The 57,671-nt window shown below is 53.2% G+C and carries 51 protein-coding genes and 1 other annotated feature (2 of these 52 running past the window's edge); of the genes, 12 read left to right on the top strand and 39 right to left on the bottom strand.

Going from position 1 to position 57,671, the window contains the following annotated elements; all coding sequences use genetic code 11:
* Positions 1-172, bottom strand: partial view of an SDR family oxidoreductase gene (locus AB6V08_RS09730; protein WP_368542458.1) — the 5' portion only. It extends 653 nt beyond the left edge of the window; 172 of the gene's 825 nt are visible here — the first part of the coding sequence; it begins with the start codon at positions 170-172; its stop codon lies off the left edge, out of view.
* A 175-nt stretch (positions 173-347) separates the two neighbouring features.
* On the opposite strand from AB6V08_RS09730, the gene hisL reads away from it, so the two are divergent.
* The 9 genes from hisL to hisIE all read left to right on the top strand — a co-directional run bounded on the left by hisL (position 348) and on the right by hisIE (position 7,562).
* On the top strand, positions 348-395 hold the full coding sequence (hisL, locus tag AB6V08_RS09735; RefSeq protein WP_234676162.1) for a his operon leader peptide: 48 nt from the start codon (positions 348-350) through the stop codon (positions 393-395).
* Positions 371-494 (top strand) — a sequence feature (His leader region). (Overlaps the previous gene by 25 nt.)
* Before the next feature lie 46 nt (positions 495-540).
* Complete coding sequence (hisG, locus tag AB6V08_RS09740) at positions 541-1,440, top strand: ATP phosphoribosyltransferase (RefSeq protein WP_368542459.1); 900 nt, start codon at positions 541-543, stop codon at positions 1,438-1,440.
* Positions 1,441-1,445: 5 nt separating this feature from the next.
* The gene (gene hisD, locus AB6V08_RS09745) at positions 1,446-2,750 is read left to right on the top strand and encodes a histidinol dehydrogenase (RefSeq protein WP_368542460.1); all 1,305 of its coding nucleotides are present in this window, start codon (positions 1,446-1,448) and stop codon (positions 2,748-2,750) included.
* Entirely contained in the window at positions 2,747-3,808 is a 1,062-nt protein-coding gene (gene hisC, locus AB6V08_RS09750; RefSeq protein WP_368542461.1) for a histidinol-phosphate transaminase, read from the top strand. The genes hisD and hisC overlap by 4 nt, the downstream gene beginning before the upstream one ends.
* Positions 3,805-4,872: a bifunctional histidinol-phosphatase/imidazoleglycerol-phosphate dehydratase HisB gene (gene hisB / locus AB6V08_RS09755; RefSeq protein ID WP_368542462.1), complete on the top strand. Its 1,068-nt coding sequence runs from the start codon at positions 3,805-3,807 to the stop codon at positions 4,870-4,872. Before hisC ends, hisB begins: the two co-directional genes overlap by 4 nt.
* Positions 4,872-5,462, top strand: a complete 591-nt coding sequence (hisH, locus tag AB6V08_RS09760) for an imidazole glycerol phosphate synthase subunit HisH (protein WP_368542463.1) — start codon at positions 4,872-4,874, stop codon at positions 5,460-5,462. Before hisB ends, hisH begins: the two co-directional genes overlap by 1 nt.
* Positions 5,462-6,199: a 1-(5-phosphoribosyl)-5-[(5-phosphoribosylamino)methylideneamino]imidazole-4-carboxamide isomerase gene (hisA, locus tag AB6V08_RS09765; RefSeq protein WP_368542464.1), complete on the top strand. Its 738-nt coding sequence runs from the start codon at positions 5,462-5,464 to the stop codon at positions 6,197-6,199. Before hisH ends, hisA begins: the two co-directional genes overlap by 1 nt.
* A complete protein-coding gene (gene hisF, locus AB6V08_RS09770) occupies positions 6,181-6,957 on the top strand; it encodes an imidazole glycerol phosphate synthase subunit HisF (protein WP_368542465.1) in 777 nt (258 codons plus the stop codon). The genes hisA and hisF overlap by 19 nt, the downstream gene beginning before the upstream one ends.
* Positions 6,951-7,562: a bifunctional phosphoribosyl-AMP cyclohydrolase/phosphoribosyl-ATP diphosphatase HisIE gene (gene hisIE / locus AB6V08_RS09775; protein ID WP_368542466.1), complete on the top strand. Its 612-nt coding sequence runs from the start codon at positions 6,951-6,953 to the stop codon at positions 7,560-7,562. The genes hisF and hisIE overlap by 7 nt, the downstream gene beginning before the upstream one ends.
* Positions 7,563-7,601: 39 nt before the next feature.
* Here hisIE and wzzB read toward each other — a convergent pair whose 3' ends face one another.
* Positions 7,602-8,582 (bottom strand): LPS O-antigen chain length determinant protein WzzB, encoded by a 981-nt coding sequence (gene wzzB, locus AB6V08_RS09780; protein ID WP_368542467.1) that lies wholly within the window; start codon positions 8,580-8,582, stop codon positions 7,602-7,604.
* A gap of 196 nt (positions 8,583-8,778) precedes the next feature.
* Here wzzB and AB6V08_RS09785 point away from each other — a divergent pair, with 196 nt between their 5' ends.
* Positions 8,779-9,783 (top strand): NAD-dependent epimerase, encoded by a 1,005-nt coding sequence (locus tag AB6V08_RS09785; protein ID WP_368542468.1) that lies wholly within the window; start codon positions 8,779-8,781, stop codon positions 9,781-9,783.
* A 50-nt stretch (positions 9,784-9,833) separates the two neighbouring features.
* Here AB6V08_RS09785 and ugd read toward each other — a convergent pair whose 3' ends face one another.
* The 34 genes from ugd to AB6V08_RS09955 all read right to left on the bottom strand — a co-directional run bounded on the left by ugd (position 9,834) and on the right by AB6V08_RS09955 (position 48,501).
* Positions 9,834-11,000: a UDP-glucose 6-dehydrogenase gene (gene ugd / locus AB6V08_RS09790; protein ID WP_368542469.1), complete on the bottom strand. Its 1,167-nt coding sequence runs from the start codon at positions 10,998-11,000 to the stop codon at positions 9,834-9,836.
* 252 nt (positions 11,001-11,252) lie between these two features.
* The gene (gndA, locus tag AB6V08_RS09795; protein ID WP_368542470.1) at positions 11,253-12,659 is read right to left on the bottom strand and encodes an NADP-dependent phosphogluconate dehydrogenase; all 1,407 of its coding nucleotides are present in this window, start codon (positions 12,657-12,659) and stop codon (positions 11,253-11,255) included.
* Between the two features lie 177 nt (positions 12,660-12,836).
* Complete coding sequence (gene rfbC, locus AB6V08_RS09800) at positions 12,837-13,373, bottom strand: dTDP-4-dehydrorhamnose 3,5-epimerase (protein ID WP_368542471.1); 537 nt, start codon at positions 13,371-13,373, stop codon at positions 12,837-12,839.
* 15 nt (positions 13,374-13,388) lie between these two features.
* A complete protein-coding gene (gene wbaP / locus AB6V08_RS09805; protein ID WP_368542472.1) occupies positions 13,389-14,807 on the bottom strand; it encodes an undecaprenyl-phosphate galactose phosphotransferase WbaP in 1,419 nt (472 codons plus the stop codon).
* 18 nt (positions 14,808-14,825) lie between these two features.
* Entirely contained in the window at positions 14,826-15,743 is a 918-nt protein-coding gene (locus tag AB6V08_RS09810) for a glycosyltransferase family 2 protein (RefSeq protein ID WP_368542473.1), read from the bottom strand.
* Positions 15,736-16,842 (bottom strand): glycoside hydrolase family 99-like domain-containing protein, encoded by a 1,107-nt coding sequence (locus AB6V08_RS09815; protein WP_368542474.1) that lies wholly within the window; start codon positions 16,840-16,842, stop codon positions 15,736-15,738. Before AB6V08_RS09815 ends, AB6V08_RS09810 begins: the two co-directional genes overlap by 8 nt.
* A gap of 51 nt (positions 16,843-16,893) precedes the next feature.
* The gene (locus AB6V08_RS09820) at positions 16,894-17,802 is read right to left on the bottom strand and encodes a glycosyltransferase (protein WP_368542475.1); all 909 of its coding nucleotides are present in this window, start codon (positions 17,800-17,802) and stop codon (positions 16,894-16,896) included.
* Positions 17,799-19,016: an O-antigen polymerase gene (locus AB6V08_RS09825; protein ID WP_368542476.1), complete on the bottom strand. Its 1,218-nt coding sequence runs from the start codon at positions 19,014-19,016 to the stop codon at positions 17,799-17,801. The genes AB6V08_RS09820 and AB6V08_RS09825 overlap by 4 nt, the downstream gene beginning before the upstream one ends.
* A gap of 4 nt (positions 19,017-19,020) precedes the next feature.
* Positions 19,021-20,148, bottom strand: a complete 1,128-nt coding sequence (locus AB6V08_RS09830) for a polysaccharide pyruvyl transferase family protein (RefSeq protein WP_368542477.1) — start codon at positions 20,146-20,148, stop codon at positions 19,021-19,023.
* The gene (locus AB6V08_RS09835; RefSeq protein WP_368542478.1) at positions 20,148-21,401 is read right to left on the bottom strand and encodes a lipopolysaccharide biosynthesis protein; all 1,254 of its coding nucleotides are present in this window, start codon (positions 21,399-21,401) and stop codon (positions 20,148-20,150) included. Before AB6V08_RS09835 ends, AB6V08_RS09830 begins: the two co-directional genes overlap by 1 nt.
* Before the next feature lie 62 nt (positions 21,402-21,463).
* Entirely contained in the window at positions 21,464-22,345 is an 882-nt protein-coding gene (gene rfbA / locus AB6V08_RS09840; protein ID WP_368542479.1) for a glucose-1-phosphate thymidylyltransferase RfbA, read from the bottom strand.
* Between the two features lie 50 nt (positions 22,346-22,395).
* Positions 22,396-23,295, bottom strand: coding sequence for a dTDP-4-dehydrorhamnose reductase (rfbD, locus tag AB6V08_RS09845; protein WP_368542480.1), 900 nt, complete (start codon positions 23,293-23,295; stop codon positions 22,396-22,398).
* On the bottom strand, positions 23,295-24,380 hold the full coding sequence (rfbB, locus tag AB6V08_RS09850) for a dTDP-glucose 4,6-dehydratase (RefSeq protein WP_368542481.1): 1,086 nt from the start codon (positions 24,378-24,380) through the stop codon (positions 23,295-23,297). Before rfbB ends, rfbD begins: the two co-directional genes overlap by 1 nt.
* A 377-nt stretch (positions 24,381-24,757) precedes the next feature.
* The gene (gene galF, locus AB6V08_RS09855) at positions 24,758-25,654 is read right to left on the bottom strand and encodes a GalU regulator GalF (protein WP_368542482.1); all 897 of its coding nucleotides are present in this window, start codon (positions 25,652-25,654) and stop codon (positions 24,758-24,760) included.
* 176 nt (positions 25,655-25,830) lie between these two features.
* Positions 25,831-27,222: a colanic acid biosynthesis protein WcaM gene (gene wcaM / locus AB6V08_RS09860; protein WP_368542483.1), complete on the bottom strand. Its 1,392-nt coding sequence runs from the start codon at positions 27,220-27,222 to the stop codon at positions 25,831-25,833.
* Positions 27,223-27,234: 12 nt separating this feature from the next.
* Positions 27,235-28,455, bottom strand: coding sequence for a colanic acid biosynthesis glycosyltransferase WcaL (gene wcaL / locus AB6V08_RS09865; RefSeq protein WP_368542484.1), 1,221 nt, complete (start codon positions 28,453-28,455; stop codon positions 27,235-27,237).
* Positions 28,452-29,732 (bottom strand): colanic acid biosynthesis pyruvyl transferase WcaK, encoded by a 1,281-nt coding sequence (gene wcaK / locus AB6V08_RS09870; protein WP_368542485.1) that lies wholly within the window; start codon positions 29,730-29,732, stop codon positions 28,452-28,454. The genes wcaL and wcaK overlap by 4 nt, the downstream gene beginning before the upstream one ends.
* Before the next feature lie 17 nt (positions 29,733-29,749).
* Positions 29,750-31,228: a colanic acid undecaprenyl disphosphate flippase WzxC gene (gene wzxC, locus AB6V08_RS09875; RefSeq protein WP_368542486.1), complete on the bottom strand. Its 1,479-nt coding sequence runs from the start codon at positions 31,226-31,228 to the stop codon at positions 29,750-29,752.
* 9 nt (positions 31,229-31,237) lie between these two features.
* Complete coding sequence (gene wcaJ, locus AB6V08_RS09880; protein ID WP_368542487.1) at positions 31,238-32,632, bottom strand: undecaprenyl-phosphate glucose phosphotransferase; 1,395 nt, start codon at positions 32,630-32,632, stop codon at positions 31,238-31,240.
* 114 nt (positions 32,633-32,746) lie between these two features.
* Positions 32,747-34,117, bottom strand: coding sequence for a colanic acid biosynthesis phosphomannomutase CpsG (gene cpsG, locus AB6V08_RS09885; protein WP_368542488.1), 1,371 nt, complete (start codon positions 34,115-34,117; stop codon positions 32,747-32,749).
* A gap of 109 nt (positions 34,118-34,226) precedes the next feature.
* Positions 34,227-35,663: a mannose-1-phosphate guanyltransferase gene (gene cpsB / locus AB6V08_RS09890; protein ID WP_368542489.1), complete on the bottom strand. Its 1,437-nt coding sequence runs from the start codon at positions 35,661-35,663 to the stop codon at positions 34,227-34,229.
* Positions 35,664-35,666: 3 nt separating this feature from the next.
* Positions 35,667-36,890, bottom strand: coding sequence for a colanic acid biosynthesis fucosyltransferase WcaI (wcaI, locus tag AB6V08_RS09895; protein ID WP_368542490.1), 1,224 nt, complete (start codon positions 36,888-36,890; stop codon positions 35,667-35,669).
* The gene (locus tag AB6V08_RS09900) at positions 36,887-37,366 is read right to left on the bottom strand and encodes a GDP-mannose mannosyl hydrolase (protein WP_368542491.1); all 480 of its coding nucleotides are present in this window, start codon (positions 37,364-37,366) and stop codon (positions 36,887-36,889) included. The genes wcaI and AB6V08_RS09900 overlap by 4 nt, the downstream gene beginning before the upstream one ends.
* 2 nt (positions 37,367-37,368) lie before the next feature.
* Positions 37,369-38,334 carry a GDP-L-fucose synthase gene (gene fcl / locus AB6V08_RS09905; RefSeq protein WP_368542492.1) on the bottom strand — a complete coding sequence of 322 codons (966 nt, stop codon included), beginning with the start codon at positions 38,332-38,334 and terminating at the stop codon, positions 37,369-37,371.
* A 2-nt stretch (positions 38,335-38,336) separates the two neighbouring features.
* The gene (gmd, locus tag AB6V08_RS09910) at positions 38,337-39,458 is read right to left on the bottom strand and encodes a GDP-mannose 4,6-dehydratase (RefSeq protein WP_028016374.1); all 1,122 of its coding nucleotides are present in this window, start codon (positions 39,456-39,458) and stop codon (positions 38,337-38,339) included.
* Between the two features lie 25 nt (positions 39,459-39,483).
* Positions 39,484-40,038, bottom strand: a complete 555-nt coding sequence (gene wcaF, locus AB6V08_RS09915; protein ID WP_368542493.1) for a colanic acid biosynthesis acetyltransferase WcaF — start codon at positions 40,036-40,038, stop codon at positions 39,484-39,486.
* A 15-nt stretch (positions 40,039-40,053) separates the two neighbouring features.
* Positions 40,054-40,800: a colanic acid biosynthesis glycosyltransferase WcaE gene (gene wcaE, locus AB6V08_RS09920; protein ID WP_368542494.1), complete on the bottom strand. Its 747-nt coding sequence runs from the start codon at positions 40,798-40,800 to the stop codon at positions 40,054-40,056.
* A 16-nt stretch (positions 40,801-40,816) separates the two neighbouring features.
* On the bottom strand, positions 40,817-42,037 hold the full coding sequence (gene wcaD / locus AB6V08_RS09925) for a colanic acid polymerase WcaD (RefSeq protein WP_368542495.1): 1,221 nt from the start codon (positions 42,035-42,037) through the stop codon (positions 40,817-40,819).
* Positions 42,012-43,229, bottom strand: coding sequence for a colanic acid biosynthesis glycosyltransferase WcaC (wcaC, locus tag AB6V08_RS09930; protein WP_368542496.1), 1,218 nt, complete (start codon positions 43,227-43,229; stop codon positions 42,012-42,014). The genes wcaD and wcaC overlap by 26 nt, the downstream gene beginning before the upstream one ends.
* Positions 43,226-43,717, bottom strand: a complete 492-nt coding sequence (wcaB, locus tag AB6V08_RS09935; RefSeq protein WP_368542497.1) for a colanic acid biosynthesis acetyltransferase WcaB — start codon at positions 43,715-43,717, stop codon at positions 43,226-43,228. Before wcaB ends, wcaC begins: the two co-directional genes overlap by 4 nt.
* Positions 43,717-44,559 (bottom strand): colanic acid biosynthesis glycosyltransferase WcaA, encoded by an 843-nt coding sequence (wcaA, locus tag AB6V08_RS09940; RefSeq protein WP_368542498.1) that lies wholly within the window; start codon positions 44,557-44,559, stop codon positions 43,717-43,719. Before wcaA ends, wcaB begins: the two co-directional genes overlap by 1 nt.
* A gap of 187 nt (positions 44,560-44,746) precedes the next feature.
* Positions 44,747-46,909 carry a tyrosine-protein kinase Wzc gene (wzc, locus tag AB6V08_RS09945; protein WP_368542499.1) on the bottom strand — a complete coding sequence of 721 codons (2,163 nt, stop codon included), beginning with the start codon at positions 46,907-46,909 and terminating at the stop codon, positions 44,747-44,749.
* A gap of 2 nt (positions 46,910-46,911) precedes the next feature.
* A complete protein-coding gene (gene wzb / locus AB6V08_RS09950) occupies positions 46,912-47,355 on the bottom strand; it encodes a low molecular weight protein-tyrosine-phosphatase Wzb (RefSeq protein WP_368542500.1) in 444 nt (147 codons plus the stop codon).
* 6 nt (positions 47,356-47,361) lie between these two features.
* Positions 47,362-48,501, bottom strand: a complete 1,140-nt coding sequence (locus AB6V08_RS09955) for a polysaccharide export protein (protein ID WP_368542501.1) — start codon at positions 48,499-48,501, stop codon at positions 47,362-47,364.
* A gap of 682 nt (positions 48,502-49,183) precedes the next feature.
* On the opposite strand from AB6V08_RS09955, the gene AB6V08_RS09960 reads away from it, so the two are divergent.
* Positions 49,184-50,767 carry a TerC family protein gene (locus AB6V08_RS09960; RefSeq protein ID WP_368542502.1) on the top strand — a complete coding sequence of 528 codons (1,584 nt, stop codon included), beginning with the start codon at positions 49,184-49,186 and terminating at the stop codon, positions 50,765-50,767.
* A gap of 206 nt (positions 50,768-50,973) precedes the next feature.
* Here AB6V08_RS09960 and asmA read toward each other — a convergent pair whose 3' ends face one another.
* The 3 genes from asmA to udk form a co-directional block, all read right to left on the bottom strand.
* On the bottom strand, positions 50,974-52,824 hold the full coding sequence (gene asmA / locus AB6V08_RS09965) for an outer membrane assembly protein AsmA (RefSeq protein WP_368542503.1): 1,851 nt from the start codon (positions 52,822-52,824) through the stop codon (positions 50,974-50,976).
* 21 nt (positions 52,825-52,845) lie between these two features.
* Positions 52,846-53,427 (bottom strand): dCTP deaminase, encoded by a 582-nt coding sequence (gene dcd, locus AB6V08_RS09970; protein ID WP_368542504.1) that lies wholly within the window; start codon positions 53,425-53,427, stop codon positions 52,846-52,848.
* A 91-nt stretch (positions 53,428-53,518) separates the two neighbouring features.
* On the bottom strand, positions 53,519-54,160 hold the full coding sequence (gene udk / locus AB6V08_RS09975; RefSeq protein WP_368542505.1) for a uridine kinase: 642 nt from the start codon (positions 54,158-54,160) through the stop codon (positions 53,519-53,521).
* Between the two features lie 343 nt (positions 54,161-54,503).
* Between udk and AB6V08_RS09980 the strand changes: the two genes are divergently transcribed.
* Positions 54,504-57,671, top strand: the 5' portion of a protein-coding gene (locus AB6V08_RS09980; protein ID WP_368542506.1) for a diguanylate cyclase. The gene runs 156 nt beyond the window's last position; only the first 3,168 of its 3,324 coding nucleotides appear in the window; its start codon is at positions 54,504-54,506; the stop codon falls past the right edge of the window.

A 57,671-nucleotide genomic window follows, 5' to 3' on the forward strand; every position in this document is an offset into this window, starting at 1 on the left:
ACACCAGCTCCGGCTCCAGACGCAGCTCGATGCCGTCAATGCCGCACATCCGCGCCGCCTCTACGCCGTCCGCCGTGGTTTTACTCCCGGTCACCTGCCAGCCTTTTGCTGCTAATGACATCGCCAGCGGCATTCCCAGCCACCCTAAACCGACAATTGCCACCTTTTTCATGCGAATTCTCCTGACTCTCATACGTCTGCATTAAGGCTACGCCAGCCCGACAGAACACACAATTCATAGCATCAATATGAAATGAATTAATGATCAAAAAAAGCCCTTGCATTACCGCGTATAAGTGGTTTAGGTTAAAAGACATCACATGAATAAGCATTCATCGAGAATATATATGAGCGTTCAATTTAAACTTCACCATCATCACCATCATCCTGACTAGTCTTTCAGGCGATGTGTGCTGGAAGACGTTTGGATCTTCCAGTGGTGCATGAACGCAAGAGAAAGCCCCCGGAAGATCATCTTCCGGGGGCTTTTTTTTTGGACCGAATTCAGACAGGTTAAAACAGGTTAACGAGGAATAAAGAATGTTAGATAACTCACGTTTACGCATAGCTATTCAGAAATCAGGCCGTCTTAGCGATGATTCACGCGAACTGCTCGCCCGCTGCGGGATCAAAATCAACCTGCACACGCAGCGCCTGATTGCTCTGGCTGAAAATATGCCGATCGATATTCTGCGCGTGCGTGATGACGATATTCCGGGCCTGGTGATGGACGGCGTGGTTGACCTGGGCATTATCGGGGAAAACGTGCTGGAAGAAGAGCTGCTGACCCGCCGCGCCCAGGGCGAAGACCCGCGCTACTTTACCCTGCGCCGTCTGGACTTCGGCGGCTGCCGCCTGTCTCTGGCGACCCCGGCGGACGAAGCCTGGGACGGCCCTGCCGGGCTGAACGGCAAGCGTATTGCCACCTCGTACCCGCACCTGCTGAAGCGTTACCTGGACCAAAAAGGCGTGCAGTTTAAATCCTGTCTGCTGAACGGCTCCGTTGAAGTGGCCCCCCGCGCCGGCCTGGCGGACGCCATCTGCGACCTGGTCTCCACGGGCGCCACGCTGGAGGCGAACGGCCTGCGCGAAGTGGAGGTGATTTACCGCTCCAAAGCGTGCCTGATCCAGCGCGACGGCGAAATGGAGAGCGCAAAGCAGCAGCTCATCGACAAACTGCTGACCCGTATTCAGGGCGTGATCCAGGCGCGTGAATCGAAGTACATCATGATGCACGCGCCAACCGAGCGTCTGGACGAAGTGATCGCCCTGCTGCCGGGCGCTGAACGCCCAACCATTCTGCCGCTGGCAGGGGATCAGCAGCGCGTGGCGATGCACATGGTCAGCAGCGAAACCCTGTTCTGGGAAACCATGGAAAAACTGAAAGCGCTGGGTGCAAGCTCCATTCTGGTGCTGCCAATTGAGAAGATGATGGAGTGATCGCCATGAGCTTTAACACAATCATCGACTGGAACGCCTGCACAGAAGCGCAGCAGCGTGAGCTGCTGATGCGCCCGGCGATCTCCGCCTCAGAGAGCATCACCCGCACCGTGGCGGAGATCCTCGATAACGTTAAAAACCGCGGCGACGACGCGCTGCGCGAATACAGCGCGAAGTTTGATAAAACCGAGGTTGGCGCGCTGAAAGTGACCGCAGAGGAAATCGAAGAAGCCAGCGGCCGTCTGGGGGATGAGCTCAAGCGGGCGATGGCCGTGGCGGTGAAAAATATCGATACCTTCCACGCCGCGCAAAAGCTGCAAGCGGTGGATGTCGAAACCCTGCCCGGCGTGCGCTGCCAGCAGGTGACGCGCCCGGTGGCCTCCGTCGGCCTCTATATTCCCGGCGGCTCAGCCCCGCTGTTCTCCACCGTCCTCATGCTCGCCACCCCGGCGCGTATCGCCGGATGCGAAAAAGTGGTGCTTTGCTCCCCGCCGCCGATTGCCGATGAAATTCTGTATGCCGCAAAACTGTGCGGCGTGCAGGACGTGTTTAAGGTGGGCGGCGCGCAGGCGATTTCCGCCCTGGCGTTTGGTACGGAATCTATTCCTAAGGTTGATAAAATCTTTGGCCCAGGCAACGCGTTTGTTACCGAAGCCAAGCGCCAGGTCAGCCAGCGTCTGGACGGCGCGGCAATTGATATGCCCGCCGGCCCGTCAGAAGTGCTGGTGATTGCCGACAGCGGCGCAACGCCCGACTTCGTGGCCTCTGACCTGCTCTCTCAGGCAGAGCACGGCCCGGATTCACAGGTGATTCTGCTGACGCCCGATGCCGACATGGCAAAACGCGTGGGCGAAGCCGTTGAGCGCCAGCTGGCTGATTTGCCGCGCGCTGATACCGCGCGTCAGGCGCTGTCTGCCAGCCGCCTCATCGTGGCGCGCGACATCGCGCAGTGTATCGCTATCTCGAACCTGTACGGCCCGGAGCACCTGATCGTTCAGACCCGCAACGCCCGTGAGCTGGTGGACAGCATCACCAGCGCGGGCTCCGTGTTTCTCGGCGACTGGTCCCCGGAATCCGCGGGGGATTACGCGTCCGGCACCAACCACGTTCTGCCGACCTACGGTTATACCTCCACCTGCTCCAGCCTGGGCCTGGCGGATTTCCAGAAGCGCATGACCGTGCAGGAGCTGTCCCGCGACGGTTTTGCCTCGCTGGCTTCGACTATCGAAACCCTGGCCGCGGCAGAACGTCTGACCGCCCACAAAAATGCCGTTACGCTGCGCGTTGCAGCCCTGAAGGAGCAAGCATGAACATTGAAGAACTCGCCCGCGAAAATGTCCGTCGCCTGACGCCCTATCAGTCTGCCCGCCGTCTGGGCGGCAACGGCGACGTCTGGCTGAATGCCAACGAATACCCAACCGCGGTGCAGTTTGAGCTGTCTCAGCAGACGCTGAACCGCTACCCCGAGTGCCAGCCGAAGGCGGTCATTGAAAACTACGCCCGTTACGCCGGGGTAAAGCCTGAGCAGGTGCTGGTCAGCCGCGGCGCCGACGAAGGCATCGAGCTGCTGATCCGCGCCTTCTGCGAGCCGGGCAAAGACGCGGTGATGTACTGCCAGCCAACCTACGGCATGTACAGCGTGAGTGCGGAAACCTTCGGCGTGGCCTGTCGTAACGTGCAGGCGCTGGACGACTGGCAGCTTGATTTACAGGGCATTGCCGACAATCTTGACGGCGTGAAGGTGGTGTTCGTGTGCAGCCCGAATAACCCCACCGGACAGATTATCAACCCGCAGGATATCCGCACCCTGCTGGAGCTGACCCGCGGCAAAGCGCTGGTGGTGGCCGATGAAGCCTATATCGAATTCTGCCCGCAGGCGACGCTGGCGGGCTGGCTCGCCGAGTATCCGCACCTGGTGGTATTGCGCACCCTGTCAAAAGCCTTTGCGCTGGCCGGGCTGCGCTGCGGCTTTACCCTGGCGAATAAAGAGGTGATCGACCTGCTGCTGAAAGTGATCGCCCCGTATCCGCTCTCTACTCCGGTTGCGGATATTGCCGCGCAGGCGCTGACGCCGCAGGGTATCAACGCGATGCGCGACCGCGTGGCGCAGATTCTGGAAGAGCGCCAGTACCTGGTTACCGCGCTGAAAGACATTCCGTGCGTTGAGCAGGTGTTCGACTCGGAAACCAACTACATCCTGGTGCGCTTTACCGCTTCAAGCGCCGTATTTAAATCTCTGTGGGATCAGGGCATTATCTTACGAGATCAAAACAAACAACCATCCTTAAGCGGCTGCCTGCGTATCACCGTGGGCACCCGCGCAGAGAGCCAGCGCGTTATTGACGCCCTGAAAGCGGAGAAAGTATGAGCCAGAAGTACCTTTTCATCGATCGTGACGGCACTATCATTTCAGAGCCACCAGCCGATTTTCAGGTCGATCGTTTCGACAAGCTGGCCTTTGAACCCGACGTCATTCCGGTTCTGCTTAAGCTGCAAAAAGCCGGCTTTAAGCTGGTGATGATCACCAACCAGGACGGTCTGGGGACGGACAGCTTCCCGCAGGCTGACTTCGACGGCCCGCACAATCTGATGATGCAAATCCTCACCTCTCAGGGCGTGGTGTTTGACGAAGTGCTGATTTGTCCGCACCTGCCGGCCGACGAGTGCGACTGCCGCAAGCCAAAAGTGAAGCTGGTTGAGCGCTACCTGGCGGAAGAGGCGCTGGATAAAGCCAACAGCTATGTGATTGGCGATCGCGCCACCGACATCACCCTCGCCGAAAACATGGGGATTGCGGGCCTGCGCTATAGCCAGGCGGCTCTCAACTGGGCGCAGATTGGCGAGCAGCTGACCAAACGCGATCGTTATTCTCACGTTGAGCGCATTACCAAAGAAACGCAGATCGACGTTAAGGTGTGGCTGGATCGCGAAGGCAGCAGCAAGATCCACACCGGCGTGGGCTTCTTTGATCACATGCTGGATCAGATTGCCACCCACGGCGGCTTCCGCATGGAGATTGCCGTAAAAGGCGATCTGTACATTGACGATCACCACACCGTAGAAGATACCGGGCTGGCGCTGGGCGAAGCGCTCAAGCTGGCGCTGGGAGATAAACGCGGTATTAACCGTTTTGGCTTTGTGCTGCCGATGGACGAGTGCCTGGCGCGCTGCGCAATGGACATCTCCGGGCGTCCGCACCTGGAATATAAAGCAGACTTCACCTACCAGCGCGTGGGCGATCTGAGCACCGAAATGGTTGAACACTTCTTCCGTTCCCTCTCCTACACCATGGGCCTGACGCTGCACCTGAAAACCAAAGGCAAGAACGATCACCACCGCGTGGAGAGCCTGTTCAAAGCCTTTGGCCGAACCCTGCGTCAGGCGATCCGTGTGGAAGGTGATGCCCTGCCCTCGTCTAAAGGAGTGCTGTAATGAACGTGGTGATTCTGGATACCGGATGCGCCAACCTGAACTCCGTCAAATCGGCGATTTTACGCCACGGCTACGAGCCCGCCGTGAGCCGCGATCCGGACGTGGTGCTGCGCGCAGACAAACTCTTTTTACCCGGCGTGGGAACCGCACAGGCGGCGATGGATCAGATCCACGAGCGCGAGCTGGTTAACCTGATCAAAGCCTGCACCCAGCCGGTGCTGGGCATTTGCCTGGGGATGCAGCTTCTCGGTCGCCGTAGCGAAGAGAGCAACGGCGTGGATCTGCTGGATATTATCGAGCAGGACGTGCCCAAAATGACCGACCACGGCCTGCCGCTGCCGCACATGGGCTGGAACCGCGTTTATCCAAAAGCGGGCGACAGGCTGTTTCGCGGTATCGACGACGGCGCGTATTTTTATTTCGTCCACAGCTACGCCATGCCGGTCAACCCGTACACCATTGCCCAGTGCAACTACGGCGAGCCGTTTACCGCCGCGGTGCAGAAAGATAATTTCTTCGGCGTGCAGTTCCACCCGGAACGCTCGGGTGCCGCAGGCGCGCAGCTGCTGAAAAACTTCCTGGAGATGTGATGATTATTCCTGCTTTAGATTTAATTGACGGCACGGTCGTGCGGCTCCACCAGGGGGATTACGCCCAGCAGCGCGACTACGGCAACGATCCCCTGCCGCGCCTGCAGGACTACGCCGCGCAGGGCGCGGAGGTGCTGCACCTGGTTGACCTCACCGGGGCGAAAGATCCGGCTAAGCGCCAGATCCCGCTGCTGAAAAAACTGGTTGCTGGCGTTGATGTGCCCGTACAGGTCGGCGGCGGCGTGCGCACCGAAGAGGACGTCGCCGCCCTGCTTGATGCAGGCGTGGCGCGGGTTGTCGTCGGCTCGACCGCGGTGAAGGATCCCGAGAAGGTGAAAGGCTGGTTCCGCCGCTTTGGCGCGGACGCACTGGTGCTGGCGCTGGACGTGCGCATCGACGATAAGGGCACTAAGCAGGTCGCAGTGAGCGGCTGGCAGGAAAACTCCGGCGTGACGCTGGAGGAGCTGGTCGATATCTATCTGCCGGTCGGCCTGAAGCACGTGCTTTGCACGGACATCTCCCGCGACGGGACGCTGGCGGGCTCGAATGTCTCGCTGTATGACGAAGTGTGCGCGCGTTATCCGCAGGTGGCATTCCAGTCATCGGGCGGCATTGGCGATCTGGCCGACATTGCCGCGCTGCGCGGGACAGGCGTGCGCGGCGTGATTGTCGGACGCGCCCTTCTCGAAGGAAAATTTACTGTGTCGGAGGCGATTCAATGCTGGCAAAACGGATAATCCCTTGTCTTGACGTGCGCGATGGCCAGGTGGTTAAAGGCGTGCAGTTCCGTAATCACGAAATTATTGGCGATATCGTCCCGCTGGCAAAACGCTATGCCGATGAAGGCGCGGACGAGCTGGTGTTTTACGATATCACCGCGTCAAGCGACGGCCGCGTGGTGGATAAAAGCTGGGTCGCGCGCGTGGCGGAAGTGATTGATATCCCCTTCTGCGTGGCGGGCGGCATCAAGTCTGCGGAAGACGCGGCAAAAATTCTCTCTTTCGGCGCGGATAAAATTTCCATTAACTCTCCGGCGCTGGCCGACCCAGAGCTGATTACCCGCCTGGCGGATCGTTTTGGCGTGCAGTGCATCGTGGTGGGTATCGACACCTGGTTTGACGCGGCCACCGGCAAGTATCACGTCAATCAATATACCGGAGACGAAAGCCGCACGCGTGTCACCCAGTGGGAGACGCTCGACTGGGTGCAGGAAGTGCAAAAGCGCGGCGCGGGTGAAATCGTACTGAACATGATGAACCAGGACGGCGTGCGTAACGGCTACGACCTGGAGCAGCTGCGAAAAGTGCGCGCGGTGTGCCACGTGCCGCTGATTGCCTCCGGCGGTGCGGGAACAATGGAGCACTTCCTGGAAGCCTTCCGCGACGCCAACGTCGACGGCGCGCTGGCGGCGTCCGTGTTCCACAAGCAAATTATTAATATTGGCGAGTTAAAAACGTACCTGGCAGACCAGGGCGTGGAGATAAGGGTATGTTAACAGAGCAACAACAGGCGCAGCTGGACTGGGAAAAAACTGACGGATTACTGCCAGTGGTTGTACAACATGCCGTTTCAGGCGAAGTCCTGATGCTGGGCTATGTGAACCCGGAAGCCTTAGCCAAAACCGTCGAGACCGGTAAAGTCACCTTCTTCTCGCGCACCAAACAGCGCCTGTGGACCAAAGGTGAAACCTCCGGCCATTTCCTGAACGTGGTCAGCATTACCCCTGACTGCGATAACGATACCCTGCTCATTCTGGCTAACCCGATTGGCCCAACCTGCCACAAAGGCACCAGCAGCTGCTTTGGCGAGGCAAGCCACCAGTGGCTGTTCCTGTATCAGCTTGAACAGCTGTTAGCGGAGCGTAAAACGGCTGACCCGGCAAGTTCGTACACCGCGAAGCTGTACGCCAGCGGCACCAAGCGTATTGCGCAGAAAGTGGGTGAAGAAGGCGTTGAAACGGCGCTGGCGGCGACGGTGCATGACCGGGAAGAGTTGACTAACGAGGCGTCGGACCTGATGTATCACCTGCTGGTGCTGCTGCAGGATCAGGAGCTTGATTTGACTGCGGTTATTGAGAACCTTCGAAAGCGTCACCAATAAAAAAAGACCGGGGAAACCCGGTCTTTTTTTGTCTGCTGATTAGGATTTTGGCTGGTAGTTGCGCAGGGCGTTGCGTCCGAGGACGACACCAGAGCCGATAATGCCGCCGAGGATGATTGCCAGAATCATGGTCAACACACGTTTCGGGCTGTCACGTTTGATTGGCAGATCGGGCTTCATGACATAGCGATATGCATGAATAGTTGTTGGCGCGACATTCAAATTCTCAATGTCGAAAAGGTTCTGTTTTGTCTGATAGTAGGTTGCAGGAAATACCAGCGGTCGAGTGGACTCATTCTGTACCATCGAATTTAACGCATCGGTCCCTAGCAGGAACATGGTTTCCTGAGTAACATCTTGAGTCTGCTGCAGCTGCGGCTCGGTAATCTTTGCCGCTTGAGCCACTTTTAGCGACTCAACAATTTGCTTAATACGCAAATCCTTTTGTTCCTGGGACACTTTTTCCTGATTCTGAAGGGAGTCGTTGAGCATCTTAATTTGCTCTTTGATATTATCCTTGAGATCTACGCTCAATTCTTGCGCAATTTGCTCATCAATTTGCTGAATATACTGTGCGAGCTGTTTCTGTGCACTTTCAGCGCTTTCTCCAACATAGCTGACATTCAACGGCAAGAACTGTCCTTTTACAGCAGATTCGATAGTCAATTTTTCAGGTTCTTGCTGATTATCGAGCGTTTGCGAAAGTGCAGCGAATGAGGAGTTGAAACGACTAATAACGCGAGCCTGTACGTCCCCCACCGAGGGTGCGGCAGAGCCATAAACGATATTCAGCGCGTTATTATAGGTTGCTATTTGAGCGGCATCAGGCTGAGTAATAATAGCAGTGGAAGTCCATTTTTCCTTTGCTATCAATAAATAAGCACCTGCAAGCACAACTGCGATAAGTATACACGCTGCAATAGTCCGTTTACCGCGCCAAAGTTGGAGAACTAAATCAATCAAATCGATTTGCTCGTGATCATCGCTTCTGCTGACCACGTTATTGTTGTTCTGCGTCATACAATCCTTAACAGGCAAAAAGCAAAAAAATAAAATATTGTTTGTATAGTTTATCGCGTACTGCCGATTTTTCTATAAGAATCCTATGAGTTATCCCAGAACAGGCGAAGTTTTGCTTAGCAGGCACTTAGCGGTATGATGCACACCATCTTTTGCGCACCGCGCATCGCGATATTTGTTACTGAAGAGGATTGGTATGAAATTTTTGGTCACCGGAGCCGCGGGTTTTATTGGCTTTCACGTCAGCGAAAGACTTCTCAAGGCAGGCCATCAGGTTGTGGGTATCGATAATCTGAACGACTACTACGACGTCAGTCTTAAGCAAGCCCGACTGGACCTCCTGGCATCTGAGAATTTTACGTTCCGCAAACTCGATCTGTCAGATAACGCAGGTATGGCCTCGCTCTTTGCAAACGAGAAGTTTGACCGGGTGATCCACCTTGCTGCTCAAGCGGGCGTTCGTTATTCCATTGAAAATCCTCATGTGTATGCTGAATCCAACCTGGTGGGTCACCTGAATATTCTTGAGGGCTGCCGCCATAATAAGGTGCAGCATCTGGTGTATGCCTCCTCGAGTTCGGTGTATGGTCTGAACCGCAAAATGCCCTTCTCTACCGATGATTCGGTAGATCACCCGGTCTCGCTGTATGCCGCCACCAAAAAAGCGAACGAACTGATGGCGCATACCTACTCCCATCTCTACGGTTTGCCAACCACTGGCCTGCGATTCTTTACCGTGTACGGCCCATGGGGACGTCCAGATATGGCGCTGTTTAAATTCACCAAAGCGATGATCGAAGGCAAAAGCATCGACGTGTACAACTACGGCAAGATGAAGCGCGACTTCACCTATATTGATGACATCGTCGAGGGAATTATTCGTCTTCAGGACGTTATTCCGCAGCCGAATCCCGAGTGGACCGTTGAAACCGGTTCTCCTGCCACCAGCTCTGCGCCATACCACATTTACAATATCGGCAATAGCGAGCCGGTGGAGCTGATGGACTACATCACCGCTCTGGAAGACGCTTTAGGCAGCGAAGCGGAAAAAAACATGATGCCCGTGCAGCCCGGTGACGTACTGGAGACCAGCGCAGACACCAGGCCTTTGTATGAGGCGGTCGGCTTCAAGCCAAAAACCTCGGTTAAAGAAGGGGTTAAAAACTTCGTGGACTGGTATCGAAATTACTACAACGTCTAAAACAAAAAAGCCCGGCTATGCCGGGCTTTTTTACACCAAAACGACGGTTATCAGTCGCTGCCAAACAGATCGCGGGTGTAGACCTTATCCGCCACGTCCGCCAGCTCGTCCGCCATTCGGTTGGAGATGATCACGTCAGCTTCTTTCTTGAACGCATCCAGATCGCGAACCACGCGCGAGTGGAAGAACTCATCTTCCTTCATTGCTGGCTCGTAAATCACAACCTGCACACCTTTCGCCTTGATACGCTTCATGATCCCCTGAATGGATGAGGCGCGGAAGTTATCCGAGCCGCTCTTCATAATCAGACGATACACGCCCACGACTTTCGGCTGGCGCGCCAGAATAGAATCAGAAATAAAGTCTTTGCGGGTACGGTTAGCGTCAACAATCGCTGAAATCAGGTTGTTTGGCACCGCCTGATAGTTTGCCAGCAGCTGCTTGGTATCTTTAGGCAGACAGTAGCCACCGTAGCCAAATGATGGGTTGTTGTAATGGTTGCCAATGCGCGGATCGAGGCAAACGCCTTCGATGATCTGACGTGTGTTCAGACCCAGGCTTTCTGCATAGCTGTCCAGCTCATTGAAATAAGCCACGCGCATCGCCAGATAGGTGTTGGCGAAAAGTTTGATGGCTTCGGCTTCGGTAGAGTCGGTAAACAGCACCGCGATATCTTTCTTAACAGCACCTTCCTGCAACAGCGCAGCAAAACGCTCAGCGCGTTCAGAACGCTCACCGATCACAATGCGGGACGGGTGCAGGTTATCATATAACGCCCTTCCCTCACGCAGGAATTCCGGCGAGAAGAAGACATTATCAATACCCAGCTTTTCCTTAATGGATTTGGTGAAGCCCACGGGAATGGTGGATTTAATAATCATCACCGCGTTTGGGTTGATCGCCGTAACGTCATTGATCACCGCTTCGACGCTGGAAGTGTTGAAGTAGTTGGTTTTCGGATCGTAATCGGTCGGCGTGGCGATGATGACATAATCCGCGTTGCGGTAAGCATCTTCTTTGTCCGTCGTTGCACGGAAATTCAGCTCTTTATTGGAAAGATATTCCTGAATCTCCTTATCAACAATCGGGGAGATCTTCTGATTAAGCATGTCCACTTTCGCCTGAACGATATCGAGCGCGACCACTTCATGGTTCTGCGCGATGAGGATACCGTTTGAAAGACCGACATAGCCTGTTCCGGAGATTGCTATTTTCATTCGTTCAACTTCTTCAAGTATGAGTGTCAGGTGGCGCGAATGCACCGCCGCGATAAACAACTGTTGAGGTTTTTACCTCTTAAGTTTATCGGCTGTCAAGGCGAATGCCTTGCTACAGGAATGCGATAATTTAGTGGTTTATTCTGCATTTAACGCGCTCGTCTGGGCGAAGCAAGTCATCATGGGGACGGAGCAATAAAAAAAGCCCGGTGAATTTCACCGGGCCCTGCTATCGGACTGGTTTAAATCAGATTAATCCAGCCACTCGGTGTGGAACACGCCGTCTTTATCAGTGCGTTTATAGGTGTGCGCACCGAAGTAGTCACGCTGTGCCTGAATCAGGTTTGCAGGCAGAACGGCAGCACGGTAGCTGTCGTAGTACGCCACAGCAGCGGAGAAGGTCGGAACCGGAATACCGTTCTGAACCGCATAAGCAACCACATCACGCAGCGCCTGCTGGTATTCATCAGCAATTTTCTTGAAGTACGGTGCCAGCAGCAGGTTTGCGATACCCGCATTTTCAGCGTAAGCATCGGTAATTTTCTGCAGGAACTGCGCACGAATGATGCAGCCCGCGCGGAAGATCTTCGCGATTTCGCCGTAGTTCAGCTCCCAGTTATTCTCGTCGGACGCTGCGCGCAGCTGAGAGAAGCCCTGTGCATAGGACACGATCTTACCGAGATACAGCGCACGGCGCACTTTCTCCACGAACTCCGCTTTATCACCAGCTGGTTTAGCCTGCGGACCAGACAGTACTTTGGATGCTGCTACACGCTGCTCTTTCAGAGAAGAGATGTAGCGTGCAAATACGGATTCAGTGATCAGAGACAGCGGCTCGCCCAGATCCAGAGAGCTCTGGCTGGTCCATTTACCGGTACCTTTGTTCGCCGCTTCATCCAGGATCACATCAACCAGGTATTTACCCTCTTCATCTTTCTTAGTGAAGATATCTTTGGTGATGTCGATCAGGTAGCTGTTCAGCTCGCCCTTGTTCCATTCAGTGAAGGTTTCCGCCAGCTCTTCGTTGGTCAGGTTCAGGCCACCTTTCAGCAGGGAATAGGCTTCTGCGATCAGCTGCATGTCACCATACTCGATGCCGTTGTGAACCATCTTCACGTAATGACCCGCACCGTCAGCACCGATGTAGGTCACGCACGGCTCGCCATCTTCAGCGACCGCGGCAATTTTGGTCAGGATTGGTGCTACCAGCTCATACGCTTCTTTCTGGCCGCCAGGCATGATGGATGGGCCTTTCAGCGCACCCTCTTCACCACCGGACACACCGGTACCGATGAAGTTGAAGCCTTCAGCAGACAGTTCACGGTTACGACGAATGGTGTCCTGGAAGAAGGTGTTACCGCCATCAATGATGATGTCGCCCTTATCCAGATAAGGTTTCAGGGAATCGATGGCAGCATCAGTACCTGCGCCCGCTTTCACCATTAACAGGATACGACGAGGCGTTTCCAGGGACTCAACGAACTCTTTAACCGTGTAGAAAGGAACCAGCTTCTTGCCCGGGTTTTCGGCAATCACTTCTTCAGTTTTTTCACGGGAGCGGTTGAAAACGGAGACGGTATAACCACGGCTTTCGATGTTGAGCGCCAGGTTGCGCCCCATCACTGCCATACCGACAACGCCGATCTGTTGCTTGGACATTACATACTCCTGTCAGGTGTGGTCACCGCGAACGATTGCGCGGCTTGAATGTTTTAGGAATGTTAACTCAGAAATTACCAAATCGGTAGCACGATACCATTAAAGATCAAACGTGAGGTTTTACGGGTAACATCCCAAAGCGATTTGCTCTTAGCAAATCGCTTATCTTTAACGCTGTTAAAGGAATAACTCCTTAAAAGTTTTCCCATTTTTATCCTTCTCAGATAATTGAGGGTTTTCAATATTCCACTCAATATTCAGGAAAGGATCATTCCAAAGCAGACAACCTTCAGAAGTTGGATCATAGTAATCAGTGCATTTATATTCAAAATCAGCAACATCAGACAAGACGACAAAACCGTGCGCAAGTCCGGGTGGAACCCAGAATTGTTTTTTGTTTTCTTCACTCAATAAAACACCTTGCCATGCACCAAATGTTGGCGAATCTTTTCGAATATCAACAGCAACATCCAGAACTTCACCTCTGACAACGCGAACTAATTTTCCTTGGGGATTATTTCGCTGGAAGTGCAATCCGCGCAGAACACCTTGAGATGAGCGAGAATGATTATCCTGAACAAAATCGAGATCGATATTTAACATTTCTTTGTAACGATCTTTCTGGAAAGTTTCGAGGAAGAAACCACGATGATCGCCGAAAACTTTAGGCTCAATAATTTTTGCATCGATAATTTTTGTATCAATAATATTCATAAAAACTCACTATTATTAGTAGGCGCCATCTCGTTTGAGTACAACGTTTACGGTTTTAAACAAAATGGCTATATCATTCCAAAGTGACCAATTTTTAACGTACCATGCATCAAAATAGACGCGGGTTTCATAATCGATATCATTTCGACCGCTAACCTGCCACAGTCCAGTCATTCCCGGTTTGGCCATTAAATAATAGTCAACGTCCTCGCTATAGCGGATCAGCTCATCATGAACGATAGGTCTAGGCCCCACCAGACTCATTTCACCTTTTAAGACATTAAACAGCTGTGGAAGCTCATCAAGGCTTGATTTCCGAATAAAATGACCGATTTTGGTAATGCGAGGATCGTCTTTTAATTTAAAATCTTTCTCCCACTCTTTTCGGGCATTCTCATCTTTTGCAAGTAGTTCATTAAGCACTTCTTGAGAATTAAGGATCATCGACCTAAATTTCAAGCATTTAAAGCGCTTACCGTTTCGTCCAATGCGCTCATGCCCGTAGATGGCTGGGCCGCCATCTTTTTTCACCTGAAGATAGAGATAAGCAAGAAGTGGGGAAGCAACAAGAATAATGGCTAGCGAACCAAAAATATCAAAAGCTCTTTTAGCAAATCGTGAGGTCCGCTTAGCCAAATTGTTGTTTACCCTCAAGATCATCACCTCATGGCTGAATATAAAGGCCATATCAGTGCCATAAAGCGGTAATCCACGAATTGTTGGGATAACTGAGACATAACGGAATTTATGTTTTGAAAGCTTTTTGATCCAAGTATTTCTTATTTCAATTTGCTCTGACTCAACGGCGATAATAAACTGGGTAAATTTGTTAACCGTATCTTTTATTTTATTGATATCCATATCAATAATTGGGCATCCCAACATTTCTTTTTCTGTACTATCTCCTATAAAGCAAGTAACTTTATACCCAAGGTTTTTTTCACTATTTATTGCCAAATAAGCATCACGAGCATTTTTCCCACACCCGATTATGATTGTGTCACGTTTCCACAATCCAAGTTTATCCAGTATATTACGTGTAACGGAACGTCCTAATGGAATCAGGATGAATGCAAACATCCAGGTGAACACCCAGAGATAGCGGGAGAAATGCCATTTCGAAAAGGCATTTATTGCGAGTTCAATGATTGCAAATATCAGCAGCGTTCTTAGTATCTCCTTTAACTCAAACCAAAATGGCTTGCGATAGGAGTAATGTCGCAGTCTGATCCAAAACCAACCAACACAGATCACACTTAAAATAGAGTGCGTTGCAACTTTATCGTTGAATTCGTCTTGCGGTATAAATGCCGGAAGATTATTAAAGAGATATTCAATAAGATATATTGATATACCGAAAGAAAAAAGCAACAAAAATAAGTCAACTGAGGCATTGGCTATTTTGCCAACAGTGAGCTTCACATTGATTTTCATATTAATCCCGCAAGATATTCATTTCCAATATTTTTTATGCATACTGAATTTCTTCGATAAAGATAAAGGTAATCGCTTATATCTTTTTCCTAACTGATATCCCAGGAATTTAGCACCGTTATTGATAAATGCCTGAATCAAATAGAGCGGTTGTCTTTTTAAAACAAATCTCATTTCAGATAAAATGAACTTCTTACCCTCACCACCCGCTCCGCCGAAATCACGTCTGATCCAGCTTTGTTCCTGATGGAAGACACCAATGTCAAAATATCGCGAAAATTCATCAATAGCAGTGTAGTTATGTGAATGTTTTGCCACGGCATTCGCAGCATATCCAACCTTATAACCTGCTGAGAGTGCATTAGCTGCAAAAAGCATATCTTCACACAGGATAGTATTCTCTGCAAAACCGCCTAACTTTTCAAAAAGAGCGACACGATAAGCAGAAAACGAATTGGACATAAACACAGCCTTAATGCCTAACGGTTTACTGCTTTCCTTTGAAACAACATAACTTCGATCGGAATAGTTAAAATGTCTGGCATGGCGGGCAATGACATTCGCGTCATCGTGCGGGATTTGTTTACCGTAAATCGCAGCCAGTTGAGCATCAGCATCAAACATTGCAATCATGTTTTCAATGGATTCGGCATCGTTAAGGATCGCATCCTGTGTCATGAAAAATACGATATCGCTAGACGAAGCTAGTTGCCGCAGACCAAGATTACGGGTACCGCCGTGATTAAAATCACATGAATTAATACCCAACACGCTAAACCCCATTTCATTAGCGATGCCAACGGTATCGTCTTTTGAGCCAGAATCGATAACAAGAACGTCGCCAGAAAAATAATTACGTATGCTCGCTGCAGATTTCTTCCAGATATCACCACCGTTGTAGGTAGGGACAACCATAGCGACTCTGAGGTTACTCATGTTTATTTTTCACCTTTTTGGTCTGCTCCAAGAACGCATTACCATTTTGTAGGTCGGGTTCCAGATGGCAGCCTTCAGCCCATTCATTCCATGCATTAATGAATACGAATGACTCACTAAGTCCATTTGAGGCGGAGAACTTGCTTGCTTCATCCAGCCAATAGCCATAGCTCTCCGGCTCATCATTTTGAATTACTGTTGGGGTTGCCCGTCTGGCGGAGTTATCCCAGCTAGGGAATACGGCGGGGATCACTTTTTGCGGTTTTTTTGCATAGCTTTCAACAATATTATCCACCATATGTTTATAAGAAATCTTATTAACGGCAGAGGCATTGCGTTTGAGGTATTGGAAAAGAGCGTTAGGTAAAATGCTACGAGCAGTATCAACCAGGAATTGCTCTTTGGTTTTTACGGACGGGAAATCAATTCTGTTTGGCTGAAAATCAACAACTGCATCAAAATTATGTTTGAAGATTTCCTCATAGCTACTCGTCACAAAACCATTTTTAACACAGATGAAATAAATGGATTCAAGACCATTTTCCTTCGCTTTTTCATTCCAGGTATGAATGAAATTATCAATATCGGGAATGTGATCATATCTATAGAGCAGGAACACCGGCTTACCATCAACTTTGATATAACGGTCGTCTTTTAAGAAAGGTAACAAGTATTCAAAGTGCTCTAATGCATCTTGTTCTGTATAATCTTGCTTGATCAAGACTTCGCGCTCCATTCCATCCCACGCGCGAGTCCAGTTCTCATTAGCCCAGCAGATGCAGAACGGTAAATCGGGCTCTTTATCTTTCAAGACAGCTTCTAATGGCTTTTCAAGTAACAGATGCCCGTTGAACCAATAGTGATAGTAACAAAAGCCGTCAATACCATATTCTTTTGCTAGTGCCGCCTGACGAATACGAGTTTCGGGAACACGTAAGTCATAGAAACCCATAGTCGTTGGAATGTGTGGCTGATTATGCCCTTTAAAACGAGGTTTAGATTTTGAAACGTTAAACCATTCAGTAAACCCCTCTCCCCACCATTCATTATTTTCTTTTACGGGATGATATTGAGGCAGATAAAATGCAATATATTTCATACACACGTCCATTTAACTTAAAAGCGTAATAATTAAGCTCAGTAAAATAATTTATATTCTATTTGTCAAAAACGAATAGACTAGTGAAAGGTTATTTGCTAGAGACTGGCGGTAAATTTTTTTGTTCATAATCAAACTTAAAAAGCGGAACATCTTGCGCTTTTCCAAGGTTTCTATAAACATGTATAATTTATTACTATCAACCTTAGTCAACATTCCACCGCACACTCGCTGATATTCATGTAACTGACAAAGTAAGGGAGGGTACTTACTTTTTTTCGGTTTTTTGAATTTCTGCACGATGTCGGAAAAAGTTTTCTTCATTCCTGCGACATTGTCTCCGTGCTGTCTGTACTTAATACGCGACTCACGATCAAAATAGATTGAACCCGTACTTACCATGACCAGATAAAACCACCAGTCATGCATTACGATTCGATTGGTTGCAGGCAAGTTTGATTTTATCTGGCGAAAAGCCTCAGCATTAAGCACACAAGTACATCCCGTCACAACATTCTCGACTAAAGCATTCGAGAGCGTAAGATTTTTTTCAGGATAAGGAGACCGAAACTGAAATTGCAGTGAAGCATCTACAACATTGAGTGTAGAGCAGTACATTACTGCACCTTTATAGTCTTTGATACACTTTATTGCATGGCTTATTTTATCTGTTTCCCAGAAATCATCCTGATCGCAAAAAGCATAATAGTTATATTTCCCTGTGTCTACCTGCTGCATCAAATCAAAAAAACTGGCTACAACGCCAAGATTGCTGCCCTCAATCAGTTTAATATTTCTATGCTTTAACTGATAATTCTTAATAATTTCTAGAGTATTATCACTAGAGCCATCGTCGCGAATAAGAATATCAGGATGCCCTTCCAATACTAATAGGCTATCAAGTTGCTCACAAAGATACTTATCGCCATTGTAAGTCGACATTAATATTACACTATTCATTTCATTCCTGAATTAATTAACCGCGTATTCTTGCGTCTCTTCTTTGAGAGCAGTGGATAAAATAACATTAAGGATAATGACGCATAAACAAGCATATTAGAGAATGTGCATAGGACTAATAATATTGTACAAATTGAAAATTGGACATAAAAAAATGAATTCTTGGGACACATTTGCAAAAAAAATAATGGAGTTGCTATCATCAGCATCAACATTATTATCGGCCCATACCAGCCGATAAAAACAAACGAATCCGCAAAAATAGTCCCTACAGTTAAGAAATCGATCACTCGTGCTAAAGGAGAATTCTCTTCATCATAGCCGAATAGAGTGGCAACCCTTTTTCCAACGACGTCCGGCAGAACCTCATAAACGACGAACTTCAGACCGCCGGACTCTTCTCGGTGATTTTCATATTCATTTATCGTGTTCTGGAAATTAGCCATTGGTGAGCTAATATACAAATATGCCCAATACAATGGAGAAAGTGACTGTTGTTGCGTAAATACTGAGTCAGCCTCTGTAGCGCGCATTATATTTTCAACAGTGAAGTTTTCATCACCTGTTTGAGCTTTGGTACGTAAGTCACCCGCGAGACCAAAAACATACATTAGTAAAAGTGCGCTAACGGTGATCTTGGCTATCTTTTTAAAACTTATTTTCCTGTACAACACAAACAAGAAAAGAAAATTCAAAATGCAAAAAACAATATAACTTCGATACATCAAAAGCATGAAGAGACACAGACAAACACCAGATGCGATAAAACTTCTCTTTTTTCGATATATCAGATAATCAAAATATGATTTAATGCAGTAAAACGTTGTAAGTGATGTAAATATGACATGCACACCAGGGAAAGTAAAATCACGGTAATCGTATAGATTACCGCGAATCATCTCGATAAGTGGTATTTTTCCGTTATAAAGAACCTCAACAACAAAAAACGACACAATCAATATTATTGGTTTATAACTAAACCGAAAATTATTTTGTTCGTTTGCAATCGCATTTTTTGAGTTTCTAAACCAAGTTCTGATTACAGGATTCATAACGCACCCCATAAAAAGAAATATTCCACAACTTCCTAATATAAACAGAAGCAGAAAACCGGAGACATCAGGATAGATACCCGAGAATTGAAAGCAATATAATAGAAAGCTAAAAAACAACGCTATACAAACTATAAAATAGCAATTGGACAGTATTCTCATATACTCACCGATTGTATAGATCAATGAAGTCCATTGGCTTCGATGCCATTCTTTTTAAGAACTCATGATCTTCTTTGTACAGATTACTTACGACACTGTCATTTAAAAGAGTTTTGAATTTATTATTATCATAATTTAACAAATCGATGTTTTGAGAAAGAATGCCAGCGTATCGGCAACACTCTTTCATTTTGTTTTCGTAGGCGAGACTAATGACTTTAGTTTGATTCTTAACAGCCAAAACGACACCATGATAGCGCATGCTTACAACTAGCTCAGAATTATTTACCCTTTCGTCGTATTTGAAGAAGCTGTCAACACCACCATCGATATAGGCTTTAGCTGCATGATTCTCCAGATGATCTTTAACCATATTCAGGAAGGTAGATTCTGCTTCGGATGAATAAAGATGCGGGAGAATTCGGATAGTATAACCTTCTCTGTTTGCAAACTCCGCAATAGCAGGCAAGATTTGTTCTTTTAACATATCGCCATCATTGCTGCTTCTGAAGTCAACATGCCAGTTACTTAACTGCGTTGGGATAAAAGTGAGAATTTTATTTTCTGTAAGCTCTTTTTGCTGTCTTGGAAGCAAAAACGCCGTATCAACACCCAAAGTTGAATTGATATTTTTGGTTCTCAGAAAATCAAACGATCTTTTCTCACGAACAAACATGATACATTTCTTCAGTACTCTTCTCGAAAGCCAGTTGAAGATTTTACTGTTGCTCTCACCAACGGTATTAAGATGGAAAAGGACATTAGGATTAGCCATTCTCGCTACAATAACGTTAGCCAGATAAGTCCAATCTTTATAAATACCAATATTGGCGCCGCCTGGTGAAACAAAAATAAAATCATATAGCTTTGAAAGTTCTTTTAATTTCTTGAAATATCCCTCACGACCAAGCATAAACAGTTTGAATTCTTTTACGAGAGTATCTCGGGATACATTCAGACTATCATAATGTGTAACTTTCTCATGCTCAAATGGGATTTTTGTACCGTTCTTGTTCCAGATGTAAGTAATGGCTACTTCATGACCTCTATTGACCAACTCAGATACCAGTGCATACCCAGCAGCATCATCACCAAAATTATTAGTATGTTGGTTAATAATTAAAACTTTCATTACACAGTCTCACTTAATTTTTTATCGTTTAGATTTAATATAGAAATTAGCATTGTTGGTATGCGCAAAAACCATACAAAGAAACTTAATTCAGGTAACTGGCATTTAATCAAAATAAATGATGCTATTGCGAATACAGGAAGCGTTAATGTTTGAATAAACAATATCCTTTTATGATTACCTAACGCCTGCCCAATAGTCATCACCAGCATTGTGAAACAATTTAGAGCGGTAAAAAATGATATGATATAAAAAATAACTTTCAGCTTTTCATCGATTCCCACACTAAATAAAGCTGAGAAAATGGTCTCATTAAATATCATTAACACCAGTACAAATAGCAGTGATATAGAAATACTAACTGAGAGATAAATTTTTAAGTTAAGAAATTTTACAAGTTTCCCGCGAATATGATGATATGCACCAGAACTAAAATATTGAAATATGACCCCTGCTAATATACCAGGGATAGCATAGCTTTTTATCACCATCTCGGAAAAAGCGACATAGTTAACAAGCTCTATGCCAGAATAATACTTAAGAGCAAGGAAACGATCCCAGTACAAGAATGCGATTCCCAATAAACTAGCTATACCTACTGAAAAACTAAAACTGTAAAACTCTCGTGCTGAGCAATGAGCGTATTCATTGGTGACAGAATTATTTTTTGTGCTGTTCTTTAGCGCATAGGCCAGCAGTAAAAGCAAAAGAGTGAGCCTTGATAACAAGACGGAAGACGCTAATACGTAGTCGATGCTGACATTATACTGAGCTAAAACAACCGGCATGCCATAGGTTATCATGTTACCGATATTTTTCGCTATTGAGCTCTCTTTAAATCCACCTACGCCTTCGATGTAACCTGATAGTGGAAATGTGACAAATGATGCCAATATTATGAGAAGCCCCAACATTTGTACATAGCGAGGCATGACATCTAAATTATAGCCATTACCAAACTGTTTCCATACTGAATAAATTAAAAACAGTAATACCAAAACCACCAGCAAATAAGTATAAGCAATCTTAAATATTTTCTTTGCGTCTTTTTTACTGCTAATAAATTTACTTACCCCTCTGCTCACGCCACAATCAGAAAGGTTTACTACCCCTAAAATTGTCCATAGGAATAAAAAATATGACACGTGAGTGATGGAGTAGCTTTTTAATATCAGAGGAACCGAAACAATAGAAATAATAATACTTGATATTGTGCCAGCGCCTACCCACGAAACGTTTTTTATAAAGCTCATGTGCCATTACTCAAAAAAACAAAATCAACATCCAACGACATGGATGTTGATTTAATTAGGACTTATAACTTACCGTCTACGAGTCTTAATAAATATTCACCATATTTATTTTTAGACAATACCTTAGCCAGACTACGAACCTGCTCGGCATCAATAAACCCTTTGCGATAGGCAATCTCTTCCGGACAGGATACTTTCAGACCCTGTCGCTCTTCAATGGTCGCGATAAAGTTACTCGCTTCAATCAGACTCTGGTGAGTACCGGTATCCAGCCATGCATATCCGCGGCCCATCATGGCAACAGAGAGTCGTCCCTGCTCCAGATAGATACGGTTAATGTCTGTAATTTCCAGTTCGCCACGTGCGGAGGGTTTCAGATTTTTCGCCATTTCCACTACATCGTTGTCGTAGAAATACAGACCGGTTACGGCGTAATTGCTTTTTGGCTCAGTGGGCTTTTCTTCAAGGCTAATAGCCGTGCCGTCTTTGTCAAACTCCACGACACCGTAACGCTCAGGATCATTTACATGATATGCGAAGACGGTTGCGCCCTCACCTTTAGTGATTGCAGTTTCGAGTTGTTTAGGCAGATCGTGGCCATAGAAGATGTTGTCACCCAGCACCAGCGCACAGCTATCTTCACCGATAAATTCTTCACCAATAATAAATGCCTGTGCCAGCCCATCAGGACTTGGCTGCACTTTATATTGAAGATTCAAGCCCCACTGGCTACCATCGCCGAGCAGCTGCTCAAAGCGAGGGGTATCCTGCGGTGTACTGATGATCAAGATATCTTTAATACCCGCCAGCATCAGCGTGGAGAGCGGGTAATAAATCATCGGTTTGTCGTAGATTGGCAGCAGTTGCTTACTGACCGCCATTGTTACCGGATACAAACGAGTGCCGGAGCCACCGGCAAGAATAATACCTTTACGCGTAGTCATTTTTTTCTCTATAAATACAAAATGCCCATAAATGGGCATTTATTTTGATTTTAAACTGATTGAGCAGTAAATAACTCAGCGAGCATACGTTTAACGCCCACTTCCCATGACGGTAAGACCAGCCCGAAATTGCGCTGGAATTTTTCTGTATTCAGACGTGAGTTATGCGGACGACGAGCCGGAGTTGGATAAGCCGAGGTCGGAACCGGATTGAGCTTCTCAATGGCCAGCTCAATACCTGCATGACGGGCTTCTTCAAACACCAATGCGGCATAGTCGTACCAGGTCGTCGTGTTAGAAGCCACCAGATGATATAGCCCAGCTACTTCGGGTTTATTCACAGCAACACGAATAGCGTGAGCGGTACAGTCAGCCAGTAATTCTGCACCTGTCGGGGCCCCAACCTGATCGTTAATAACAGAGAGCTCTTGACGTTCTTTCGCAAGACGCAGCATGGTTTTGGCGAAATTATTACCTTTGCCAGCGTACACCCAGCTGGTACGGAAAATCAGATGGTTAGGGCAATGCGCCTGCAATGCTTTTTCACCATCAAGCTTTGTTTGTCCATAGACATTCAATGGATCGGTGGCATCAGTTTCTTCCCACGGTTTTTCACCATTGCCAGGGAAGACATAGTCCGTTGAATAGTGAACAACCCAGGCTCCAATTCTGGCCGCTTCCTTCGCAATTGCTTCCACGCTTGTGGCATTTAACAACTGTGCAAATTCTGGCTCAGATTCGGCTTTATCAACTGCGGTATGCGCTGCCGCGTTCACAATAACATCGGGCTTGATGCTACGCACCGTTTGCGCAATGCCTTCCGGATTACTGAAATCACCACAATAATCTTTAGAATGCACATCGAGAGCGATAACGTTACCGAGCGGAGCCAGGGCGCGCTGAAGTTCCCAGCCCACCTGTCCTGTCTTACCGAAAAGCAGAATATTCATTACTTACGCTCTCCGTAATTCTGCTCAATCCAGCTTTTGTACGCGCCGCTTTTCACATTATTAACCCAGTCCTGATTGGTTAGGTACCATTCAACGGTTTTCCGGATACCACTTTCAAAGGTTTCTTCCGGTTTCCACCCCAGCTCTTCACTAATTTTGTGCGCATCAATTGCATAACGACGGTCGTGACCTGGACGGTCAGCAACATAGGTAAGCTGGTCGCGATAGGAACCTTCTTTCGGCACGATTTCATCAAGAAGATCGCAGATGGTATGCACTACTTCCAGGTTCTGTTTTTCATTATGACCACCGATGTTATAAGTCTCTCCAGGTTTACCCTGTGTCACAACGGTGTAGAGTGCACGCGCATGATCTTCAACATACAGCCAGTCGCGGATCTGATCGCCTTTGCCATAGATTGGCAGTGCTTTTCCATCCAGCGCATTAAGAATAACCAGCGGGATAAGTTTTTCAGGGAAGTGATATGGACCGTAGTTGTTGGAGCAGTTAGTCACAATCGTCGGGAAACCATAGGTGCGTAGCCATGCGCGAACCAGATGGTCACTGGACGCTTTAGACGCGGAGTATGGGCTGCTCGGTGCATAAGCCGTTGTTTCAGTGAACAATGGCAATTCGGCGGAAGCAGGATGTTCATCCGGATGCGGCAAGTCGCCGTAAACTTCATCCGTAGAAATATGGTGGAAACGGAACGCGGATTTCGCGCTATCAGACAATGCTGACCAGTAAGCGCGGGCCGCTTCCAGCAGAACGTAGGTTCCTACAATATTTGTTTCAATAAAGGCAGCAGGGCCCGTGATTGAGCGGTCAACGTGGCTTTCAGCAGCGAGATGCATAACAGCATCAGGTTTATGCGCTGCAAAAATACGTTCCATCGCGGTTTTATCACAGATATTGGCCTGTTCAAAGGCGTAACGTTCGTTGCTGCTGACTTCAGCAAGCGACTCCAGGTTACCGGCGTAAGTCAGCTTATCAACGTTAACCACCTCGTCCTGAGTATTATTAATAATATGTCGTACGACCGCCGAGCCGATAAAACCGGCACCACCTGTAACTAGAATTTTCACGTTGTCTATTCCGCTTTATTGAATAAATCGAGAGATTGATGTTCCTGATTCTTCCCGAAAATGCGAGCTGAATGCAGAAATATGCACGCTACCGCCCCTGGCTTAAAGCTACCAGTGCACTTGCATACATTCAAAATGTGAGGAAGTTTTACGGCCAAAAAATGGACAGATTACGCTTAGGGGTAAGCCGTAAAACGGGTACTAATTGTTATCGTTATTGAGCCCGGAAACAAGTAGAAACACCTGTTATTTAACATATTGTTATCGTTGCAGATCTTTAAAACAAATAGAGCAACTGGCATCAACAGGTTTTATGTAACCTGCAACACCAGTTGCCTTATGAACAGAAACTATCCACTGCATACAAAAATCGATGCTTAGCTATCAGCCAGCAGCTTCTTAATGCTCTCGCGGAACTTCTGCCCTTCTTTGTGATTACGCATTCCGTAGTTCACGAACGCCTGCATGTAGCCCATTTTCTTACCGCAGTCGTAGCTCTCGCCGGTCATCAGCATGGCGTCTACGGACTGTTTTTTCGCCAGCGCGGCAATGGCGTCAGTCAACTGAACGCGACCCCATGCGCCTGGCTCGGTGCGTTCCAGCTCGGCCCAGATGTCGGCGTTCAGAACGTAGCGGCCTACGGCCATCAGATCTGAATCCAGCGTCTGCGGCTGATCCGGTTTTTCGATAAACTCAACGATACGGCTTACCTGCCCTTCGGAATCCAGCGGCTCTTTGGTCTGGATAACGGAGTATTCGGACAGATCGCCCTTCATACGTTTAGCCAGAACCTGGCTGCGGCCGGTTTCGTTGAAGCGAGCCACCATCGCGGCGAGGTTATAGCGCAGCGGATCGGCGGTGGCGTTGTCCAGAATAATGTCTGGCAGCACAACGATAAACGGATTATCGCCCACGACAGGACGCGAGCAAAGAATGGAGTGACCCAGACCCAGCGGCTGTGCCTGACGCACGTTCATGATGGTTACGCCAGGAGGGCAGATAGACTGCACTTCTGCCAGAAGCTGACGCTTAACGCGCTGCTCAAGCAACGCTTCGAGTTCGTAAGAGGTGTCGAAGTGGTTTTCAACCGCATTCTTGGAAGAGTGCGTCACCAGAACGATTTCTTTGATCCCTGCAGCAACAATCTCGTCGACAATGTACTGAATCATCGGCTTATCGACGATCGGCAGCATCTCTTTAGGAATAGCCTTTGTGGCCGGCAGCATATGCATGCCCAACCCCGCCACCGGAATGACTGCTTTCAAATTAATCATTATTTCTTCCACCTTAAAATGGTTGACGAATTATAGCTCTTAAACCTGTTTTCGCCAGCATGATTTACCGGAGACTTCATGTGATATTACGCTTTAGCATCACAAAATACAGTAGTTGCACTTTGAATAAATCGTGAATTGATACCAGGATTAATCGCAAAATAGCGCAGCCGGGGCTAACCCCGTGGCAGGCTAAAATTTAACCTTTCGGTATTCACAGTATGTTGATCGACCCGATCAATATCGACGGAACTTTGCCCTTTCTCATTTACCGCCTTGATGTTCGCCAGCGAGAGTAATGTCTCCTCTTTCGCCATGAACTTACCGCGAATATCCTTGCGCAGGTCGAAGTTCATCTTCAGCGCGGGGCCAATGGCGGCTTCCTGCATCACGTTGATGTTACGCAGGAAAAGGTGCTGGGGCTTATTGTGAAGCTCAAGGGTCGCGCGCGTCATGTTGACGTTGGTGATGGCGACAAAGGAGGTGGCGTTGCCGGAGGAGATTTGTATCCCGCGCAATTTATAATCAAGCTGCCGGTTATCCAGGCGAATATCATTGAGCTTGAAGTTCTGAGGTATCGACAGATAATCCCCTTTAATCACCCCGTAGCCAATTAACATGCCGGCGCTGTTGACCATATCTATATTATCAATAACGAAATTATCACAGCCATAAATTGCCACGGTGGCATTATCAATTCCGGCCTTTTTACTGAAATCCGGGGTGATATTTTTGGCTTTTACATTACGAATAATAAAGTGTTTGCCGTTTTCGACGTGGACTAATTGGCGACAATTGCTGCCGGTGATATTGGCAACCACAAAGTTTTTGACCACCTGCTTCTCAGGATAATCATTGTCATAGGTGCTGCCCGCCAGGCCAATGCCGATGCCCCAGTTGATCTTGCCGTTGGTACAGTTGATGTTATCGATGACGTGGTCGGAGATCAGAATATCGCGATCGTTAATGGCGACGTTCCATTCAATCGCATCCCCTTGCAGATGGCTGAAGCGGCTGTTGGTAATACGCGCCCCCGCCACCTGATTATGAAATCCCTGGCGCAGAATGGCGTAATTCGCCTGGGTGACGGTGATATTGTCGATCACCAGGTTGCGCATCACTTTAGGCTTTTTCCCGCCGATGTAGATCTGGGTGACGGGGCCAAACCCGCTCATTGCCAGCCCCTGAATGGCGCAGTCTGAACCGCGCACGTCCAGCGTGATGTTCTCGGTGCGCCCGCCGTTTTCTCCGATCACTTTGCAGCCGTCCTGCAATACGAAGCGCCCGCGCCCGTTGCCCGTCAGCGCCCCGCGGATCAGCAGCGTTTTCCCGGCGGGGATAAAAATGCCGGTATTGATGTTTTCACAGGTTAATCCGGCGGGCACCACCACGGTGTCGCCTTCGTTGAACGCCTGCTTAAACGCGGCGATCCAGTCGTTATTGTTGTACTGCTTAATGTTGACCGTACTGCCGCTCGCGGCAAAGGCGAAGCGGCTGGACAACAGCGGCGCGGCGGCAAGCGCCGAGCACGATGAGATAAACGAGCGTCGGGTAATTTTTTTCAGCATAAAACCTCGGCGTTAAAGCGTGTGTAGCAGGCTGGCCAGCTCGCGGTTAATCACGTGCTGGTTGAAGTCAGCCTCGACCTTCCGCCGCGCATTTTGCAGCACCGGGATCAGCGCCTGCTGGTCGATATGGCTGAAGGCCGCCAGGCGCTCGGCCAGCGCTGCCGCGTCGTTTTCCGGCACCAGCCAGCCGGAGCGGTCGGGCTCGATAAGTTCAGGAATGCCGCTGTGCAGCGTTGAAACCACGGGAATACCGACCGCCATCGCCTCCATCAGCGCGACGGGGATACCCTCCATATCCCCGTCGGCGCCCGTCACCGAGGGCAGCAGGAACACGTCCGCCTCATCCAGCATCGCTTTGACTTCGTGGCTCGGCTTAAAGCCCGGCATCTCAACCACGCCCTCAAGCTGATACTGCTCGATAAGGGTGCGCAGGCGGCGCTCCCACGGGCCGATCCCCAGGATGCGGTAGCGGAAGTCCACCCCGCTCTCTTTCAGCTGGCGGCAGGCTTCAATCGCCACGTGCAGCCCTTTTTTCTCGGTCAGGCGCGCCACGGAGATAATCTGCAGCGGTTTACCCGGCACCTTCACCGGGCGCTGGGTAAAGCGTTCCATATCCACGCCCATGCGCGACACGGTGATTTTCTCCTCCGGGCAGCCCATGATTTTCAGCCGTCCGGCCCACAGCTCGCTGATGGGCAGCATCATGTCGCCGCGGCGAAAAAGCTGCTGATACTCCGGCGTATAGTGATTCAACACCTCGCGGCTGGAGATATCGATCCCGTGGAAAATGGTCGCGATTTTACCGTCAATCACCCCCAGCTCGCGCAGCTTGGCCGCCGTGACCCCGGCCGGGCCGAAGTGGGCGATAAACACGTCCGCGCGATAGGGGCGAGGGTTTTGCCCGCAAATCGACGAGAGGATCAGGTTGCAGGACTCCGCGCCGTAGCGCGACACGTTCAGCGCCCGCCACGTCGACGGACGATGGATGCCGCGCAGCGTCTGGCCGGCCCGGTGGCGCAGCTTGTTCAGCCGCCCGCCCGGCTCGTCCTGCAGCCAGCGGGTTTTGGCCTCCAGCCCGTACTGGGCGTAGGCCGCATGGGTGTTTTGCGTATCGCCCTTTTGCAGGGCGATAATTTCCACGTCATATCCCATATCGATAAACGCGGTAATCTGGTTCAGCACAAAGGTTTCTGACGACAGCGGAAATTTCAGCAGGAAGAAACCAACCTTCATTTGCCCTCCCCCACGCGGTCGAGAACCGATTTCACCATCCCGATGCCCTTTTCACGTTCGGCAGCGACCGCAATCGCCAGGCGTTCGTTGATGAGCGGAAGCTGGCCGAGAGTGTCGCCCACCATCGCGCCGAGCGAGCCGTCCAGCAGATGGCGAATATCCACCGCCATCTCCGGCATCCCGAGCTGCTGCATAATGCCCGCGGATTTGTGTTCATAGTTGATGGCAATCGCCGGGGTGCCGAAGTTCATGGAGATGATCGCCGAGTGCAGGCGCGTGCCGACGGTCAGGTCGCAGGCTGACAGCAGCTTGCCCATCTCCAGATCGTTGAGCTCGTCCATCACCACGTGATAGCGCGACGGATCGCTGACGTACTGGCGCAGGTTCAGCGCCACCATGCGGTCATCCTTGTTGTAGCTGTCGATGCCGGTGCAGGTGGAGAGCGCCAGCACCTGATAGCCGCTGTCCAGAATGCGGTTTACCACGTCGGCAAAGGCCTTTTCGTAGGCTTCCTGCGTGGTGCCCAGACGTTTATCAAACGGCGCCAGCTCGCGCAGGGTGATGGCGACGGTTTTCTGCTTCGCCGCCACGTCCAGCCAGTGCTGCACCGCGTAGCTGGCCTGGAAGCTGGCGTCCTGATGGTCCACCAGCCAGGCGGTGTCCACGCCGTGCTCCACTTTCGAGGTGTCGATCTCGCTGCGCTTCATCAGATCGAGGCTGACGGACTCGCGCAGGATCAGCGCGTCGCAGTGGCCAAAGACGTAGTTCGCCAGCTGGTTGAACTGCGGATCCTGGAACGGGCCGACGCTGTGGCCGATCATAAACAGCGGTTTTTTCGCCATAAAGGTGCAGAGCGCGTGCTCAAACTGCGGCACGCCGTAGAGATCGACGAAGAACGAGCCGCCCACCTGGATAATGGCGTCGTAGCCGGACAGCAGGCGCACAAAGTCGGTGAAGCCCTGCGCAATCGCGATGTTGCGCAGCTTGCCGGTATCGGTCACCCGGGACAGCAGCACCTGGTGCTGATAGCGACGGCGCAGAACCTTCTTCACTCGCCCCATCACCCCGGCGGCGGTGTTGTGCTGCTTCATCTGGCTGTAGAGCGGGTCGCCCATCACCGGGCGGTTGAGCAGCCAGGAGGAGCTGACCGGATAACGGCTCATCACGTCCACTTCGGTGTCAGGCTTAAGGGTGTTAATCGCATCCAGTAAACCGCGCAGAATGGCGCTGTCGCCACGGTTGCCGCAGGTATGGTTGCCAAGAATTAATAATTTCATAATGGCCTCTTAAATAACTAGCCTGCGCGAAGCAGCGTTTTCATTTTTTCGTTACGGCAAAACTGGCGTTTCATCTCCACCACCAGCGCGTTGCGCGACAGCACGATCATCACTGCGAAGGCCAGCGCGCCCGCGCCGACCTGCACCGCGAGAAGCGCCGCCAGCGGCAGGTGCCCGTTGAGCACCACGCCCAGGCCGTAGCTCACCGCAAGCGTGGGCAGGGAAAGGTAAAACGGCAGCCACAGGCTGAGGATGTACTGACGATAGCTGGAGCCAAGCACCGGCTTAATCATCACGAAGTAGCTCAGAACGGTGTTGATGATTTGCACCAGCAGGAAGCCGAGCGTGACGCCAATCGCGCCCGCCAGGTGGCCGCCGACGATAATCGCGGGCACAAACAGGAAGGTTTTGAAGACGTTGAACTTAAAGCTGATGTCCACGCGGGCTTTCGCCATCAGCAGCGAGCCGATAGGGTTACCGACGGAGCGCAGCAGCCCGACGATGCACAGCAGCTGCAGCACCGGAATGATGCTGTTCCATTTTTCGCCAAACACCAGCGGCACCACGTTGCTGGAGACCACCATCAGCCCCAGCAGCACCGGGAAGTTGATAATCCCCACCACGGAAAGCAGCTTGTAGAAGTTCACGCTCAGCTTTTCGGTGTCGTCCTGAATTTTGGCGAACGCCGGGAACAGCACGCGGGTGATGATCGGGTTGAGCTTCATCGGCGGCACCACCGCGACGTTGTAGGCCAGGTTGTAGCCCCCCGCCACGCTCGCCCCGAGAATACGCGCCAGCACCAGCGTTGACAGGTTGGTGTTGACGTAGTTGATGATGCTGTCGGCGGTCAGCCAGGCGCCGAAGCGCAGGTTAGACGACACCGACGCCAGCGAGAAGTGCAGGCCCGGACGGTAGATCTTGCGGCCAAAATAGCCGAACAGCAGCGTGCGCACGGCGGAGTTCACCAGATACCCGAGGATCGCGGTGATCGCCAGCGGCCAGAAGTGGGCGCTGACCACGGTAAAGGTAAAGCCCGCCAGCACCGCGCTGGTTTCGATCATGCCGATCTTGTTGAATTCCAGCTCTTTTTGCATCAGCGCGCGGAACTGCTGCCCGTGGGGGATGACCACAAAGGCAAACGACAGGGTGCGCATCAGCGGAGCCAGATCCGGGTTATGCAGGACGCGGGCAATCACGTCGCTGAGCGCAAACACCAGCGCAAAGACGGCGATCCCCAGCCCGACGTTCAGCCAGTAGAGCGTGGTGAGCTCCAGGTGGCTGATCTCTTTTCGCTGAATAATCGAGTTGGCGATGCCAAAGTCAGACAGCGTGTCGGCCAGCGCGATAATCACCAGCGACACGGTCAGCAGACCAAACTGGTGGTTATCGATGATGCGCGCCAGCACCGTCATCTGCACCAGCCCGAGGCCAATGATGACAATGGTCGCCATTGCCGACCATTTCGCACCGCTGATGGTTTTTTCACGTAAGCTCATGACCGTTCCTTAATACGCCGCTTTGTTTACAAAGCCTTTAAAGATGGTCAGAAAGACGATTTTGATATCGAACCAGAGGCTCCACTCGCGGATGTACTCCAGGTCAAACTCAATACGCTTTTCCATTTTTTCCAGGGTGTCGGTTTCACCGCGCCAGCCGTTGATCTGCGCCCAGCCGGTAATGCCCGGCTTCACCTTGTGGCGCAGCATGTAGCCTTCAATCAGCGAACGATACTGCTCGTTATGCGCCACGGCGTGCGGACGCGGCCCGACAATCGACATTCCGCCGGTGAAGACGTTGATAAACTGCGGCAGTTCATCAAGGGAGGTGCGGCGCAGGAAATTCCCCACCCGCGTGACGCGCGGATCGTTTTGCGTCGCCTGGGTGACCACCTTGTCGTTTTCCATCACCTTCATGGAGCGGAACTTCCACACCATGATCGGCTTGCCGTCGATGCCGTAGCGGGTCTGGCGGAAGATAATCGGCCCCGGCGAGGTGAGCTTCACCGCCAGCGCGATGCCGCACAGCACCGGCGAGATCAGCAGCAGGATCAGCGACGAGAGCACGATATCCTCTGCGCGCTTGAGCACGCGGTTGATGCCGGACAGCGGCGTGTCGTACAGCGGCACGACCGGGACACCGTTCACTTCGTCGATGCGGGAGTGCAGGATGTTAAAGGTGAAAACATCCGGAATGAGGATCACCGAACAGGTGGTGTCGGCAAGTTCGCGCACCAGATGCTTAATGCAGGATTCATCGCTCATCTGCATGGCGATGTAGACGTTGTGGATTTTGCCTGCTTTAGCGTCTTCAATCAGCTGGTCAAAGTTACCCGCCCAGTCGGACGACACGCCGCCGGGTTTAGCGTCGTGATAGATACCAACCACTTCCAGGCCGAGCCACGGCTCTTTGCGAAAGCTGTCGAGCAGCACCTGTCCTACCGGAAGATCCCCGGCAACCGCTACGTAGCGGGTGTTGTAGCCCCGGTTGCGCAGCCAGCCCGCTAAATAGCGGATAAGCGAACGGCAGACCACCATCCCCACGCTGGTTAAAACGTACCAGCAGAGATAGGTCATCAGACGGTTGTCAAAATCCTTGCTGAAGGCCACCAGCCCGGCGCTGAAAATCAGGCTCAGGGTCCAGTTTTGCAGCAGCAGCATCAGCTCGGTGGTAATTTTGACGCCGCGCCACGAGCGGTAGAAGTCGGTCATCCCGCCGATCATCTGAAACACAACCAGCGCAATCAGCGCCATCAGCAAATGCATATAGAAGAATGGCTGCCCGCTAAGACGGCACACCACCCACAGGCCACCGACCATGATGGTGATGTCAGAAAATCGCTGCACCATGGAGATTAACGATGCATTCGTTCTGGCTCGCTCGCGCTTTCTTAGATTTGTCATCGTTGTTCCTTTCGTTCTAAACCTTCCCCCTCACCCTAACCCTCTCCCCAAAGGGGAAAGGGTGTTCAAATTCCCTCTCCCCTTTGGGGAGAGGGCTGGGGTGAGGGGCAATGATTACTGATTCAACAGCGCCAGAATGTCCTGCGTTCGCGCTTCCATCAGCGGCACGTCGGCGCGCGATTCCACGTTCAGGCGCACCACCGGCTCGGTGTTGGAGGAACGCAGGTTAAAGCGCCACTGCGGGAACGACATGCTGATCCCGTCGGTACGGTCGATCTCCAGGGCGTGCAGCGCAAAGTGGTGCTCCACGCGGGCAATGGCCTCGGCGGGCAGCGCCAGGGTGCTGTTGATCTCCCCGCTTGCCGGGAACGCCGCCATGCGGTCGCGCACCAGCTCGCCCAGGGTTTTGCCCTTCAGGCACAGCAGCTCGGTCACCAGCAGCCACGGGATCATCCCGCTGTCGCAGTAGGCAAAATCGCGGAAGTAGTGGTGGGCGCTCATCTCGCCGCCGTAGATGGCGTCCTCTTCGCGCATTCTCTCTTTAATGAACGCGTGGCCGGTTTTGGACATCACCGGCGTGCCCCCCGCCGCGCTCACCACGTCGACGGTGTTCCACGACAGGCGCGGATCGTGAATGATTTTCGCGCCCGGGTTTTTCTCGAGGAAGGCTTCCGCCAGCAGGCCGACGATGTAATAGCCTTCGATGAACTGGCCTTTTTCGTCGAACAGGAAGCAGCGGTCGAAGTCGCCGTCGAAGGCGATCCCCATATCCGCGCCGTGCTCAATCACCGCGTTGCGGGTATCGGCGCGGCACTCCGGCAGCAGCGGGTTAGGAATACCGTTCGGGAAGTTGCCGTCCGGGGTGTTGTGAACTTTGATAAAGGTGAGCGGCACGTTCAGCGCCTTAAAGCGGGCTTCCAGGGCGTCAACAACCGGGCCCGCCGCGCCGTTACCGGAGTTAATCACCAGCTTCAGCGGCTTGAGGTTTGCCACGTTGATGTAGCCCAGCAGGTGGTCGATGTACTCTTTTTGCAGGGAGATCTGCTTATAGCTGCCGCGCTTTGCGTCGTCCACCGGCGGGAAGTCGTTGGCCTCCGCCAGACGCTGCACGTCGCGCAGGCCGGTATCGCCGCTGATAGGACGTGCGCCCTTGCGCACCAGCTTCATGCCGTTGTAGTCCATGGGGTTATGGCTGGCGGTCACTTCGATGCCGCCGTCCACGCCCAGATGGAAGGTGGCGAAATAGATCTCTTCGGTGCCGGAAAGGCCGATATCCAGCACGTCAACGCCCGCGTCCTGCAAGCCTTTCGCCAGCGCCAGCTTCAGGGATTCGCTGGTCAGGCGCACGTCGCCGCCCAGAACAATGGTTTTGGGCTTTAAATATTCGCCGTAGGCGCGGCCGATACGCCACGCGATGTCTTCATTGAGCTCTTCGCCGAGCTTGCCGCGAATGTCGTAGGCTTTAAAACAGGTTAATTTTTCCATGATGACCCCTTTTTCAGGCAACAGTTGGCCCGCCCGATTAACAGGCTAAATATTTTTTTTCATTCGTAGGCCCGGCGGGCGACGCGCCGCCGGGCAGGATTAACCGGCGCTACACCCGCCCGTAGCGATCCTGGAAGCGCACGATATCGTCCTCTTCCAGATACGAGCCGGAGCGCACCTCAATGAGATCGAGAGGAATTTTCCCCGGGTTTTCCAGACAGTGCGTGGCCCCCAGCGGGATGTACACTGACTCGTTTTCACCGAGCAGTTTGATTTCGCCGTCGATGGTCACTTTGGCGGTGCCCGCCACCACGACCCAGTGTTCGGCGCGGTGATGGTGCATCTGCACCGACAGCCCTTCTCCCGGCTTCACGGTGATGCGTTTAACCTGGTAGCGATCCCCGGAATCGATGGAGTCGTATTTGCCCCACGGACGGTAGACTTCCCGGTGGATGTGGTGTTCATGGCGGCCATCGGCCTTGATTTGTTCAACCACTTTTTTCACGTCCTGCACGGCGTTACGGTCGGCAATCAGCACCGCGTCTTTGGTCTGAACCACCACCAGGTCTTTTACCCCGACCGTGGTAACCAGGCCGGACTCGGCGTAAACGTAGCTGTTTTCCGTCTTGTGGCTGATGACATCGCCGTGATGGACGTTACCCTCCGGGGTGTGGGCGCTGATCTCCCACAGCGAGGACCAGGAGCCCACGTCGCTCCAGCCCGCATCCATCGGCACCACCACCGCATCCGCCGTGCGCTCCATGACCGCATAGTCAATGGACTCTTCCGGGCAGGCGAGGAACGCGGCTTCGTCAACGCGGATAAAGTCGAGATCCGGATCGACCACGTCCATCGCTTTTTGACAGGCGCTGAGGATATCCGGGCGGAATTTCTCCAGCTCTTCCAGATAGCGCCCGGCGCGGAACAGGAACATGCCGCTGTTCCAGTAATATTCACCGCTGCCCACGTAGGCCTGGGCGGTTTCCAGATTCGGTTTTTCAACAAACTGCGCCACGTTAAACGCCACGCTGTCGCCTTCGCCCGGGGTCACCTCGCCGCGGCGAATGTAGCCGTAGCCGGTTTCCGGCAGATCCGGGACGATGCCGAAGGTCACCAGCTTGCCGCTCTCGGCATACGGGATAGCGGCGCGCACGGCCTCGCGGAAGGCGTCTTCCTGCTGGATCACATGGTCAGCGGCGAGCACCAGCATCAGCGGGTCGCAGTCGGTGCTGCTGCGCTTTGCCGCCAGCGCCGCCAGCGCGATGGCCGGGGCAGTGTTACGGCCCGCAGGCTCCAGAATGATGTTTTCCGTCAGCTTGTTGAGCTGACGCAGCTGCTCGGCGACGATGAAGCGGTGCTGTTCGTTACAAATCACCACCGGGCTTTCGCACTCCACGCCGTTCAGACGGCAGACCGTCGTTTGCAGCATGGTGAGATCCCCTTTCAGGCAGAGGAACTGTTTTGGATAGAGCACGCGGGACAGCGGCCACAACCGGCTACCAGAGCCTCCAGCCATCACGACCGGAAAGAGTTTGGTTTGACTCATGATTTATCCCCGTATATCTGCAATAAATTGGCTAAGCACGTTCTCTTTTTCGAGCGTGCGTTCGGCATACTCACGTGCCACCGTGTTCACTTTTGGCATGGCGAGTGCCCGTTCGATCCCGGTCACCAGCGCGTCAACCGACTCCGGTTCCACGCAGACGGCGATCCCCGGATAGCTGTCGCACAGCTGCCCAAGCTCCGTGCTCGCTTCGGCGGTGATCACCGCGTTGCCGCCCACCGCCAGAATGTTGGTCAGCTTGGAGGGCAGAACCGCATCCGCCGCGCCGCGCTTCTGGACCACCAGATGGCAGTCCCCCATCTTCAGCAGCGCGGGCAGCGCCTCGTAAGGCTGAAGCGGATAAAATTTCACGTTGCTCAGGCCGCGGGCGCTGGCCATCTTTTCCAGCCGCGCTTTACCGCCGCCCTGGCCGACAATCACAAACGTCCACGGCTGGTGACGAAGCTGGTGTGCGGCGTCAATCACGCTCTCCAGCCCCTGCTTTTCGCCGATGTTGCCCGAGTAGAGAATGATTTTTTGGTTATCGGGCAAACCGAGCTGCTGGCGTAACGCCGCGGCATCCTGCTCTGACACGTCGCGAAAACGCGCCACTTCCGACCAGTTCGGGAAAAAGATCACCTTTTCCGCCGCCACGCCCTTCTCCTGCGCTTTGTTCATCATCGAGCGCGAGATGGTCGATACGTAATCGACGTTGTGCAGGCCGTTACGCTCGAAGGCGCTGGCAAGTTTTGCCACCTTGCCGCCTTTACCTTTGCCCGCCATCCCCAGACCGAGCATGGCGTCCACTTCATAATCCTGAATGTGCAGCAGCGTGCGCGCCCCGGAGAGCTTGCCCAGAAGGCGCATCCCTGGCGTGCAGAACAGCGTTGGCACCACGCCGATGATGCGGTCCGGCTTCCAGCGGCGCTGGGCCATCAGCGGGAAGAAGCTGCTCAGGGCAAAGCTGCCCAGATGAATTAAACGTTTCAGCGTCGAGGGCTGCTTTGGCACGTACAGCGGGCAACGCCAGACGGTCGCCACCCCCTGCTCGCGGCGGTAGCGCCAACTTGAGTAGCGCTCCCCCACTTTCCACTCCGGGTAGTACGGCGGTGCGGTAATGACCCGCACCTCGTGCCCCTGGCTTGCCATCCACTCGACCATTTCACCGGTGTATTTCCCGATGCCGGTTAATTCCGGCGAGTAGTTGATTCCATAGACCAAAATTTTCATAAGCCCGGCACTCCGGACTGACGATCGGCCAGAAAATAGGCCCGGCTGTTGTCGTGCACGTTGTCACTGGCCAGCAGCGCTTCTGGCGTCAGCCAGCGGTAGTCGTCATGCTGCGCATCGGGCAGACGCAGGTCTGCCTGATTGACCTTCAGGCGAAAACCGAGCACCACGTAGTGGGTGGTGAACGCCGTCCCGGAAAAGTTATCGTCATAGAAGTGCTGCCAGACCCCGAAAAACTGCGCTGAAGACTGCGCCAGGCGCAGCCCCAGTTCCGCCTCGGTAAGACGCTCAAACGCGCGGTCGAGCGTCTCATCCTTCTGAACCCGTCCACCGGGTACGAACCAGTACCCCTGCGCGGGGCGGTTGGTTCGTTTCCCCAGCAAGAACTCGCCGCGTTCGTTCTCCACCAGCAAATCGATTGAGATAAGCGGCGTGGAACGTACTACCGTGGCAAAATCTTCCTGACTTAAAAACATGATTACCCCCGGAAGCGGTGCTGGTTTTCGAGGAACCACTGATAGGTGCTTGCCAGCCCCTGCTCCAGCGACACCTCGTGATACCAGCCCAGCTGATGCAGGCGGGTCACGTCCAGCAGCTTGCGCGGCGTGCCGTCCGGTTTAGAGGCGTCGAACACCACGCGGCCCTTGTAGCCCACCACTTTGGCGATGGTCTGCGCCAGCTCGCGAATGGTGCAGTCGATCCCGGTGCCGACGTTGATGTGCGACAGCATCGGCTGGGTGTTCTCCTGCCATACCTCGCGGTCCAGCTCCATCACGTGAATGCTGGCGGCAGCCATATCGTCCACGTGGAGGAACTCGCGCATCGGCGTGCCGCTGCCCCACACCACCACGTCCGGGGCGTTTTCCGCCGTCGCCTCGTGGAAGCGGCGCAGCAGCGCCGGGATCACGTGCGAGTTGCTCGGGTGGAAGTTATCGTTCGGCCCGTACAGGTTGGTGGGCATCACCGAACGATAGTCGCGGTCGTACTGGCGGTTATAGGACTCGCACAGCTTGATCCCGGCAATCTTGGCAATGGCGTAAGGCTCGTTGGTGGCTTCGAGCGTGCCCTGCAGCAGCTCGCTTTCCGCCATCGGCTGTTTCGCCAGCTTCGGATAGATGCAGGATGAGCCGAGGAACAACAGCTTGTTCACGTTGTGCAGATGCGCCGCGTGAATGATGTTGCTCTCAATCATCATGTTTTCGTAAATAAAATCCGCCGGGTAGGTGTTGTTGGCGACAATGCCGCCCACCTTCGCCGCCGCCAGATACACCTGATCGATACGCGCGTCGGCAAAGAAATCCTGTACGGCTTTGCCGTCCAGCAGGTTCAGCTCGTCACGGGTACGGACAATCACCTCAACGTCACCGCGTTGTTCCAGCTGGCGAACAATGGCGGAACCCACCATGCCGCGATGACCGGCGACAAAAATACGTTGTTTGGTCATTCTCAGGACTCCAGCGCGATGGCAACCTCGTAGCCGTGGGACTTCAGCAGAGAGTGTTTCTTCGCCGCTTCAAGATCTTTCGCCACCATCTCAGAGACCATCTCCTGCAGCGTGGTTTCTGGTTTCCAGCCCAGGGTTTCGTGCGCTTTGGTTGGGTCGCCGAGCAGGGTTTCTACCTCAGCAGGACGGAAGTAGCGCGGGTCAACCTGCACAATCACATCGCCTGGCTTCACGCCCGGCGCGTCGTGGCCGGTGACAGAGACAACGATGCCCTTCTCATCCACGCCGGTGCCTTCAAAGCGCAGCTTGATGCCCAGCTGTGCCGCCGCCATTTCCACGAACTGACGCACGGAGTACTGCACGCCGGTGGCAATCACGAAGTCTTCCGGTTTGTCCTGCTGCAGCATCATCCACTGCATCTTCACGTAGTCTTTGGCATGGCCCCAGTCGCGCAGGGAATCCATGTTGCCGAGGTGCAGGCAGGATTCCAGACCCTGAGCGATGTTGGCGATAGCGCGGGTGATCTTACGGGTTACGAAGGTTTCGCCACGGCGCGGGGATTCGTGGTTGAACAGAATGCCGTTACAGGCGTACATGCCGTAGGATTCACGGTAGTTCACGGTGATCCAGTAGGCGTACAGCTTGGCAACCGCATACGGCGAGCGCGGGTAGAAAGGCGTGGTCTCTTTCTGTGGGATTTCCTGTACCAGACCGTACAGCTCGGAGGTGGACGCCTGGTAGAAACGGGTTTTCTTCTCAAGGCCGAGGAAGCGGATGGCTTCCAGCAGGCGCAGCGTGCCCATGGCATCAACGTCAGCGGTGTATTCCGGGGATTCGAAGGAGACCGCAACGTGGCTCATCGCGCCCAGGTTGTAGACTTCATCCGGCTGCACTTCCTGTAAGATGCGCGTCAGGTTGGAGGTATCGGTCAGGTCACCGTAGTGCAGGTGGAATTTCGGGTTTGCCGCATGAGGATCCTGATAAATGTGATCCACGCGCTCGGTGTTGAAGGAAGAAGCACGGCGCTTAATACCGTGAACTTCGTAACCTTTTTCCAGCAGGAGTTCTGCCAGGTAAGAACCATCCTGCCCGGTAACGCCGGTGATGAGAGCGACTTTAGACATGTTTATTTTCCTCTGTACGTACTTATCAAAGTTTTTCAGTTTCTACGCGTTCGCGTATCACCACTGCGGGGTTGCCACGGCAAACTTTATTTGCCGGTAGCGATTTAAAAACGCTGCTGCGGGCACCAATTACCGTGCCGTCGCCAACAGAAACGCCGGGTGCAACAAATACATCCGTTGCCAGCCAGCATTTTTCACCGATCACAATAGGCGAAGCGGTAATATCAAAATGCTGACTCATAAAATCGTGACTGCCGGTACACAAATAACACTTCTGCGATACCACTGAATTTGCACCGATGGTGATGTCACCCAGGGTATATAACACCGCGTCATCCCCAACCCAGGCGTAATCACCGAGGGTTAATTTCCAGGGGTAAGTAATTTTTACCGACGGGCGAATGACTACGTTTTTTCCGATTTTTGCACCGAATAACCGTAATAAAAATGCGCGCCAGCGGTAGAGTATTTGCGGGGACCAGGCAAATAATGTCGCCTGAACCGCCCACCACAGCTGAACTTTAATACCGTTCCCGCCCCGAAAACCTTTCGGCACGGAGAATCCTTTAAGTTCTTGCATTACCTTTCCTTATATTCAGGCTTTGTTATATAAGGCTTTCGCTTTACCCGTCGTTTTAAGACGTAATAAATAAGACAATTCCGCTAATACGCCCGGCATGCGTAAAATATTGCGCTGCACGGATTTGGCGTCCTGACATAATTCCAGATTATTCGAGGTTGACACGCCGCCCATCGAAAATTCAGACACCAGGCCTTTAATTCGGCGAAAAGCATAGCCGGACTTATACAGTTTGGCCGCCAGCGCATAATCTGATGACACTTTATACTGCAAATCGTAAGGCTGTTTTTTCAGGCCCGCGGTCGGGAAGAAAATAGCCTGATGGCTGGCGGGCAAGCTGTGGTAGATATACCAGCCGGGCTTGGCGCTGCGCAGCACCTTATTGCCTTCACCAAAGTCCAGAAGCGCGTTGCCAATATACATGGCCTCTTCTTTCTGACGCGCCAGCTGGCGGGCGAATAGCGCCACGTCCTCGTGGAACACATCGCCGGAGTTAAGGAAGATCGCGTAGCGCCCCTGGGCCATCGCGATGCCCTTGTTCATGGCGTCGTAAATGCCCTTATCCTTCTCGCTGACGTAGCGTAAGTTGAACTCCCCGTTGAGTTTTTCGAGAAATTCTGCCGTGCCGTCATTCGACCCGCCGTCGACCACAATCCACTCAAACGTGAGGCTGGGATCGCGCGCCAGGTTGCGCAGCGAGCGCCAGGTTTTTACTACCCCTTCGTAGTTGCGAAAGGCGACAGTAATGACGCTAAGAAACATAAATCACCTCATTTCGTCATACGTTCGTAATATTGAGCGCCTTACGCAGAATAAACGGACAGACAATTAAGAAAGCATATTCCGGGCTAAATATTGACCCCGTAAAGAACAGCGACACTGGCGTAAAAAGATAAAGCTGCACGCGAAAGTTCTGGTTATCACCAAACGCATTAATCATCATTTTAAAAACTTTAAACAGATACCAAAGTGTCAACAGTACGGCGAACCACGAAAAATAAATAATTAACAGATACAGGCCATTGTCTATGGTTTTACCGACATCCGCACCGTTAAAGATTCCGAATGATGCTACATATTCGTAAAGTGAGCCGAATCTTACTACGCCGTCGATATGGGTTAATGAATAACCCACCATAACCAGAGGGCCAATGATGCGATAATAAGAGGATGAGCCTTCGGTTCCCAAATCGCCCAGACGCTCTGAGATGTACGGGAATGCAAATATCACGCCCACTAAAAATACCGTCAGGGAGATAATCGCCAGCGGCAGTTTTTTCTTAATCGCATCCTTGTTCAGATACTGAAACGCCCACTCCAGCAGGTAGAACAATATAAACGTCATCACCCCGGAGAAAGAACCTGACAGAACGATTCCTGCAAGAATCATAGCATCGGTCTTAGGGGTTTTGATACCAAACTGTTTGATGCTGAGCCAAATTGAGATTAACGCCAGAGCGAAAAACGCCGGTTCAAAATAGAGCGCCGTGGTGCGTTTACCGCCAAACTTAATGAAGTTCAGAACATAGCTGTTACTGTAAATGAGATATTTGGAAATTATCTCCATCAGGCTGCTGCCGCCGGTCAAAATAATTTGCGCCATTTCCATTGCAGCAAGCATAACAATGAACGCCACCGCAATATAAAAGAACCTGAGGATTTTCCTATAATTGTGCGGCGAAATAGTTTTAAAGCGAATACTCCAGACCATGCCAATAATTATAACGATATAAACAAATAGCATGGTTGAGGTAACGTATTTGCTGGCATCCAGCGACTGACCAAAGATGTAGTTAAATGCCGTTAAGCCAAAACCTAACCCCAGCGCGATCAGCAGTTTCTTCACGCTGATTTTCTCCACGTACAGCAGCAGCAGAACGGGCAAGAAGGTCACGATGGTGATGGGGAAGCTCTCACCAAGCTGGGCAATTTTGACGTTGACCAGCAGGTAGATCAGCGGCAGCAGCAGATAGCTACAGATTCTGATAGAACGAGACATACTCCTCCAGCATCTGTTGTCCACTGTAGGCCTGGCGGCTGCGGTTGCGGAACGATTCCAGGTCGGTGCCAAAAACGGCTTCGGCAATGGCGGCCTTCGGCAGCTGCACCAGCGGCAGCACCTCGCTTTCGCTGAAGGTTTTCCCGCCCGACTTTTCCAGCACTTCACGCGCCGCGTCGCTGTGGGTGGCAATCACCGGGACGCCAATCGACAGCGCTTCGCACAAAATCAGCGGGTAGTTGTCAACGCGCGAGCTGAACACCAGCGCATCCATCCCGTTCAGGGCGCTCATCAGCCTGCGCTTGTCCGTTTCGAAGCCGTGGTTCACCACGTTTGCGCCGTCGAACGGCGAAAACTTGCCGAAGGTGTGCAGCTCAACCCTGTCGCCGAGCGCCATGATGTCGCGCACCAGCTGCTGATTGGTTTTGCCGTCGTAGCGCAGGTCGTGCGCCACCACGGCAATTTTCGGCTTCCCGCGCGTTTCGGCGACCGGGGTCAACTCGGCCAGGATTTCTTCCGTTGCCACGTCGATGCCGTTGTTGATGATTTTGCAGCGCCCTGCCCCGTACAGGCTATTGAAGGCGTCCGCGACGTGCTGGCTCGGGGAGATAAAGGTACAGCCGAGCGCAAGCATGTCGCGAAACAGCTGGCGCTTGCCGGATACGAGCCGGTGCGCGCGATCCACCTTTACCGGCGGATAGTTGTTCAGGGTCGGGCATTTCTGGCAGCTGTTTTTCCAGCCTTCGCAGCCGTCGGTAAAGGCGCAGCGCCCGGTCACGCTCCAGTGGTCGTGCAGCGTCCAGACGAACCGGGTGTCCGGCCTGTGGGCCTTCACCTTCTGACAAAACGCCACCACCTCTTCGAGATTCAGCCAGTAGCTGTGCAGCACGTGAAAATGAAGCACGACCGGCTCCGCCGAGCGGGTCACCGTGCGGTACAGGCCGTTGAGATTGCCGAACAGATCGCGGTTAAACAGGCGGAACAGCGCGATGTTGGCGATGGAGGTAAGGCGCGGCGTCTGCTTCACCACCTGCGGGTAGTTGTCGTGGCTGACGCTTTTCTTGCCGCCCTTGCCGTAGCCGTAGATAAAGCGGGACTGAAGCCCCTTTTGCAGCGCGCGCTGGTGCAGATCCAGCGCCACGCCCGCCGCCCCGCCTTCCGCCAGGCGGACGTTAAATTGCAGAATATTCATTTGATCACCTTCACGCGGGCCTTTTCACCCACCACCAGCGCGTTGTCCGGGATGCTGTCCAGCACCACGCTGCCGGCACCGATGGTCACATTGTTACCCACGGTGATATCGCCAATAATCACCACGTTCGCGCCCAGCTCGACGTTGTTGCCGATAACCGGACAGGCCAGGCTTTCCGGCCCGCGGTTGCCGATGGTCACCGCGTGGCGAATGGTGAAATCATCCCCGGCGACCACGAACTTATTGATGACGACCGCGTAGCCGTGGTGGATGGTGAAGCGGCGGCCAATGGTCGCCGCGGCCTGAATTTCATAGCCAAAGAAGCACTCGGTGATGATGCGGTACAGCACCAGCACCGGCGCGGCCCAGATATTGTTCAACACGTTTTTTTTGCGCCAGACCGAGCAAAAATGTGCGATGCGGTAGGCCAGAACCATGCAGCACGGGCGCAGGCTCCAGCTATTTGCGCGGCAATCTTCCAGAAACATTATTTCCCCCGAAGTCCATCAGCCAGGCGTTTGCCGTTACGCACGGAGAGCAGCGTCAGGAGCGTGCGCCAGTTCATCCGCTTATTGCGGATCTGATAGAGGGTGTAGAGTTGATACTTACGGCTGGCACGGTCGAACTTGTCCTTGTGCTTGCGGTAAAAATGGAAATAGCCGGAGAACTTCTTCGGCGACGAGGTGATTTGCATCTCGCCGTGATTGATGTGCAGGATTTGCGTGGCTTCTTCCACCTTCCAGGGTTCGCCGTATTCCACCACCATGCGCAGGAAAATATCGTAATCCTGCGCCGCCTTGAGCTCGGTATCGAACAGACACTCCTTAAAGCGCCACGCCCAGGTAAAGACCTGATTGCCGATAATATTGCGCTTGTAAAACAGGCGGCGGGAGTACGGAGATTTCGGGTACAGCGGCAGGCTCGCGGGCTGCGAGTACACCTCGCCCTGGCAGACATAGTCGTTGGCGTACAAAAACGCGTGGGTAACCAGCTGGTGCTTGTGCGCCAGGAAGGTCGACAGGCGGTTTGGCGTCCATTCGTCGTCATCGTCGATGCCGGTCAGGTACTGGCCTTTAGCCTGCATAATCGCCTGGTTACGCACCGCGCACGCCCCGGAGTTAATGGCGTTGTGGGTGTACTTCACGCGCGGGTCGTTGAGATCCTCAACGAATTTCTGAAGCTGTTCCCAGGAGGAGGAGCAGTCGTCAACAATCAGCAGCTCCCAGTGGTCGTAGTCCTGACGTAAAACCGATTTAATCGCGCGGATCGCCAGCTGCTGGCGATTCCATGTCGGCATATAAATAGAAATTAAAGGGCGTTGTGTATTCATCTTTTTCCCCCTACCTCCACTTTCCCCTCACCCCTGCCCTCTCCCCAAAGGGGAGAGGGTGTAGGACGGTACCGAACACTCCTCTCTCACCAAAGGGGGGAGAGGGTGAAGGGCGGCACCGAACAATCCCCTCTCCCCTTTGGGGAGAGGGTTAGGGTGAGGGGTGGGCGGAGGTCTGTTTAGGCTGTTATTTACTGTCAGACTTATATTCGTACTCGTAGTACCCGTAGTCCTGATAGCCCGTCGCGCGGCGGAAAATGGAGTTGAGGATCACCCCTTTCACCTCGATGCCGTTCTGCTCGAAGCGGCTGAGGCTGGTCTCCACTTCCTTCAGGGTATTCACCGCGTAGCGCGCCACCATCAGCGTGGTGCCGGCATGACGACCCACCACGGCGGCGTCGGTCACGGCCAGAATTGGCGGGGTATCAATCAGCACCAGGTCGTAGTGCTTGCTCGCCCACTCCACCAGCTGCGTGAAGCGTTCGCTCATCAGCAGCTCGGACGGGTTCGGCGGCACCTGACCGCGGGGAATAAGGTCAAAGTTCGGGATGGTGGTCGGTTTTGCGCACTGGCTGATGTCGCCCTTGCCGAGCAGGATCTCCGACAGGCCGTTCACGTTGTTGGTGCCGAGCAGCTCGTGGGTGTAGCCCTTACGCATGTCGCAGTCGATCAGCAGCACGCGCTTGTTGGTCTGGCTTACCACCGCCGCCAGGTTGGCGCAGACAAAGGTCTTACCAATTGACGGGCTGACCCCGGTCATCATCAGCACGTTGTTTTTGGCCTGCATCATGGCGAAGTGCAGGCTGGTACGCAGGCTGCGCACGGCCTCAATGGCGAGGTCGGTCGGGTTACCCACCGCCAGCAGCTGGCTCTGCTTGTAGCGCTTCACGCCCTTGACGGTTTTCACGCTGTCGCGGGACTTCTGCCACTCGGAGAGCGGAATGCTGGCGTACACGCTGATGCCGTTCTCTTCCAGCGCCTGCGGGCTTTCGATACCGCGGTTGAACAGCGAGCGCAGCAGCACGCCAACGATGGAGAGCATCAGGCCGAGGATAATGCTGCCGAGAATAATCAGCGCTTTCTTCGGCTTCAGTACCCCAGGCTGGGTGATGGCGGAGTCAACGATGCGCACGTCGCCCACGGTGCTGGCTTCGGTGATTTTCAGCTCCTGCTGTTTATTCAGCAGCTGCATGTACACCTGCTGACCGGACTCCACGTCGCGGGTCAGGCGGACGATCTCCTGCTGGGTTTCCGGCATCGCGGTGACGCGGTTGTTAAGCTTAGATTTCTCATCTTCCAGCGCCTTACGTTTTTCCAGCAGCGTGCGGTACGCCGGGTGACGTTTGGTGTAGAGCTTGGAAATTTCCGCTTCTTTAAAGGTCAGTTCGTTCAGCTGGGCGTCGATGTTCACCATCGAATCCAGCACCGATTTCGCTTCCAGCGGCAGGTCAACCGAGTCCTTCTGCTGGCGATAGCTGTTCAGCTTCTCTTCTGCTACGTCCAGACGCTGGCGCACTTCCGGCAGCTGTTTAGCGAGGAAGGCCAGGCTCTTGGCCGCCTCTTCGGATTTACGCTCAACGTTCTGCTCAAGGTAGTTGCGGGTAATGCTGTTGAGGATCTCGCGGATCTGATCTTTGTCTTCACCGGTAAAGCTCAGGCTTAACACCCCGGTGTCCTTGCCGTTTTCGGTCACGGTCAGGTTGTTTTGCAGGTTGTTGATCATCCCGAGCGTCGAGAATTTCGTGACGGTGAACTCGCCGCCGTCGGCGGCGCGAATGGCGCTCACCATGATGCTGACGCCGTCTTTGTTCAGCATCTGCCCCACTTCACCCCGCGCGCTGAAGCCCGCGTCGCTGGTCAGCTGATACTGTTTTGGCCCGAGCACGGTCAGGGTAAAGGTCTGGTCCGCCGCCCCTTTAGGCAGCACGAAGGTTGTCACTTTGACGGTGTCGTTCTGACGGCCCATCAGGCGATCCCAGCCCGCGCCAAAGACCGGGAAGGTGTTTTTGGTCACGCCGATATCCAGGTCAAGATCGTCCACGGTCTTGCCCAGCACCAGGCGCGACTGGATCAGCTGGATTTCAGCGTCAGACGCCGGGGGCTTATTCGCCAGCGCGGAGCCAATGTCCTGCACCAGGGAATTCCCGGTGTTTTGCTCGATCTGTACCAGCGCGTCTGCGCTGTAAATTGGCGTCGCGAACAGGGTGTAGATAAAGGCCGCCACCGCGAATACCGCCGTGACGCCCAGCACCCACCACTTCGCTTCGACAACCGTGCCAACCAGACGGCCAATGTCGATTTCATCACTGCCCGATACCGGGGCGGCAGAAGGTCTTGTTTTTTCTGTCATTGTTATCCCTGCTGAGCTTTCAGTGCCTGCGCCCACTGACGGGCAGACTGGTCAAGTAAGGTGTAAACCGCCTCAAATGCCTCTCGGCTCTTGCGATACGGATCGGGAATTTCGCGTTCATTGTCCCAGTGACCAAACAGCATCACCTTGCCTCGCATTTCAGGTGCGATTTCACACAGGGCATGAATGTGGCGTTTTTCCATTGCCAGGATCAGGTCATACTCGCGGCACATGCGTCCCGAGACCTGACGGGCGCTGTGCCCGTCTAAAGAGAGGTTGTGTTCACTGGCCACGCTTGCTGCACGCTCGTCGGCGCCTTTACCCACCAGCGCCCCCAGCCCCGCCGAGTCTACTGTCAGACCCGGCTGGTAGCTTCGCAGCAGTCGCTCAGCCGTCGGGGAACGGCAAATGTTCCCCACGCATACCACCAGAATTTTGTTAAACATCGCGGATTACCAGGTATGGATGTCGCGCGCCGTGTCCGTCATGTAGCGAACGCCACTGATGGTTGGCAGCAACTGGTTGATCAGGCGGTTCCAGCGGGCAACCGGTGCGGTTGTGACATACACCACATCGTACGGCTGGAGGCGGAATTCGGTTGCCATCACCAGGGACGTCGCATCGGACATATCCAGCTGGTAAATATTGGCAATCTTGCCTTTCGCACTGCCTTCGCCTTTCAGCGGACGGATCACGAAGATGCCGCTGGCGTTAGACGAGGTCAGATCGATACCTTCGGCATTGCCGAGCGCTTCGGTCAGGGTCATGCCGCTGAAGTCCATCTTGAGCGTGCTCTGTTTTTTCACTTCGCCCATGACGAACACTTTGAGATCGTCGTTGCGCGGCACGTAGAGGATATCGCCCGGATAGAGCAGACGGTTCTGGCTCAGGTCGCCGTTTTGCATCAGCGCCTGCAGGGAAATGCGCTGCTCCTGGCCGTTGTGGGTCAGCACCACGTTGCGCCAGTCGGCCGCATCGGTCAGGCCGCCGGCGGCGTTAATGGCGTCGAGCACCGTCAGCGGCACGTTGCTGATCGCCTGCTGGCCGGATTTATTCACCTGGCCGGAGACATACGCCTTTTGCGAGCGGAATGCGGCGATATTAACGTCCACCTGCGGGTCAGCGATGTACTGCGCTAAACGGCCGGTAATATCACTACGAATTTCTGCGAGGGTTTTGCCCACCACGTGCACTTTGCCGATGTACGGATAGAACATGGTGCCGTCCGGCTGCACCCAGTTACCGGTGTCGCTAGAGCTACGGTACTGGCCCGCTGGCGTGGTGAGTTCCGGGTGATCCCAGACCGTCACGTTAATCACATCCCCCGGCCCTACGCGGTACTGGTACGACGCAATTTCCTGGTCCAGAGAGGTATTTGGCTGTGCAACGTTTGGTCGCGGGCGCAATTGTTCCACCAGACGCGGGGTCAGCGGATAAACATTCACCATCTTATCGAGGTCGAAATCAGCGTCCTGCTGTTTAATCACATCCTTTCCCATGGTTGACATATTGCTGCCGGGAAAAACCGTACAACCACTCATCAAGGTCACAGACACCAATAATGGCATCAATTTCATTTTGGATTTCATCATTGATTATTTATCACTTTGGCAGAGTAATTATCCTGTGCAATTTAAATAAGCGCGGATCGAAACGACAATCAGAATGCAGTTAATAAAATAGAAATATAACTGGCATCAGTCCTAAAAAAAGCTTATTCATCCATTGGCTATTGACAGAATAATCGGGGCCGATTCACACGCTTTCAGGCACGCTACCGCCCTTGGCTTTCAGTTACCAATCCACTGTCTAAACAATACGTTATGGATAAACACCCTCTTTGATTTGTTAAGATGAAAATATATCAGGCGCATTAAATGCCGCATTGATAATGAATTTTTCACCATTATGAACGCATGGTAAAAGCAACCAGAAATTCGATACTGGAGGAATTGTTGCAGCTAACGTAATAGCAGGCAAGGTAACAACCACCCGGAAATGGGTTTTTAAGATTAATATTAAGAGCAAGTTTTTGACGTTTTCGGATTTTCTTTATATTGACTTATTTGAATGAAAAAACATTACCTGCGATATTTCTTATTTTTATTCACTATCAGATAAAAAGATATTCCACGTATAAATAATAAGACTATTTTTCAGCTCACTATGAACGGGGGATTAAGAGAAATCTCAGGACGTCATTGCAATTTTCGCCCGCTTTATCCATGATCGAAGTGTGACATTGGTCATATAACAGAAGGTATTGCTATTACTATGGAATGGATTGCCGATCCATCAATCTGGGCCGGGCTGGTGACGCTGATCGTCCTCGAGCTCGTGCTCGGCATCGATAATCTGGTGTTTATCGCCATCCTCGCCGAGAAACTGCCGCCGTCACAGCGCGACCGCGCCCGCGTCACGGGCCTGCTGCTGGCGATGGTGATGCGCCTGCTCCTGCTGGCCTCTATCTCCTGGCTGGTCACCCTGACGAAACCCATCATTACGTTCCACAGCCTGAGCTTCAGCGCCCGGGATCTGATCATGCTGTTCGGCGGGCTGTTCCTGCTGTTTAAGGCTACGGTGGAGCTCAACGAGCGGCTTGAGGGGAAAGACAGCGAAAACCCAACCCAGCGGCGCGGGGCGAAATTCTGGCCCGTGGTGGCGCAAATCGTGGTGCTGGACGCGGTCTTCTCGCTGGACTCGGTGATCACGGCGGTGGGGATGGTTGACCATCTGGCGGTGATGATGGCGGCGGTGATTATCGCCATAGCCTTAATGGTGATGGCCAGCAAGGCGCTTACGCGCTTCGTCAACAGCCATCCAACCATCGTGATTTTGTGTCTGAGCTTCCTGCTGATGATCGGCTTTAGCCTGGTGGCGGACGGCTTTGGCTTCCACATTCCGAAGGGCTACCTGTACGCGGCGATTGGTTTCTCGGTGATCATCGAGTCGCTCAACCAGCTCGCCATCTTTAACCGCCGCCGCTTCTTGTCCGCGAACCAGACGCTGCGCCAGCGCACCGCCGACACGGTGATGCGCCTGCTCAGCGGGCAGAAAGAGGACGCCGAGCTGGACGCTGAGTCCGCCTCCCTGCTTGCTGACCACAACGACAGCCAGATCTTTAATCCGCAGGAGCGGCGGATGATTGAGCGCGTGCTTAACCTGAACCAGCGCTCGGTCAGCAGCATCATGACCTCCCGTCATGATATTGAGCATATCGACCTTAACGCCCCGGAAGCGCAAATCCGCGCCCTGCTGGACAAAAACCAGCACACCCGCGTGGTGGTGACCGGCGGCGAAGAGGAGGAGGATCTGCTGGGCGTGGTGCACGTGATTGACCTGCTCCAGCAGCAGCTGCGCGGCGACGCGCTCGACCTGCGCGCGCTGGTGCGTCAGCCGCTGGTGTTCCCGGAAACGCTGCCGCTGCTTTCAGCCCTGGAGCAGTTCCGCAATGCCCGCACGCACTTTGCCTTCGTGGTGGATGAGTTTGGTTCCGTCGAAGGGCTGGTGACACTGAGCGACGTGATGGAAACCATCGCCGGCAATCTGCCGAACGAGGTGGATGAGATTGACGCCCGCCACGACATTCAGAAAAACGCCGACGGCTCCTGGACGGCCAACGGCCACATGCCGCTGGAAGATCTGGTGCAGTATGTTCCGCTGCCGCTTGACGAGAAGCGCGAGTACCACACCATCGCGGGACTGCTGATGGAATATTTACAGCGCATTCCGAAACCGGGCGAAGAGGTGCAGGTGGGGGATTACATGCTCAAAACGCTGCAGGTTGAAAGCCATCGCGTGCAGAAGGTGCAGCTGATACCGCTGCGCGGGGAAGATGAGATTGATTATGAGGTGTAGGGCGAACTTACATTTGCACTTCACGATGAAGTAGCCCCGTCATTTTTATTTCACAAAGCGACGTGAGTTTGTCATAGAAAAAATGTGAGCAGGGAACACAAGGTGAACGGAATAACCACCAGAGCCGTATGTTCCCCTCACCCTGGCCCTCTCCCCAAAGGGGCGAGGGAATTTCAACCCTACGGGTGAGGGCAACAGCCCTTGCATCAAAGCTTTTCTAAAAGCTTCTTCACATCCTTCCCGCTCTGCGAATCTTTATTCCTGTCCGCCCACTCGTTAAGGCGGCGCTTCGCTTCATCCTGCAAATGCTTGCGCAGCACCTGATCCACCTGGAGGCTGTAGTTCAGCGCCTGCCACTTGCCGTAGACGGTGAGCGGGATCGGGGTTTCTTTCAGGAAATCGACCAGCTTGCCCTCACCTTCCCAGCCGGAGAGGACGCGCACGTTAAAGCGCGTGTTCGCCGTTTCTTTCACCAGGTCGAGGGAGCCGTCGCCGGTCAACGAGAGCATGGAGGACGTCCCTTCCATGCCGTCGAGCGTCAGGGTGCCGTTGTTCAGGGCTAAATCGCTGACGAAGTTATCCAGACGCGTGGCGCTGTCGTAGTTCTCTTTCGCCGTCACGTTGCTGCTGCGCTCCACCGCCTGCTGCACCAGCTGCTGGAAGTTGAGCCCTTCCATTCGGGTGTCTTTCAGCTCGATGTGCGCCTGCCCCTGCCATTCACGGCGGAAGGCGTCCGCGTCAATCTTAGTGCCGGAGAAATCCCCCGCCAGCGTCATCTGCCCGGTGAGCGCAATCGGGTAGTTGAAGGCTTTCAGGATGGTGCCGATCTCGACGTTATCGAGGCGCGGCTGGAACTCCGCCGTTGGGTTGTCTTTGCGCACGTCCAGCGTGCCGGGCAGCGACAGATTCCCCGCCCCCATCTTGCCGCTAAGCTCAGAGATAACCAGCAGCCCGTTGTGGTTGAACATCTGGCTGCTGACGTCCGTGAAGTCGATGCCGCGCCAGCGCACGCTGTTGGCTTTCAGCATGATATCGGCGGTAAAACCACGCAGGCCGTTGTAGTCAGGCTGGTCAAGATTGGATGAAATTACCGGGCGCGGCTGCTTCGGCTGGTTTTGCCCGGTTTGCGGGACGTCTGCATTCGATGCGTCCGCAGCAGGCACCGCGAGGAGGTTTTCCAGGTTGAGCTTGTCGAACTGCAGGTTGAACACCCACTTCGGTTTTTCGGCAAGGGAGACGCTCGCCTGCCCTTTCAGGCTGCTGTCGTTCGCCTGAAGGTCAAGCTTATCCAGCTCAAGCTGCTTTTGCTCTTCGCGCCATACCGCCTGCAGCGTGCCCTGCCCGGTAATGCCCTGCGTCGGGAGATCGGCGCCCGTCAGCTGCCAGTTAAGCTGCTGGATATCGGCGGTCAGCTGGTGCGGGTAGTCGGCGGCGTTGACGTTGGCGTTCAGGGAGAGCGTCAGGTCGCGCTGATCGCGATTCACGCGGCCTGAGAAATCGATGGTGGCCTGATGGTTGGCATCCTGATCCATTTTCAGGCTGATATTGCGCACGGTGACCTGTTCATCCCCTTCGTGCTGGAAGACCAGCACGCTGTCCGCCACTTTCAGGCTGGCGATATCAAACGACCAGCCGGTATCAGAGGGTTCGTCAGGGAGGGTATTTTCCCGCGGCGCAACCGGAGCATCCGCCTTGCGGACGGCTTCGGTTTGCGGCGTAAGCTGGATCACCGCGCCTTTCAGCATCACCTGGTTCACCTGGAGCTGATGGGAAAAGAGCGGGATCAGGCCAACGTCAAGGCGCATGTTGTCAGCAGACACAAGAGGTGCAGACGCACCCGGCGCCGTGAGCGACATACGGCCAGAGAGGATGCTGAGCTGCGGCCAGACGTGCCAGCGCAGCGGCCCGTCAAGTTTCAGTTCATAACCGCTACGCGCTTCGACCTGGCGCACCATGTAGGCACGAAAATCGTTAGGGTTAACCAGCAGTACCAACGCGGAAAGGCCAGCTACCAGCACCACCAGCAAAATCATCAGCGTTGTCAGAACTCTTCTCATGGCATCCTCAATGGATCACTGTCAGTCTTTATCGATACGGCTGGCGACGGCACCCTGCTGATCGCGATACTTCGCGTCCTGGCGACGGTTATAAGGCCGTGCAGCCGGGCCGGTGAGCGGCTCGAAGCTCAGCGCGCCGATCATCATACCCGGACGAAGCGCCAGCGGCAGTTTGCCGGCGTTAAAGAACTCCAGCACGATGCGACCAGACCAGCCTGGATCGATGCGGTGCGCGGTCACGTGAACCATCAGCCCCAGGCGCGCCAGGGATGAACGTCCGTCAAGCCAGCCGACCAGATCCGCCGGCAGCGTCACCGATTCAAAGGTCACCGCCAGGGCCAGTTCGCCAGGATGGAGGTAGAACGCTTCGCCGTCCGCCAGAACAATTTCGTCGCTCATGACGCGATCAAGGGCGGCGCTGACTTCATCTTTCGGCCCGCTGAGGTCGATAAACGGCGCGGTATGGCCGCTAAAGGTACGGAATTTATTCCCCAGTCGCACGTCAACGGTTACGCCGTTGATACGCTCTACCGGTGGGCGAGGAGTAATAGACAGGCGGCCCTCATCCAGCCAGGCTTCTATATCTTGGTCACAAAGACGCATGGCACTTTCTCCTTTCGTGCATCGATCCCTGAAGCCGTTGAAGCTTCAGGGCAAACCAGGTTATCTCTGAACGGTACACAATTCGCGCGGTTTATTCAAAAAACTGGCTGATTTTCGCTTTTAAGATATCGATCGCAATACGGTTTTTACCGCCGCGAGGAACGATGATATCGGCGTATTGCTTGGACGGTTCGATAAACTGCAGGAACATTGGACGGACGGTTTTTTGGTACTGCGCCATCACCGAATCCATGGAGCGACCGCGCTCGTTCACGTCACGCTTGATGCGGCGCATCAGGCAGATATCCAGCGGCGTATCAACAAAGATCGAGAAGTTCATTGATTCACGCAGGCGCGCATCCGTGAGAAGCAGAATGCCTTCAAGGATAATGACTTTTTTCGGCTCAATGCGAACGGTGTCTTTGGTGCGGGTGTGTTCTACGTAGCTATAGACAGGCAGTTCAATCGCCTGGCCGCTTTTCAGCGCTTCTAAATGCTGGAACAGCAGGCTGTGGTCCATCGCATTCGGATGGTCATAGTTGGTTTTAACGCGCTCTTCCATCGAGAGATGCGATTGATCTTTATAATAGCTATCTTCGGGAATGACACCGATGTGCTCATCACCAACTTGTTCGCGCAGTTCGCGGTAAAGCGTACTGGCAATAAGACTTTTACCTGAAGCCGATGCGCCGGCGATGCCTATAATGACGCACTGATGAGACTTATCAGTCATAAATTTAGCGACCTGATTAACCTGGATGTTAAGGAAGGACGACGCCGTAGCGTCAAACGCGGCAATTATAGGGATTTCGGGGGCGTGATACCAGTCGAAAGCGCAGGTTCTGCGAGACAGCATGAAAAGTCCGTTTTCATTCCCTTAGCAAAATTTAAACGATCACTTTTTCGGCGTTTAACCTGAATTTTTTGCCGACTAACTATTTAATAAGTCTATGATGTCAAATTATGAGCAGTCAGCATATGAATTGTAAATTGTTTGTACTAGCATAAACCAAATTCATAAATTCTCTCGTCCGGACCTGGTTCCTGACGGCATGGCGTCCCTGGATAAAGCGGTAATGAATAAACAATACCAGCGGGTTTTGGTTACTACCCCACATCCTTTACTGCGACTTGTCTGCCTGGGTCTGGTCACCTTCATCTTTACCCTGTTCTCGCTGGAGCTGACCCGCTTTGGCACGTTCCTGGCGCCGCTCTGGTTCCCGACCTCCATTATGATGGTGGCGTTTTACCGCCACGCGGGCAAAATGTGGCCCGGCATCGCGCTGGCCTGCTCGTTTGGCAATATTTTAGCCTCCTGGCTGCTCTTCGATTCCGCCATAATTGCGTACACCGTCATTAACGTTATTGAAGCCTGCATCGGCGCGCTGCTCCTGCGCAAACTGCTGCCCTGGTACAACCCGCTGCAAAACCTGAACGACTGGGTTCGCCTGGCCATCGGCAGCGCCCTGATCCCGCCGCTGATTGGTGGGATACTGATTCATTTCGTGGTGCCAAGCCCTGAGCCGTTGCGTAATTTCCTCGTCTGGGTGTTATCGGAATCTATCGGCGCGCTGGCGCTGGTGCCGCTGGGATTGCTGTTTAAACCGCACTATTTACTGCGCCACCGCAACCCGCAGCTGCTGCTGGAAACCCTTCTGACGATGGCGGTGACGCTGGTGCTGAGCTGGATTGCCATGCGCTGGCTCCCGTGGCCGTTTACCTGCGTTATCGTGCTGCTGATGTGGAGCGCCGTGCGCCTGCCGCGCCTGGAAGCGTTTCTGATATTTTTAGTCACCGTGATGATGGTGTCGTTGATGATGGCGCATAACCCCTTGCCGATGGGGACGCAAAACGCCAGCGCGATGATCAACGCCCCGTGGCTGCCCTTCCTGATGATGCTGCTGCCCGCCAACGTCATGACGATGGTGATGTATGCGTTTCGCGCCGAGCGTAAGCACATCACCGAGAGCGAAGAACGTTTTCGCAACGCGATGGAATATTCCGCCATCGGCATGGCGCTGGTGAGCATTGAGGGCCAGTGGCTGCAGGCCAACAAAGCGCTGTGCAACTTCCTCGGCTATACCCAGAGCGAGCTGCAGTCCCTCACCTTCCAGCAGCTGACCTGGCCCGAAGATCTGAACACCGACCTGGAGCAGCTGGAGCAGCTGGTCAACGGCGATATCAACACCTACTCGCTCGAAAAGCGCTATTACACCCGCAGCGGCGAGGTGGTCTGGGCGCTGCTCGCGGTTTCCGTGGTGCGCCACGCGGACGGCACGCCGCTCTATTTTATCGCCCAGATTGAAGACATTAACGATCTCAAGCACACCGAATGGGTCAACAAGCGCCTGATGGAGCGCATTACCCTCGCCAACGACGCGGGGGGAATTGGCATCTGGGAGTGGGATCTGGAGCCTGACGTGATCAGCTGGGACAAAAAAATGTTCGAGCTGTATGAAATTCCGCCGCACATCAAACCGACCTGGCAAATCTGGCACGACGCGATGGTGCCGGAAGACCGGGCGCACGCGGAGCAGGTTGTTCGCGATTCGCTGATGGCAAGAGTGCCGTTTAAGCTCGAGTTCCGAATTCGGGTTAAAGAGGGCGTGCGCCATATCCGCTCGCTGGCTAACCGCGTGCTGAACAAGCAGGGCGAGGTGGAGCGCGTGCTCGGCATCAATATGGATATGACCGAGGTGAAGCAGCTTAACGAGGCCCTGTTCCAGGAAAAAGAGCGTCTGCACATTACCCTCGACTCCATCGGCGAAGCGGTGCTGTGTACCGATGTCGACATGAACGTCACCTTTATGAACCCGGTGGCGGAGAAAATGAGCGGATGGACGCAGGGAGAAGCCATCGGTCAGCCGATCCTGAAAGTCCTGCACATCACCTTCGGCGAGAACGGGCCGTTGATGGAAAACATTCACAGCGGCGATATGTCCCGCTCGGATATCGAGCAGGACGTGGTGCTGAACTGCCGCAACGGCGGCAATTTTGACATCCACTACAGCATTACGCCCCTGAGCACCCTGGACGGGCAAAACATCGGCTCGGTGCTGGTGATTCAGGACGTGACCGAATCGCGCAAAATGCTGCGCCAGCTGAGCTACAGCGCCTCTCACGACGCCCTCACCCACCTGGCGAACCGCGTGAGCTTTGAAAACCACCTTAAGCGCCTGCTGCAAACCGTGCAGGAGACTCGCCAGCGTCACGCGCTGGTGTTTATCGACCTCGACCGCTTTAAGGCGGTGAACGACACCGCAGGCCATGCGGCGGGCGACGCCCTGCTGCGGGAGCTGTCGTCGCTGATGCTGACCATGCTGCGCTCCAGCGACGTGCTGGCGCGTCTGGGCGGGGATGAGTTTGGCCTGCTGCTGCCAGACTGCAATATCGAAAGCGCGCGCTACATCGCGGGCCGTCTGATCCACGCCATCAACAACTACCACTTTATGTGGGAAGGCCGCCTGCACCGCATCGGCGCCAGCGCGGGGATCACGCTGATTGACGAGGCTAACCATCAGACCGCCGAGGTGATGTCGCAGGCGGACATTGCCTGCTACGCCTCCAAGAACAACGGCCGCGGCGTGGTAACGGTTTACGAGCCGCAGCAGGAGCGCGTTCACAGCACCCGCAGCATGATGTCCCTCGATGAACAGTGGCACATGATCAAAGACAATCATCTGATGATGATCGGCCGCAGCGTGGCCTCGCCGCGCATCCCCGAGAGCAGCACCTTCTGGCTGATTTCGCTGCGCCTGTGGACCAGCCAGGGCGAGATGCAGGAGGAGCAGGCGTTCCGCGCCGGGCTGGCGGAGCCTGAGCTGCTGCACGCCCTCGACCGCCGCATCTTTAGCGATTTTTTCCGCACCTATGCGAAGCAGGTTGCCGGTAAGGGCATGGGCGTTGCCCTGCCGCTCTCCGGGGCCGGTTTAGCCAGCGTGACGCTGGTGGACGAACTGCTGGATATGCTGGAGAACAGCCCGCTGCCGGGCCGCCTGTTGCATCTGGTGATTGCCGTCGACGTGGTGCAAAACCCGGATCGGAACGTGCAGCAGGGGCTGCAAAAGCTGCGTCAGGCGGGCTGCCGCGTGGTGCTAAGCCAGGTCGGTAAAGACATGAACGTCTTTAACCATCTGAGCGCCAACATGGCGGATTACCTGATGCTGGACGCGGAGGTGGTGACCAACGTTCACGGTAACCTGATGGATGAGATGATGGTGACCATTATCCAGGGCCACGCCCAG

It is taken from the genome of Enterobacter soli, from assembly GCF_964208575.1.
Taxonomy (GTDB): domain Bacteria; phylum Pseudomonadota; class Gammaproteobacteria; order Enterobacterales; family Enterobacteriaceae; genus Enterobacter; species Enterobacter soli_A.

What these genes read in the sequence shown, in the direction of transcription:
- AB6V08_RS09955 (WP_368542501.1), bottom strand. Translation starts at nt 48,501, where the DNA reads ATGATGAAATCCAAAATGAAATTGATGCCATTATTGGTGTCTGTGACC.
- dcd (WP_368542504.1), bottom strand. Translation starts at nt 53,427, where the DNA reads ATGCGTCTTTGTGACCAAGATATAGAAGCCTGGCTGGATGAGGGCCGC.
- wcaL (WP_368542484.1), bottom strand. Translation starts at nt 28,455, where the DNA reads ATGAAGGTTGGTTTCTTCCTGCTGAAATTTCCGCTGTCGTCAGAAACC.
- udk (WP_368542505.1), bottom strand. Translation starts at nt 54,160, where the DNA reads ATGACTGATAAGTCTCATCAGTGCGTCATTATAGGCATCGCCGGCGCA.
- AB6V08_RS09815 (WP_368542474.1), bottom strand. Translation starts at nt 16,842, where the DNA reads ATGAAATATATTGCATTTTATCTGCCTCAATATCATCCCGTAAAAGAA.
- wcaE (WP_368542494.1), bottom strand. Translation starts at nt 40,800, where the DNA reads ATGTTTCTTAGCGTCATTACTGTCGCCTTTCGCAACTACGAAGGGGTA.
- AB6V08_RS09900 (WP_368542491.1), bottom strand. Translation starts at nt 37,366, where the DNA reads ATGTTTTTAAGTCAGGAAGATTTTGCCACGGTAGTACGTTCCACGCCG.
- AB6V08_RS09835 (WP_368542478.1), bottom strand. Translation starts at nt 21,401, where the DNA reads ATGAGCTTTATAAAAAACGTTTCGTGGGTAGGCGCTGGCACAATATCA.
- wzzB (WP_368542467.1), bottom strand. Translation starts at nt 8,582, where the DNA reads ATGACGCAGAACAACAATAACGTGGTCAGCAGAAGCGATGATCACGAG.
- AB6V08_RS09960 (WP_368542502.1), top strand. Translation starts at nt 49,184, where the DNA reads ATGGAATGGATTGCCGATCCATCAATCTGGGCCGGGCTGGTGACGCTG.
- wcaM (WP_368542483.1), bottom strand. Translation starts at nt 27,222, where the DNA reads ATGCTGAAAAAAATTACCCGACGCTCGTTTATCTCATCGTGCTCGGCG.
- hisH (WP_368542463.1), top strand. Translation starts at nt 4,872, where the DNA reads ATGAACGTGGTGATTCTGGATACCGGATGCGCCAACCTGAACTCCGTC.
- wcaF (WP_368542493.1), bottom strand. Translation starts at nt 40,038, where the DNA reads ATGCAAGAACTTAAAGGATTCTCCGTGCCGAAAGGTTTTCGGGGCGGG.
- hisG (WP_368542459.1), top strand. Translation starts at nt 541, where the DNA reads ATGTTAGATAACTCACGTTTACGCATAGCTATTCAGAAATCAGGCCGT.
- wcaD (WP_368542495.1), bottom strand. Translation starts at nt 42,037, where the DNA reads ATGTCTCGTTCTATCAGAATCTGTAGCTATCTGCTGCTGCCGCTGATC.
- hisA (WP_368542464.1), top strand. Translation starts at nt 5,462, where the DNA reads ATGATTATTCCTGCTTTAGATTTAATTGACGGCACGGTCGTGCGGCTC.
- rfbD (WP_368542480.1), bottom strand. Translation starts at nt 23,295, where the DNA reads ATGAATATTCTGCTTTTCGGTAAGACAGGACAGGTGGGCTGGGAACTT.
- AB6V08_RS09830 (WP_368542477.1), bottom strand. Translation starts at nt 20,148, where the DNA reads ATGAAAGTTTTAATTATTAACCAACATACTAATAATTTTGGTGATGAT.
- asmA (WP_368542503.1), bottom strand. Translation starts at nt 52,824, where the DNA reads ATGAGAAGAGTTCTGACAACGCTGATGATTTTGCTGGTGGTGCTGGTA.
- AB6V08_RS09785 (WP_368542468.1), top strand. Translation starts at nt 8,779, where the DNA reads ATGAAATTTTTGGTCACCGGAGCCGCGGGTTTTATTGGCTTTCACGTC.
- ugd (WP_368542469.1), bottom strand. Translation starts at nt 11,000, where the DNA reads ATGAAAATAGCAATCTCCGGAACAGGCTATGTCGGTCTTTCAAACGGT.
- rfbA (WP_368542479.1), bottom strand. Translation starts at nt 22,345, where the DNA reads ATGACTACGCGTAAAGGTATTATTCTTGCCGGTGGCTCCGGCACTCGT.
- rfbC (WP_368542471.1), bottom strand. Translation starts at nt 13,373, where the DNA reads ATGAATATTATTGATACAAAAATTATCGATGCAAAAATTATTGAGCCT.
- wcaA (WP_368542498.1), bottom strand. Translation starts at nt 44,559, where the DNA reads ATGAATACACAACGCCCTTTAATTTCTATTTATATGCCGACATGGAAT.
- wcaC (WP_368542496.1), bottom strand. Translation starts at nt 43,229, where the DNA reads ATGAATATTCTGCAATTTAACGTCCGCCTGGCGGAAGGCGGGGCGGCG.
- hisC (WP_368542461.1), top strand. Translation starts at nt 2,747, where the DNA reads ATGAACATTGAAGAACTCGCCCGCGAAAATGTCCGTCGCCTGACGCCC.
- hisF (WP_368542465.1), top strand. Translation starts at nt 6,181, where the DNA reads ATGCTGGCAAAACGGATAATCCCTTGTCTTGACGTGCGCGATGGCCAG.
- AB6V08_RS09825 (WP_368542476.1), bottom strand. Translation starts at nt 19,016, where the DNA reads ATGAGAATACTGTCCAATTGCTATTTTATAGTTTGTATAGCGTTGTTT.
- wcaK (WP_368542485.1), bottom strand. Translation starts at nt 29,732, where the DNA reads ATGAAATTATTAATTCTTGGCAACCATACCTGCGGCAACCGTGGCGAC.
- fcl (WP_368542492.1), bottom strand. Translation starts at nt 38,334, where the DNA reads ATGACCAAACAACGTATTTTTGTCGCCGGTCATCGCGGCATGGTGGGT.
- hisB (WP_368542462.1), top strand. Translation starts at nt 3,805, where the DNA reads ATGAGCCAGAAGTACCTTTTCATCGATCGTGACGGCACTATCATTTCA.
- wzxC (WP_368542486.1), bottom strand. Translation starts at nt 31,228, where the DNA reads ATGAGCTTACGTGAAAAAACCATCAGCGGTGCGAAATGGTCGGCAATG.
- gmd (WP_028016374.1), bottom strand. Translation starts at nt 39,458, where the DNA reads ATGTCTAAAGTCGCTCTCATCACCGGCGTTACCGGGCAGGATGGTTCT.
- galF (WP_368542482.1), bottom strand. Translation starts at nt 25,654, where the DNA reads ATGATTAATTTGAAAGCAGTCATTCCGGTGGCGGGGTTGGGCATGCAT.
- hisIE (WP_368542466.1), top strand. Translation starts at nt 6,951, where the DNA reads ATGTTAACAGAGCAACAACAGGCGCAGCTGGACTGGGAAAAAACTGAC.
- AB6V08_RS09820 (WP_368542475.1), bottom strand. Translation starts at nt 17,802, where the DNA reads ATGAATAGTGTAATATTAATGTCGACTTACAATGGCGATAAGTATCTT.
- cpsG (WP_368542488.1), bottom strand. Translation starts at nt 34,117, where the DNA reads ATGGAAAAATTAACCTGTTTTAAAGCCTACGACATTCGCGGCAAGCTC.
- wzb (WP_368542500.1), bottom strand. Translation starts at nt 47,355, where the DNA reads ATGTTTAACAAAATTCTGGTGGTATGCGTGGGGAACATTTGCCGTTCC.
- wzc (WP_368542499.1), bottom strand. Translation starts at nt 46,909, where the DNA reads ATGACAGAAAAAACAAGACCTTCTGCCGCCCCGGTATCGGGCAGTGAT.
- wbaP (WP_368542472.1), bottom strand. Translation starts at nt 14,807, where the DNA reads ATGAAAATCAATGTGAAGCTCACTGTTGGCAAAATAGCCAATGCCTCA.
- gndA (WP_368542470.1), bottom strand. Translation starts at nt 12,659, where the DNA reads ATGTCCAAGCAACAGATCGGCGTTGTCGGTATGGCAGTGATGGGGCGC.
- wcaB (WP_368542497.1), bottom strand. Translation starts at nt 43,717, where the DNA reads ATGTTTCTGGAAGATTGCCGCGCAAATAGCTGGAGCCTGCGCCCGTGC.
- hisD (WP_368542460.1), top strand. Translation starts at nt 1,446, where the DNA reads ATGAGCTTTAACACAATCATCGACTGGAACGCCTGCACAGAAGCGCAG.
- cpsB (WP_368542489.1), bottom strand. Translation starts at nt 35,663, where the DNA reads ATGAGTCAAACCAAACTCTTTCCGGTCGTGATGGCTGGAGGCTCTGGT.
- wcaJ (WP_368542487.1), bottom strand. Translation starts at nt 32,632, where the DNA reads ATGACAAATCTAAGAAAGCGCGAGCGAGCCAGAACGAATGCATCGTTA.
- wcaI (WP_368542490.1), bottom strand. Translation starts at nt 36,890, where the DNA reads ATGAAAATTTTGGTCTATGGAATCAACTACTCGCCGGAATTAACCGGC.
- AB6V08_RS09810 (WP_368542473.1), bottom strand. Translation starts at nt 15,743, where the DNA reads ATGAGTAACCTCAGAGTCGCTATGGTTGTCCCTACCTACAACGGTGGT.